Genomic DNA, 47,448 nt, shown 5'->3' with positions numbered 1-47,448 from the left:
AGTACTGCTGCCAGATTGCTCAACGCCTGCAAAGTGTCTGGGTGGTCGGGGCCAAGTGTCGTGCGTCGCGAGTCAGCGATCTTGCGCCACAAGTCCCGAGCTTCCGCCAGCTCACCTTGACCCTGGAGTACTGCTGCCAGATTGCTCAACGCCTGCAAAGTGTCTGGGTGGTCGGGGCCAAGTGTCGTGCGTCGCGAGTCAGCGATCTTGCGCCACAAGTCTCGAGCTTCCGCCAGCTCACCCTGACCCTGGAAATAAACCCCCGACGTGAAATTTTCGTCCACATAGACGACATCAAGCGAGGCTAGCTTAGCCTCTACCACGCTAAGGCGTTGCGGTGTGCTCTCTTTGGGTTCGTCGCCAGAACTCGTCCCGAACGGTAGCGCTGCGATTCGACGAACGATCTCAGGTGTAGTGCGTCCCAACTTCTTGTCAAGAACGATGCGAAGCTGTGCTGCGGCTATGTGCTCATCTGTCATGTTCTGCAGAGGGTCCACGGCCTAGCTCGCCTCCTCTTCACGCCTACTTAGATCGTGCAGCAGGCCGTCCAGTACCCGAGCTTGGAACACATCCAGAAGCTGGTAATCATCCTCCTGTGCAAGCTCAGAGCGGGCAAGCTTCGTCAGCATGGCCAGTCCAGCGGCACGCTTACGAGGGGACTCATCCAACGCGTATTCGGCGGCTAGTGTGAACCGCCGCCACCACTCTTCACGGCGGGCAGCAAGTTCTCGTTGCTCCGTAGCACGATCATTTCCACGAACCGTATGTCGAACACCAATGTAGGCCCCACAGGCAGTTATCAACCCGACAAGTAGGGAACTCCCGACTTGCCACCATGTGACCACTGCCATGCCCCCGATCGTGCGCTACGTCGACGGAAAGTGATCGTACAGTTTGGGTCGCATGCAGGGGCATGGTCACCTGCAAAGGCATCTGGGGCGCTCGCCGCCCCCCCCAGGCCCCCGGCAGGTCTCCGGGAAGCGTGGGGTGGAACAGCTGCGGTTCGCTCGCGGCTTGTCCTCTTCCCGCCGACCTCCACAAGGGCTATCAGACAGCGTCAAGGGGCAGACCCCGCCAGCCGTAGGGTGCCCCTTGACACTGTCTGATCGGGCTGCGCCAAGTCGGCGGGAAGAGGACACAGCCCCTCCCTTGTAGGTGGAGACCACCAGCCCGCCGACAGGCTCGCTCAGACGGCAGACCAGCAAAACCGCTGCATAACGGTAGAGCAACAAAAGGCCAGTCTCTATAGCGCTCCGAAGTGCTCACGAGACCTGAGCTGTGCGAACGCCTTTGCTGATCCACAATGGACTTTTGCTGTTCATGTCCGTGAACGGCTGCGCCGTGCGCAGCAGCGGCGCTGCGCGGAATTGCCGAACCTGGCGGGGTTTTCCGCTCTCCGAGTCGATCGCGTCGCCCGATGGGCGTCTTGTCCGCGTGTTCGGGCGTTTGTTTCACTGCTCGCGGATCACCGGATCGCCTCGACGGGGAGGGCTTCATGCCGGGAACTTCCGCGCGTTCCGCCAGAACGGCCGCGATCGGCCTGCTCGCCGCGGTCCTGCTCGCCGGGTCGGCCGTGCCGGGAAACGCCGAACCGGCTCCGGCGGATCCGGGCACGAACTACGCGATCGACGATCCCTTCACGTCGGAGCGGACGCAGTGGTGGCGCGACAGCCGGTTCGGGATGTTCATCCACTTCGGCGGCTACTCGCAGCTGGAGGGCGAGTACCGGCGGCCCGACGGCAGCGTGTGCCGGAACGCGGAGTGGATCCAGCGCGAATGCGCGATCCCGCGGGAGGAGTACGAGGGCCTGGTCGCCGGGTTCGACCCGGCCGGGTTCGACGCCGACGCGATCGCCCGCACCGCCGCCGAGGCCGGGCAGCGCTACCTGGTCATCACGGCCAAGCACCACGAGGGCTACGCCATGTGGCCGACGAAGGTCAACCGGTGGAACCTGCGGGACCACTCGTCGTTCGACTCCAGCCGCGACATCCTCGCCGAGCTCAAGCGGGCGACCGACAAGTACGGCATCCGGCTGGGCTTCTACTACTCGATCTGGGACTGGCACGACCCGGACGCCTCGAACCCCGACACCTTCGACCGCTACCAGGAGCGGATGCGCGAACAGCTGCGAGAACTCGTCTCGGGCTACGACCCGGCCCTGCTGTGGTTCGACGGCGAGTGGAGCACCGACAACCCGCCCAACCCGTGGACCGCGCAGGACGGCGAGCGCCTGGAGTCCTTCGTGCGCGGCCTGGACCCGGAGCTGATCGTCAACAACCGGGTCGGCAAGCGGCGGGTCACCGACGGCGACACCGGAACGCCCGAGCAGGAGATCCCGAGCGAGCCCGTCGCCGGGCAGCTGTGGGAGACCTGCATGACGATCAACGGGCACTGGGGCTACGCGAAGTGGGACCACGACTGGAAGTCCTCGGCCGACCTGGTCCGCAACCTCACCACCACCGCGGGCCGGGCCGGCAACTACCTGCTCAACGTCGGCCCCGACGCGCGCGGCCGGGTACCGGCGGAATCGGTGAGCCGCCTGCGCGACATGGGCGAGTGGCTGCGCCGCGACGGCCAAGGCACCGCGGTGCTGTCGGCGGGCGCGCCGGGCATCGTCGAGCAGCCGGGCTGGGGGACGGTGAGCCGCCGCGACGGGAAGCTCTACGCGTCGGTGTACGACTGGCCCGGCAGCGGGGGTTCGCTGACGCTGCAAGCGAAATCCGCGTTCGACGTCACGGCCGCCCGGGTGCTGGGCAGCGACCAGCGGGTCGACGTCGAGCGCACCGGCGACGCGGTGACGATCCGCCCCTCCGGCGGGCCGGCGAACGACCTCGCCACCGTCGTCGAACTGGACGTCGCGACGCCGAGCCCGGCGCCCGAAGGTGACGGGACCGGGCTGACCGCGCGCTTCTGGGCGCACCGCGACTCGCCGGGCGAACCGGACGTGACCCGCGTCGACCCGGGTGTGAACTACGACTGGAAGTACACCGGTTCACCGGATCCCGCGATCCTGCCCGCAGGCTACTCGGCCCGCTGGACCGGCACGCTCGAACCGCGCTTCACCGAGACGTACACGCTGCGCACGGTCTCGTCCAACGCCGTCCGGCTGTGGATCGACGACCGGCTGGTGATCGACAACTGGTCGGAGCACGGCCCGGCGGTGGACGACGCGGCCGTCCCGTTCGAAGCCGGTCGCCGGTACGCGATCCGGATGGAGATGAAGAAGGAGACCGACGAAGGCGTCGCGAAGCTGCTGTGGACCAGCCCGAACACGCCGCAGCAGATCATCCCGGCCGCTCAGCTCCACCCGGAGCGATGATGCCGCTGACCAGGCGTGGCGCGCTGCTCGCCGGCGGGCTCGTGGCGGCAGGCGCGGCGTTGCCCGGCGGCATGGCGCAAGCGCGCGACTCGCGGCGCCTGGACTGGCTCATGGACATGGTCCACTCGAACCCGGGCGAACCACCGACGCGCAGCGCCTACAACGACCCGCGAACGTTGGCCTCGCACGGTCACAACGCGCAGGTGGTCAACGAGTTCCGGCCGCCGCACACCGCCGTCACCTTCGACGGTTTCGACGAGCGGATCTTCCCGCCGGGCTCGGACGCCAGGGCGTGGGTCGAGTGGAACGCCGCGACCATCGACGAGCGCATCCGGCAGATCCACCGCGCGGGCCTGCGGGCGCTGTACTTCACCGACATCATCGTGCTGCCGAAGCGCCTGGTGGAGCTCCACGCCGGGGAGATCCTCGACGGAGACGGGCGGATCTCCCTGGACCGCCCGCTGACCGGGCAGATCCACCGGATCATGCTGGCCGAGGTCTTCGACCGGTTCCCGGGTCTGGACGGGCTGGTGGTGCGGACCGGCGAGACGTACCTGTCGAACACGCCGCACCACACCGGCAACAACCCGATCACCCGCGGCGCCGAGAGCCACCTGCTGCTGCTCGACATCCTCCGCGAGGAGGTCTGCGCCAAGCGCGGCAAGCTGCTGTTCTACCGCACGTGGTCGTTCGACGGCTTCCACACCGATCCGGCGTACTACCTGAGCGTCACCGACCGCGTCGCGCCGCACCCGAACCTGATCTTCTCCGTCAAGCACACCCAGGGCGACTACTGGCGCACGAGGGCGTTCAACCCGACGCTCGCCATCGGCAGGCACCCGCAGGTCGTGGAGGTGCAGTGCCAGCGGGAGTACGAGGGCAAGGGCGCGCATCCGAACTACATCGGCGACGGCGTGCTCAACGGGTTCGAGGAGAACGCCGGCGCGACCGGGCCCAACGGGCTCGCCGACATCCGGGACCACCCGAACCTGCGCGGGATCTGGACGTGGTCGCGCGGCGGCGGCTGGCGCGGGCCGTACATCGAGCACGAGCTCTGGTGCGACCTCAACTTCGCGGTGGTGAGCCGGTGGGCGCGCGACACCGGGCGCGCCGAGCGTTCGATCTTCGACGAATACGGGCGACGGCTAGGTCTGTCCGCAGTGGACAGAGGTCGTTTCCGGTGGCTCGCGCTGGCTTCGGCCGCCGGAGTGCTGCGCGGGCACTACAGCACCGTGTTCGAGCTGGGCCGGACGACGTGGCTGCGGGACCAGTTCCTGGGCGGCTCGGACAAGGACCTCACCGCGGACTTCCAGCGCGTGCTCGACGCCGGGCTGGTCGACGCGGCCTTGGCGGAGAAGGCGGCCGCGGTGGCGATCTGGGCCCGCATCGACGAGCTGGCCGCCCAGATCCGGCCCCCGGATCCGGAAACTCGTGAGTACCTGCGGGTTTCGAGCAGGTACGGGCTGCTGCTGCACCGGGTGATGCGCCACGGCTGGGGCGCGATGCTGCGCGGCTTCGCCGGCGACCGGACCGGCAGCTACGACACGGCGGCCATCCGCGCGCACATCGCCGGGTACGACCGGGCCTGGTCGGAGTTCCGGCGCCTCGCCGACGAGAACCCCTCGTGCGCTTCGCTGTACGTCCCGCAGTCGTTCGGGCCGCGGAACCCGGACGGCACCTACGACGCCGATCCGGATCACGGCATGCGCCAATCCGTCGACCGCTACCGGTGACGGGGCGCGGGAGCTACGACCGGGAGCGCCAGTCGGAGGCGAGCAGGGACCAGACCTCGACGTCGCGGCGGCGGCCCTGGTACAGGAAGGATTCGCGCAGCACGCCGTCGAGGGTCATGCCCAGGCGCTGTGCCGTCGCCTTGCTCCGGTGGTTGTCCGCGTCGTTCCGCCACTCGACGCGGCTCATGCCGCGCACGCCGATGGCCCAGCCGATCAGGTGCGTCGCGGCCCGCGTGATCAGGCCCCGGCCCTGCGCCTCCGGCGCGAGCCACACGCCGAGCTCGCAGACGCCCGAAGGCACGTCGAAGATCCGGAACAGGATCCCGCCGACGAGGTCGCCGCGCAGCCGGATCCCGTAGATGCGCCCCTCGTCGGCGGCCTGCCGGTCGGCGTAGCTCTGCAGGTAGGCCCGGGCCGACGCTTCGTCGGTGACGATCTCCGTCCACGGCATCCACGGGGCCAGGTGGTCGCGGTAGCGCTCGGCGTGGGCGGCGAACTCGGCGGCCTGCCAGGGCTCGAGCGGCGTCAGCGCGGCGTCTTCGGTGAGAGGATGGCTGAACATGCGTCTCCGTTCAGAGATCGGTCGAACGCATCCTAGTCCGGCGCGGCGATTTTCCTGAGCGGCTTTTCTGGATTCGCGTCGCGTTCGGAGTCCTCAATGGACGGAATGGGGCGGCGGGGTGCCAGTGCGGCGCGCAGGAGGGTCTTCAGGGAGTACCGGAGGAGGTCGTGGCCACGGCCGAACAGCCACGGGACGCCCTTGGCGAGCAGCCACCGCAGGTGGTCGAGCCCGCTGACCCGCGCGCCGCCGGAGCACTCCAGCGACACCGCGCCCGGCACGGCCAGCCCGGCCGCGGCGAACCGGTCGGCGAAGGCGGCGGCGAGCATCCGGTGCCCGAGCTCGGAGGGGTGCAGCCGGTCCACGCTCCACGTCGCCGGGTGGTAGGCGCCCGGCAGCCGGTCCAGGTCCACGACGCCGGCGGCGTGTTCGGCGGCGACGGCGTCCAAGATCTGGTTGAGTGCGTCGATCCGCCTGGCCAGCGCCTTGCGCAGCGGCCCGGGGAGCCGGAAGACCCGGCCGTGGTCGTGGTAGCGGATCGTCACGACGACCGCGCCCGCGGCGGCGAGCGCGCGCACGACGTCGTTCAGCTGCCGCCGCAGGCGGCCCGCGTCGAAGTCGGAGCGCATGGTGTCGTTCATGCCGACCATCACCACGGCGGCATCCGGCGCGGCCCGCAGCGCGGCGGGCAGCTGGGCGTCGTGCACGGCCGCGATGCGCGCGCCGCTCGCCCCCACGTTCGCCAGCTCCGCGGCGCCGAGCGCCTCGGCGAGCAGCGGGGCGAATCCGCGCCAGCCGCCGGCCACCGGGTCGCCCATGCCCACGGCGACCGAATCGCCGAGCACCGCGAGGGTCCGTGTTCTCCGCGGGCCGCGCGGGCCCGCCGTGATCGCGTCCTGCACGTGATCATCGTGATGGCCGTGCTTCCTGCGGCGGTGAGGCGGCGGTGACCATCCGGCGACCGCTGGGCGAAGAATCGGCGCGTCAGCCGGGCGCGGCGCGGTAGTCCTTGTCGGGCCAGAACGGCCACTCCTCGAACGCCCGGCACGTCCCGTCCGGGGCGAACCGGATGACCCACAGGTCCCGGTACTCCTGCGGCACGGAACCGCCGTAGCGGACCTCGACCCGGACGACGGCGGTGTCGCCTTCGAGCGCCACGGGGCTGCTCGTCAGCTGGAACTCCTCATCGGGCCCGACCCGCTCGGCCTCCCACATCCGCCCGATGGCGGCGAGCCCGACGACGGGTTCGAGGTACGGGGCCTGCCGATAGCTCGCATCCGGGGAGAAGATCTCAGCGAGCGCGTCGACCCCGGGGGCGCGCCAGGCCCGCTCGTACCCGGCGACCCACGCACGCACCTGCTCCCAGTCCATGACCTGGGAGTTTGGCACTGACGGGGCCCTCGCGCAGCAGCCCAACTCCCGTGTGTACTTGGTGTCGCTATGGCAACAAGAAGTAGGCACGGCTCCTGACCAGCGGGAACGGTGCCGTTCAGGCGTCTCGCCGCTGGGCCGCGAGGGCTTCGGCCGCGATGGTTCGGAGGGGGCGGCCCAGGGCCGCTGCTGCCGCGGCGACGTCGTCGTGCTCCGGTTTCGCGTGGTGGGGGCCGTGCTTGATGCGGATCTGGTGGCCTTGCACCGTGACCGTCGTGGTCCGGCGGGGCAGGGCTCGGCGGTCCACCGCGTGGCGGCGGATCCCGAGACTGCCGGTTTCCGCCAGCACCAGATCGGACAGCCCGGATTCCAGCTCCGGGCGGCACAGCACGTGCAGCACCTGGGCCGGGCGGGACTTCTTCATCGTCGCCGGCGTCGTCCAGGCGTCCGCCGCGCCGCGCTCCAGCGCGCGGTTGATCACGTGCCCCAGCACCTCGCCGGTCACATCGTCCACATTGCACTCCAGGACCACCATCGGCTCGGCCGGTTCGGCGCCCAGCGGCACCCCGAGCGTCGCCGAAAGCACGTTGGGGCGCTGGGGGAACCGGCGCGTGCCCGCGCCGTAGGCGGTGTCCTGCACAGTCATGGCCGGGGGAGGGGTGAAGCGGGTGCCGATCGCCTGCAGCAGGGCCGCACCGGTCGGCGTGACCGTCTCGCCCGGCAGGTCGGTGCCGACGACGGCCGCGCCGCGCAGCAGCCGCAGGGTCGCCGGGGCGGGCGCCGGGAGCACGCCGTGGCTGCACCGCACCGTTCCGCTGCCGAGCGCCAGCGGCGCGGAATGCACGGCCGTGATGCCCAGGGCGTGCAGCGCGGCGGCCACGCCGACGGTGTCCACCACGGTGTCCAGCCCGCCGATCTCGTGCAGGTGCACGTCGTCCGGGTGCTCGCCGTGCAGAGCGCCTTCCACCTCGGCGATCGCCGTGATCGCCGCGGCGGCCAGCTCCGCCACGGGTTCGGGCCGGGCCTGCCGGACTCGCGCGATCAGCTCCGAGGCGTGCCGTTCGGTGCTGGTGTCGTCGACGTCCACCACCGCTTTCGTCGCCGCGATGCCGTTGACCTGCACCTGCTCGGTGGACAGCCGCCAGCCCGGAAGCCCGGTCGACTCCACGGCCGCGCGCACCCGGTCCAGCGGTGCGCCGAGGCCGAGCAGCGCGCCGAGCAGCATGTCCCCGGAGACGCCGGTGACGGGGTTGAGCCAGAGGATCATCGCGGTTTCGCCACCACCTGGGCCAGCCGGTGCGCGGCCATCGCGGCGCCGAACCCGGAATCGATGTTGACCACGGTCAGGCCCGCCGCGCAGGACGTCAGCATGGCCAGCAGCGCCGTCACGCCCTCCAGGGCCGCGCCGTAACCGGTGGACGTCGGCACCGCGATCACCGGGCAGGCCACCAGCCCGCCGACGGCGCTGGCCAGCGCGCCCTCCATGCCCGCCACCACGATCACCGCGTCGGCCCGGTCGAGCTCGTCGCGGGCCGCCAGCAGCCGGTGGATCCCGGCCACCCCGACGTCGCGGACCACCTCGGTGGACAGGCCGATCGCGGCCGCCACCGCCTCGGCTTCGGCGGCCACCGGCCAGTCCGAGGTGCCCGCGGTGGCGATGCAGACCCGGAACGCCCCGGCCGCCGCCGGCCGCCACACCAGCAGCCGCGCGGTCTCGTGGTAAGTGCCGCCGGGCACCGCGATCGCCGCGGCGACGTCGGCCTCGACGCGGGTCACCAGCACCGGGCCGGTGCCCCGGGCGAGGAGTTCGGCGACGATGCCGGCGATCTCCGCGGGCTGCTTGCCGGGCGCGTAGACGACCTCGGGGAGGCCTTGCCGGGATTCCCGGTCGGTGTCGACCCGCGCGTACCCGAGATCGGTGAACCCGGTCATGACGCGGTCCGGGCGGGCAGCAGCGGCAGCAGCACGTTCATCCGTCCACTTCGGAATCCGGCCAGATCCAGCGCGCAGAATTCGAAACCGGCCTCGCGCACCGCGCGGTCCAGCTCTTCGCGCCGCGCCGCGGCCCGGTCGATGTCGGCCGCCGGAACCTCCAGCCGGGCCACCGTGCCCTGGCCGTGCGCCCGCACGCGGCACACCTCGAAGCCGAGGCGGTGGATCGCCGCCTCCGCCTCCTCGATGCGGCCGAGCACCTCGGGCGTCACCGGGTCGCCGTAGGCGACGCGCGAGGCCAGGCACGCCGCCGCCGGCTTGTCCGCAGTGGACAGTCCGAGTTCCCGGCTGGCCCGCCGGACCGCTTCCTTGCTGAGCCCGGCGTCCACCATCGGCGCGATGACGCCGCGCTGCGCGGCGGCCTGCTGGCCGGGCCGGTGGTCGCCGAGGTCGTCCAGGTTGGTGCCCAGCGCGATGCCGGCGCCCATGGCGGCCGCCAGCGGCTCCAGCGCGTCGAACAGCGCGGACTTGCAGTGGTAGCAGCGGTTTCCGTCGTTCGCGGCGTACTCGGGGCGGTCGGCTTCGTCGGTGCAGACCTCGATGTGCGCGAAGCCACGGCTGCGCGCGAACTCCTTGGCCTGCCGACGTTCGGCGGCGGCGAGGCTGGGTGAGACGGCGGTGACCGCGAGCATCCGCGAACCGAGCACCTCGTGCGCCACGGCCGCCAGCAGCGCCGAGTCAACGCCGCCGGAGAACGCCACCACGAGGGCCTCCTCCGCGCCGATCCGTTGCCGGAGACGATCGAGTTCGGGCACGCTCACGGTGGCTCCTTTCCTCCGCCTTCGACCGCCCGGCGACGGGAACGCCACGGTCCCGGACAGGTGGTCTGACCACACTCTAACCGGATTCGGCGGAAGATCCCATCCCCCTGGAGCACGCGCGCGCGAGCGCGCTGGGCGGCTGCCGCGGCCCAACGCGCTCTCCGTGCCTGACCAGGGGGAATCTGCTACCGGCCGCTGCCGTAGGGCTTGGTGAGGATCTCCAGGGCGTGGCCGTCGGGGTCGTCGAAGTAGACGCCGCGACCGCCGTCCCGGGTGTTGATCTCACCCGCCTCCTGGTGCGCCGGGTCGGCCCAGTACGGCAGCTCCTGCGCCTTGATCCGCCCGAAGATCTCGTCGAACTCCTCGTCGCTGACCAGGAACGCGTAGTGCTGCGGGACGATCTTCTCGTCGGTCTCCAGGTAGTCCAGCGTGACGTCGTTGCTCGTCTGGACGCACATGAACGGGCCGAACGGTTCCGGGTCCGGGAGGCCGAGCAGGTCGGCCACGAACCGCGCGTGGGCGACCTTGTCGGACGTGGCGACGATGGTGTGGTTGAGCTGGACGGGCATGGTGTTCTCTCTTTCCTCGTCGTGTTCCGATGTTCCCGAGGCTAGGAGTTGCACCAAGGTCGAGGTCAATACCGACCCTGGCCAGTATCGCTCGTCCGGGTGGCGCGTCGCCCTGGCGGGTACCCGGCGGCATAGCGTCGAGCGGGCGGGAACCGGCGAGGAGCGGAGGGCGCGGTGGCGGGCAACGCGGCACAGGAGATCGCTTCGGGCTACGCGACCGAAGGCGCGGCGGTCGAGCTCGGCGCGGTGGTCGTCGACGGCTCGGTCGATGCCGCTGCCGCCGTGCGGATCCCGCTGGCGACGATGAACCGGCACGGCCTGGTGGCGGGCGCGACCGGCACGGGCAAGACGAAGACGCTGCAGCTGCTGGCCGAACAACTGTCCGACGCGGGCGTGCCGGTGCTGCTCGCCGACGTCAAGGGCGACCTCTCCGGCCTGTCCGCTCCCGGGGAGGGCGGGGGCAAGGTGGCGGCCCGCGCCGCCGAGGTCGGCGACGACTGGCGGCCCGCGGCGTTCCCCGTGCAGTTCCTGTCGCTGGGCACCGACGGCCGGGGCGTGCCGATCCGCGCGACCGTGACCGGCTTCGGGCCGCTGCTGCTGGCGAAGGTGCTCGGCCTGAACGCGACGCAGGAGTCGACGCTGGGCCTGATCTTCCACTGGGCAGACGAGCGCGGGCTGGCGCTGCTGGACATCAAGGACCTGCGCTCGGTGATCCAGTACCTGACCAGCGACGAGGGGAAGGCCGAGCTCAAGGGCATCGGCGGGGCCTCGGCCGCGAGCGCGGGCGTGATCCTGCGGGCGCTGTCCAATTTGGAGGCCCGGGGCGGGGACGAGTTCTTCGGCGAACCGGAGCTGGCGGTCGCCGACCTGCTCCGGCATGGGAAGTACGAGCAGACCGTAGATCGGGAATCCGCATACGAACTCCTGGCGAAGAAGATCGCCGCCGCGCCCGAGATGCTGGAAAAGCCTGAAGTGCCGGAAAAGTCGGAAGCGTCGGGGTTCCTGGAGAAGGCGATGGGCAATCCCGCGGTGCGGTCGTTCTTCCGCTCCGCGGCGAGCGCGCTGGGGCGGGAGATCACCCGCGGCTTGTTCGGCAACCGCCGCCGGTGACCCGGCTGGCATCGGTCACCTGATCGGGGTAGGGTGTCGCCGACTCAATCCACGCGGGAGCTCGGGCGTACCGGGCTGAGAGGGTGGCACCACCGCGCCGCCGACCGCAGAACCTGTCCGGATAATGCCGGCGTAGGGAGCTGTTGATGGCGCTTGACGTCGATCGTGCCGAAGTTCCGCACACCCTGGACGAACCGGCGCCGAAGACGCTCGGCGTGCTCGATCAGGGCGCGTTCTGGGGCAACCTCGGGGTGAGCCTGCTCGGCTTCAGCGGTGCGCTGGCCGTGCTCGCGCCGGCCGGTGTGCCGCAGCTGTCGTTCGCCGCCGCCGTCACCGCGTGCGTGGTGGGCACCGTGATCGGCAGCATCATGGTCGGCCTCGCGGCGGTTCCGGGAGCGCGCACCGGCGCCCCGGCGATGATGCTGCTGCGCGGCCTGTTCGGCACCAAGCTGTCGTACCTGCCGACGGTGCTGAACATCCTGCAGCTGATCGGCTGGGGAACCTTCGAACTCCTGGTGATCGCGCAGGGCGCGGAGGCGTTGTTCGGCGGCGGCCCGCACTGGTTGTACGTGCTGGTGGCCGGTGCGCTGACCACCGTGCTCACGCTGCGCCCGCTCGGCGCGCTGCGCCTGCTGCGCCGCTACGTCAGCATCGCGGTGGCGATCGCCATGGTGTACTTCTTCGTCCAGCTGCTGCGGCAGCCGCTGCCGGACATGAACACCGGTTCCTGGCAGGGCTTCTGGCCCGGCGCGGACGCTGCGCTGGCGGTCGCGGTGTCCTGGATCCCGGTCGCCTCGGACTACTCGCGGCACTCGAAGTCGGTGTCCGGCGCGTTCACCGCCGCGACGGTGGGCTACTCGGTCACCCAGATCGCCTGCTACCTGCTGGGGCTGATCGGGCTGGCGATGGTGGCCGGCGACGCGGACAAGGTGTTCGACCCGATGCTGGCCGTGCCGCTCGGGGTGATCTTCTTCGGCATCCTGGTGCTGCGCGAGGTCGACCAGTCCTTCGCCAACACCTACTCGACCGCGGTCTCCATCCAGAACCTGCGGCCCAGCGCCGACCGCCGGGTGCTGTGCGTGATCATCGGGGCGTTGATCACGCTGCTCGCGCTGACCCTGGACATCGCCGAGTTCTCGAACTTCCTGCTGCTGATCGGCTCGGTGTTCGTGCCGATGTTCGGCGTGCTGGCGGTGGACTACTTCCTGCACGGCCGCCGCCGCAGCTACGACCTGTCCGCGCAGGCCCCGTCCCGCTGGGGCATGCTGCTGGCCTGGTTCCTGGGCTTCGCGGCGTTCCAGCTGATCAACCCGGGCGAACTCGGCTGGTGGAGCCGGCTGTGGACCGGTCTGCGGGACGCGCTCGGCTTCACCGTCCCGGCGTGGATGAGCGCCGCGCTCACGTCGTTCGTCGTGGCCGCCCTGGCGGCCGCGATCATCGGCGCCTTCCGCCGCCGCGGCGCGGAGAGCTGAGACGCGCGCTAATCCCGCGCACGCATCGCGAGCAGCTTGATCGCGTTCTCCGCACCGGAGCCGTCCGCGGTCGTGACCACGACCACGGACTGCTCCGGCGAGCGGGCCGGCACGAGGATCTGCTGCGCGACCGCGAGCGGGCCCACCAGCGGATGGCGCAGCTCGTACTCGTCCGCTTCGCAGGGTTTGACCCGGTGATCGCTCCACAGCGCCGCGAATTCCGGGCTCTTCATGGACAGTTCGCCGACGAGCGAGGCCAGCAGGGCGTCTTCGGGATGCCGCCCCGCGACCTGCCGGAGGTTGCCGACCACGGCGCGCGCCTTGCGCTGCCAGTCCGCGTAGAGGTCGCGGGTGTGCGGGTCGAGGAACAGCATCCGGGCCATGTTCGGCCGGTCCGCCGGGCGTTCCGGAGCGGTTCGGTCGAGGTGCCCGGCCAGCAGTGCGTGGCCCAGCGCGTTCCAGGCCAGCACGTCGGTCCGCCTGCCGAGGACCAGCGCGGGCACGGCCTCGAACGATCGCATCAGGTCGCGGGTCAAGGGGTCGAGCCGTTCCAGCGGCGGGCGGCGCTGTGGTCGGGGACGTCGCGAGGCGAGCTGGTGGAGGTGTTCGCGCTCGTGCTCGTCGAGCCGCAGGGCTCCGGCGAGGGCGTCCAGGATCGCGTCGGAGGCGTTGACCGACTGGCCCTGCTCTAGACGCGTGTAATAGGACACACTCACCCCGGCCAGCTGCGCCAGTTCTTCCCGCCGCAACCCCGCCACGCGTCGCCGCTCGTGGAACTCGGGCAGGCCGACGTCGTCGGGGCGCAGGCGCGCACGCCGTGCCCGGAGGAACTCGCCCAGCAAGCCAGGAACACCCATACCCGCAGTATCCGCCCCGCTCGGCCGGTGAGCCTGACCCTGCCGGGGGTAGGCGAACGCGGGTCTGGCCGGTCGGCGCACCGGGGTCGCACGGTGGACGGAACACCAGCGAACACCCCGGAGGGGACATGCGCGAAATCGTGCTGGGCGATGTCACGATCACCCGGGTCGTGGAGTACTTCGGTCCGGTCGAGATGCCGCCGGACACCTTCTTCCCGGAGAGTCCCGAAGGAGCCTGGAACGCTCCCTGGCTCGCCCCGGACTTCCTCGACCCGCGCACCGGCGACTGCGTGTCGGCCATCCAGACGTGGCTGCTGCGCAGCGAGGGCAGGACGATCCTGGTCGACACCGGCGTCGGCAACCACAAGGAGCGGCCGTACTCGCCGGTGTGGAGCCACCTGAACACCGACTTCCTCGGCAACCTCGCCAGGGCCGGGGTGCGGCCGGAGGACGTGGACCTGGTGATCAACACGCACCTGCACGTGGACCACGTCGGCTGGAACACCTACCTCGACGGCCGCAGCTGGGTGCCGACGTTCCCCAACGCCACCTACCTCATGCCCCGGGCCGACTTCGAGTTCTGGAACCCGGCCAACGGCCACCGGCCGAACCTGGGCCGCGGCAACCAGAACGTCTTCGAGGACAGCGTCGCGCCGGTGCACGAAGCCGGGCTCGCGGTGCTGTGGGAGGACGGCTACCGGATCGACGCGAACCTGCGGCTGGACCTCGCGCCCGGGCACACCCCAGGTTCGTCGGTGGTCACGCTCGAATCCGGCGGCGACCGCGCGCTGTTCGTCGGCGATCTGCTGCACACCGCCCTGCAGTTCGTCGAACCCGACACCAACAGCTGCTTCTGCGAGGACCCGGCCCAGGCCAGGGCCACGCGGCGGCGGCTGCTCGGCTGGGCCGCCGACGCGAACGCGCTGGTGCTGCCCGCGCACCTCGGCGGTCACGGCGGCGCCGAGGTCGTCCGCGAGGGCGACCGGTTCGCCATCGGGGGATGGGCCCCGTTCGCCCGAATCTGACGGAAGAACAGGAGAAACGGGTGTCCGACCCGATCGTCACCACCACCGGGGGCGCCGTCCGCGGCCGCGCCGACGGCAGCGCGCACGTCTTCCTCGGCATCCCCTACGCCGCACCGCCGACCGGCGCCGCCCGGTTCGCCGCGCCGGCGCCGCACGAACCGTGGCGACACGTCCGGGACGCGACGCTGCCCGGGCCGACCGCGCCCCAACCGCGCCGGGACGGCTTCGGGGCGCTCGACATGTCGCCCTACTTCGGGCCCGGCTGGATACCGGGCGAGGACTACCTGACCGCCAGCGTGTGGGCGCCGCCGGACGTCCGGAACAGCCCGGTCATGGTCTTCGTGCACGGCGGCGGGTTCATCACCGGCTCCACCCGCTCGCCTCTGCACGACGGAACGGCTTTCGCCCGCGACGGCGTGGTGCTGGTGGCCCTCAACTACCGGCTGGGCATCCCGGGGTTCCTCGACATCCCCGGCGCGCCGGCCAACCGCGGACTGCTCGACGTCGTGGCTGCGTTGCGCTGGGTGCGGGACAACATCGCCGAATTCGGCGGCGATCCGGGCAATGTCACGCTGTTCGGCCAGTCCGCCGGCGCGACGATCACGAGCGGTGTTCTCGCCAGTCCGGAAGCGGAGGGCCTGTTCCACCGCGCCATCGTGCAGAGCGGCAACGGGCTGGGCGCTTTTTCCCGGGAGCAGGCGGCTCGGGTCACGCACGCCGCAGCGGACGCGCTGGGCATCGAGCCGACCGTCGCGGACTTCGCCCGGGTGCCGGACGAACGGTTCGTAGACGTGCCGCTCGGCGGCCTGGACCTGCGGACCAGCACCCGGTTCGACCCGCTGCTCGGGCTCAGCGCGTTCAGCCTGGTGCTGGACCGCCAGCCCGCCGAAGCAGTGGCCGACGGCGCCGGTGCCGAGGTCGCGCTCATCGTCGGCACGAACACCGAGGAGGGCAACCTCTACCTTGCGCCGCAAGGAAGAATGGCTACCGCGACCGACGATGACGTGCACGACATCGCGGCCCGGGTGCACGCCGACCCGGCCGCGCTGGTGGCGCGGTACCGGGCGCGGCATCCGCGAGCGAGTCAGGGCGAGCTGCGCTCGGTGATCATGGGCGACGCGCTGTTCGGCGCGGGGAGCCGCCGACTCGCCGAGGCGCACGCGGCACACGGGCGGGGCCCGACCTACACCTACGAGTTCGCCTGGCGATCGTCCGCAGTGGACGGATCGCTCGGCGCGGCGCACGCGGTGGAACTGCCGTACGTGTTCGACCGCCTGGACCTTCCCGCACTGCGCGGCCCCCGCGGACTGCTCGGCCCGGCGGAGCCGTCCGAGGCGCTGGCCGAGTGCATGCACGGGGCGTGGGTGCGCTTCGCCCGGACCGGCGATCCCGGCTGGGCGCCGCCGGAAACCCGGCGCTTCACCGGGCAGGAGTGACTTTGGGGGTCCTTTCAGGAAGGCTTCGGGAAAGCTCCGCCCGAAGGCGCCCGGTGCCGGACAGGTTGGCGGTTTCGTGCGAAATCGCCAACCTGCTTCCAGGTGGCCACGTCTCACGCGCGTCCGCATCCTCGTTCTGGAACGGCCCCTCAGCGCAGGGGCGCCGGGAGTTCGAAGTGGACCTTCTCCCGGGTCACCTCGTGCTCGATGACCGTGGCCGGGGCGAGGTGGTCGATGACGTCCTCGACCAGGCCCGGCGGGGCCGAGGCGCCCGCGGTGAGGCCGATCGTGCCGACGCCGGACAGCCAGGCCGGCTGGATGTCGCCGGCGTCGTCGATGAGGTGGGCGGGCGTGCCCTGGCGGCGCGCCAGCTCCACCAGCCGCTGCGAGTTCGAGGAGTTGGCCGAGCCGACCACCAGCACCAGGTCGCACTCCCCGGCGATCGCCGACAGCGCGTCCTGCCGGTTGGTGGTGGCGTAGCAGATGTCCTCCGACGACGGGCCGCGCAGCGCCGGGAAGCGGTCGCGCAGCGCGTCGACGATGCCGGCCGTCTCGTCGACGGCGAGAGTGGTCTGCGTCAGGTACGACACCCGCTTCGGGTTCGGCACCTCGACCTCGGCGACATCCTCGACGGACTCCACCAGGACCGTCTGGCCGGGCGCCTCGCCGAGCGTGCCCTCCACCTCTTCGTGTCCACTGTGGCCGATGAGCAGGAGGGTGTCGCCGCGTCCGGCGAACCGCCGCGCCTCGGCGTGCACCTTCGCCACCAGCGGGCAGGTCGCGTCGATGACCGCCAGGCCGCGCCGGTCCGCTTCCGACCGCACGGCAGGGGAAACGCCGTGCGCGGAGAAGACCACGGTGGCGCCGTCGGGCACCGCGTCGAGCTCGTCGACGAACACCGCGCCGCGGTCCTCCAGGTCGGCGACCACGTGCGTGTTGTGCACGATCTGCTTGCGGACGTAGATCGGGCCGCCGCGGAGCGCGAGCGCCTGTTCCACGATCTCGATGGCGCGGTCGACTCCGGCGCAGAACGAGCGCGGCGCCGCGAGCAGCACCGTGCGCTGTTGACTCGGCATGACTGCACTCCAATGTCGGTCGGCTGAACCCCGGTGCCGGACCGCCGCGCGCCCCGCGGCCGGTTCGGCACCGGGCGTCAGTGTCTGTTTTGAAGCGGCGGTAGCCGCTTGCGGTGCGGGACTCAGCTTGCGCCGCCGCGGGTTCTCAGGGGTCGCCTCGCGAGGACAGCCCCGGCGCCGTGTATTGGACATACATAAGTCGGGGATCCCGGAGTGAGGCGGCCCCTGAGGTTCCGCTACCCGCACCGCTACGCAAATCGCATTGGGCACACTCTCTAGTGGTCGCGGCGGGTTACCAGGTGGGCGAGGGCGTCGAGTTCTTCGGCCGCGCGCGGCGCCGGGTCGCAGCGGCGGAGGTCGCTGAGGGCCGAGGCGAGCAGGTCGTCGGCCTGGTGCTGGCTCCAGGTGCGGCCGCCTGCCAGCGCGATCAGCTCCGCGGCCTGGGCCAGGTCACTGCCGGACAGCGGTTGGTCGCGGAGGTAGATAGCGGCCAGCCGCTGCCCGGCCGGCGTGCCGGAGGTCAGCGCGGAGACCACCGGCAGGGTCTTCTTGCGGGTGCGCAGATCGGAGAACACCGGTTTGCCGGTGATGGCCGGGTCGCCCCAGATGCCGAGCAGGTCGTCGACGTGCTGGAACGCCAGTCCCAGCCGCTCGCCGTAGCTGCGCATCCGGGCGATCTGCTCGGCCGAGCCGCCGCCGAACATCGCGCCCAGCGCGCAGGCGCAGCCCAGCAGCGCCCCGGTCTTGTCCCGGGCCATCCGCTGGCACTCGGCCAGTTCCACGTTGCGCCGGTCCTCGAAGGCGAGGTCCGCGGTCTGGCCGTTGATCAGGTTCAGCACGGCGGTGCTCAACGTCCGCACCGCGGCGGCGGTCTCGGGATGCCGGCACGCGCCCAGCACGTCGGCGGCCAGCGACAGCAGGGCGTCGCCGGCGAGGATGGCCGGGCCGCTGCCGAACACGGTCCACGCCGTCGGACGATGCCGCCTCGTGACGTCGCCGTCCATCACGTCGTCGTGCAGCAGCGAGAAGTTGTGCACCAGCTCCACCGCGACGGCCGCGGGCACCGCAGCCGCGGGATCACCGCCGACGGCGGCGGCCGAGAGCAGCACCATCGTGGGCCGCAGCGCCTTGCCCCGGTCGGCGCGGACCGGGTTGCCGCGCTCGTCCAGCCAACCTAGGTGGTAGCCGGATATCTGCTGCATGCGAGTGGGCAACCGGTCGACCGCGGCCCGCAGGGCGGGCTCGACCATCGTGCGGCTGCGCGTGAGCGCTTCATAAGCCGTACCCGCCCGGTTGGCGTCCTGCTGAATCGTGGCCATCCGACTTCCCTTCGACAAAAAGCGGTAATTCCAGGCTCGCTTTGCGTGGCGGAGTGTGGGGGGAGACCGCAGTTTCAATTGAAACTGCGGTCCAAGAGCACGGTGAGGTGTTCCGGACTCGTTTCGAGCACCGGTCACGAGGTGGTTCGCCGCGTCCGAACGCGGTGTCAGCGGGCGATTTCGACGTTCTCGAGCACGCCGAGGGCGTCGGGGACCAGGACCGCGGCGGAGAAGTAGGCGCTGACCAGGTAGGAGATGATCGCCTGCTCGCTGATGCCCATGAACCGGACGTTGAGCCCGGGCCGGTACTGGTCGGGGATGCCGGTCTGCTGGAGGCCGATGACGCCGTGGTCGTCCTCGCCGGTGCGCAGCGCCAGGATCGAGCTGGTGCCGCGATCGCTGATCGGGATCTTGTCGCTGGGCAGGATCGGCACACCCCGCCAGGCGTGCACCTGGCGGCCCTCCGCCTCGGTGGTCGCCGGGTAGATGCCGCGGCGGCTGCACTCCCGGCCGAAGGCCGCGATGGTCCGCGGGTGGGCCAGGAAGAACCGGGTCTTGCGGCGGCGGGAGAGCAGTTCGTCTAGGTCGTCGGGGGTGGGTGGGCCGGTGCGGGTGTGGATGCGCTGGCGCAGGTCGGCGTTGTGCAGCAGGCCGAAGTCGCGGTTGTTGATCAGCTCGTGCTCCTGCCGTTCCCGCAGGGCCTCGATGGTCAGCCGCAGCTGCTGCTCGGTCTGGTTCATCGGCTGGTTGTAGAGGTCCGCGACGCGGCTGTGCACGCGGAGGATCGCCTGCGCGACGTTGAGTTCGTACTCGCGCGGCGCGAGCTCGTAGTCCACATAGGTCCCGGCGAGGGTCTGCTCACCGGAGTGGCCGGAGGAGAGCTCGATGTCCGCCTCGCCGTGCTTGTTCTGCGCCGGCGCCGGGTTGTCGCGGATGGCTGCGATGTGCGCCCGCAGCCGGTCGAACTGGTTGTTCACCTCCTGCAGGGACTGGGTGTTCAGCGTCAGGGCGATGCACGGGGTGACCGCCTTGTACGTGTGGTGCCACGCGGCCTGGCCCTCGGCCAGCACGTGCGCGCCGAAGAACTCGCCGTCGGCGAGCACGTCCAGCACGGTGTCGTCGCCGTATTCGCCGGTGCCGATCTTGTTGACCTTGCCGTGGGCGATGAGCACGACCTGGTCGGCGGCCTGCCCGGCGGTGGCGATCACCTGGCCCGGCTCGAACTCCTGCTGCACGAACCGGTCGGCCAGCGCACCGAGCACGGAATCGTCGTCGAAACCGCGCAGCAGCGGCAGTTCGCCGAGTTCCTGCGGGATGACCCGCACGTTCGAGCCGGTGTTGGTGAAGGTGATCCGCCCGTCCCCGACGGCGTAGGTCAGCCGGCGGTTGACCCGGTAGGAGCCCGCCGAGATGTCCACCCACGGCAGCATCCGCACCAGCCACCGCGAGGTGGTGCCCTGCATCTGCGGGACGGACTTGGTCGTGGTGGCCAGGTTCCGCGCCGCCGCGGTGCCGAGGCTCTGCGCGGCCTGCTCGACGCCGAGGTCCGGCTCTGTCACGGTCACGATGTCACTTCTCCTTGCGCTGCTCGGCGGAAAGGTCCTTGGCGGGCCCGGAGCGGGCGGGTCGCGGCCACCCGCTCCGGGGGCTGTGCGTCGCTCAGCTCTCCCTGCCGAGTTCGACGTGTTCGAGCACTCCGATCGCGTCCGGCACCAGGATCGCCGCCGAGTAGTAGGCGCTGACCAGGTAGGAGATGACGGCCTGCTCGTTGACGCCCATGAAGCGCACCGACAGGCCGGGCCGGTACTCGTCCGGGATGCCGGTCTGGTGCAGGCCGATGACGCCCTGGTTCTCCTCGCCGGTGCGCATCAGCAGGATGGAGCTGGTGCGGGTGTCGCCGACGTGCAGCTTGTTGCACGGCAGGATCGGCACGCCGCGCCACGCCGGCACCTGGTGGCCGCCCAGGTCGATGCTCTGCGGGTAGATGCCGCGCTTGCTGCACTCGCGGCCGAAGGCCGCGATGGCCCGCGGGTGCGCGAGGAAGAACCCGGGGTCCTTCCACACGAGCGTCAGGAGCTCGTCGAGGTCGTCGGGGGTGGGCGGGCCGGTGCGGGTGTGGATGCGCTGGCGGAGGTCGGCGTTGTGCAGGAGGCCGAACTCGCGGTTGTTGATCAGCTCCTCCTCCTGCCGCTCGCGCAGGGCCTCGATGGTCAGCCGCAGCTGCTGCTCGGTCTGGTTCATCGGCTGGTTGAAGAGGTCCGCGACGCGGCTGTGCACCCGCAGAACCGTTTGCGCGACGCTGAGTTCGTACTCGCGTGGCGCGAGCTCGTAGTCCACATAGGTCCCGGACAGCGTCGGCTCGCCCGAGTGCCCCGAGGCGATCTCGATGTCGGCCTCGCCGTGGACGTTGTGCGCGCCCTTCGGGGCGGACAGCGCGTTGCGGATGTGCTCGCGCAGCGCCTCGGAGCTGCCGTTCATGTCCCGGAACACCTGCTGGCGCAGGAAAAGCACGGTGCAGGGGGTGACCGCCTTGTAGGTCGACTGCCAGGTGGTCGAGTCGCCGGCCAGGACGTGCGCGCCGAAGTACTCGCCGTCGGCGAGCACGCCGAGCACGGTGTCGTCGCCGTATTCGCCGGTGCCGATCTTGTTGACCTTGCCGTGGGCGATGAGCACGACCTGGTCGGCGGCTTGGCCTGCGGTGGCGATCACCTGGCCCGGCTCGATCTCCCGCTGCACGAAGCGATCCGCGAGCGCGCCGAGCACGGCGTCGTCGTCGAATCCCCGCAGCAGCGGGAGTTCGCGCAGTTCCTGCGGGATGACCCGGACCTCGGCGCCGGTGTTGGTGAAGGTGACCCGGCCGTCGCCGAGGGTGTAGCTGAGGCGGCGGTTGACGCGGTACGCGCCGCCGGCGGCCTGCACCCACGGCAGCATCCGCAGCAGCCAGCGCGAGGTGATGCCTTGCATCTGCGGGACGGACTTGGTCGTGGTGGCCAGGTTCCGGGCCGCCGCCGTGCTCAGGCTCAACTGCGGCGCATCGCCGTCGTCGGTGTTGAGCGGTTCCGTCACAGTCACGCCAATACCACCAATCATCTCTGTTCGTAAAGAGGTGAGCAGGAAATGCTGAACCGTGATTGTTCAGGGAATTGTGAGATGTTCGAATGGAAAAGTCCCGATGGGAATCCTCGCCGGTTCTGCGGCATCGTTTCTCGTTGCCGACGGCGACGTTAGCACCAGTGATCTCGACCGTACAGTCACCCGAACGTGCTTCGTGTGTCGGCCAGATCCGGCGCAAATGTCGCACTGTGGATATCACCTGAATCGCCGCTTGCGTGGAACGCAGAGTGATCATCCGCGCCATTCGTTCCGGTATTCGGCGGCTCCGTGACTCGTGTGCACCAATCGCGAGCGCGGTATTCGGAATATTCCCCCGGGTGATTGCTCCGGGTGGGCGATGAATCCTGTGATCCCGGATTCCACGAATCGGGTTATCTGTTTTCCGGTGGTGCGGTAGTACTGTTCGGGCCACGTCGAAACAGAGATCTTCGGCGGTTCTTCTTCGGGAATTCTGAAAATTCGTCGGCCGGGCGTTACCGGCGTCCAGGCTCGAGTTTGGGAGGCGGCGGATCGTGTGCGAGTGCGGCGTCCAGTCGATCGGAGCAGGTCGGGGGGAGATGTCGTCGTGAAGTGGAACCTGCGGCTCGTCGCGGCGCAGCGGGGCATCTGGAAGGCCACCGAGCTGCAGCGGCAGCTGGCCGAGCACGGGCTGGTCATCTCCGCCGGCAAGATGTCCGGGCTGTGGTCCAAGACCCCGGCCAGCCTGAAGCTGGACGACCTGGAGATCATCTGCTCGGTGCTCGGGTGCAACGTCGGCGACCTGCTGGTGCCGGAACCCAGGAAGGTCGTGGTGCGCGGCGGGTCCGCCGCCGGAGGTGCGGAATGAGCATCTACCTCAGCGGGCTGATCTGGGTGCTCAGCGCGTCCGTGGCCGCCGCGGTGATCGGCTACCTGGTGCGCAGGCTCGGCCAGGACGAGGGGCGCCCCAGCAACAACGACGCGGCCGGACAGGTCTTCACCATCGTCAGCGGACTGCAGGCGGTGGTGCTCGCCTTCGTGCTGGTGACGCTGTTCGACACCGTGGCCGACGCGCGGGAGGGTGCCTACCGCGAGGCGCAGGCCCTGGTTTCGGTTTCCTGGGCGGTGGATTCGCTGCCCGCGCCGACCGGGGACGAGGCGCGCGAGCTCAGCTTGCGGTACCTGCAGACGGTCGTCGGCGAGGAGTGGCCCGTCATGCAGCAGGGCGGGCAGGTGCTCGGGCCGGGCTGGGCGGAGCTCGACCGGCTGCGCGCGGCGGTGATGCAGGCGCCGGCCGACGGCGAGTTCGAGGAGGACCGCAAGACCGAGGCGATCACGCAGCTCGGCCAGGTCTACGAGGAGCGGCACGAGCGGGTCACCAGGGCGTTCGACCGCGGCGTGGTCGCGGTGGTGTGGCTCGTGCTGATCCTGGGCAGCGTGGTGTGCGTGCTGCTGCCGAACCTCTTCGGGGGCACCAGGTTGTTCCCGCACATCGTGCTCGTGTCCACATTGGCCGGTGCGCTGGCGCTGCTGCTGTTCGCGATCTTCCAGCTGCAGAACCCGTTCAGCGGCGGATCGCAGATCGGCCCGGACGCGTTCCTGTGGGCGCTAGAGCGGCTCGGTCAAAGTTGAGGTGGTGGCGGGTCGCGGCGGTGTCGGCCGCTTCGGCGGTCGCGGTGCTGGCGGCGTCTGTGGTGTGGGTGGTGTCCGCGGGCGCGGCTCCCGGGTGCACGGTGCTGCAGGTCCGGAACTCCGGTCCTGGCTGGACTTCCGCGCTGTACCGGGTGTCGTTGCCCGCCGCGGAAAGCGTCCGGATCGGAGCCTTGGACCACCGGCTGAACGCGCTCGGGTACGTCCGTTCGCAGGGTCTGGTGTACGGCATGGCCGCGTCCGGCCCGTTCCCGGACGGCGCCCACGTGGTGACGCTGGACCGGTCCGGCCGGACGCACGACCTGGGGCCGGTGCGGGCCGGCCGGGTGGACGCGCCCTGGTACCCGCTCGCCGCGCCGACGGCCGGTGCGGTCAAGGGGAACCGCTGGTACGTGCGGCAGGGGTCCTACCTGTACGCGGTGGACGTCGACCCGACCCGCCCGACCTACCTGAGCGTGCTGGCGATGACCGCGATCCGGTCGCCGCACTGGCCGTTCGAGCTCGGCGACTTCGACGTCGACCCGGTGGACGGCGAGCTGTACGGGGTGTCGATGACCCACCGGGGCACGGCGGCGGTCGCGCGGCTGGACCCGGTCAGCGGGCGGGTCACCGAGCTGGCCGACGCGCCGGGCCTGCCGCCGAGCACCTACGGATCGGTGGCGATCGGCCCGGACCGGGCGCTGTACGTCACGGCCGACGAGGCCGGCGGGCTGTACCGCGTGGACCGGGACGGTTCGGTGGCCAAGCTGGCCGCCCTGCCGCCGATGCTGGGCTCGGACGCGACCGGATGCCTGACCCGCGTCCCATCGCCCCAACCGCCGCCCTCGCCTTCGCCGCCCCCACCGCCGCCGCCGACGACCCCGCCGACGACCCCGCCGCCGTCCACGACCGCATCCACGACGCCATCGACGCCGCGGCCCACTCCGTCCCCGACTTCGGCGCCGCCCAGCCGGCGTACGGCTCCTCCGAGCAGAACGGTTCCGCCCCCGCCGCCGCTCTTGCCGCCGCCGCTGCCGGAACCGGGCGGCTACGCGCCGACGACGCCGGAACGGGGCGGCGGGACCGTCGGCCACGACACCAAGGAGAAGCGTCGCTGGGCCCTCGCCGCGCTGCTCCTGCTGATCGGCGGCAGCGCCGCAGTGCGCCGACTCCGCTGAGGGAGGTGCGTCGGGTCTGCACTCCCGACAGCGATAGGTCCACTTTGGACGTGATGGGCTTCTGCAAAAGGCATTCTCCTGCAACTGATTCCCAGTAGCAGCGTTGTCGCATGCCTGGTCGGCGGCCTATCGTTCGGGGTGTCCCGCTCGCCGGACCGGAGGAGGTCACGTGGATTCCGCTCCGCACCACGGCCACGGCCACCGCAGCGCTTGGGCGGGGTTGAAGCACGCGGTGACGCCGCACAGCCACGACGCCGCCGACGCCGTCGACGGACCGCTGGCGGCCAGCCGCAAGGGCATGCGGGCGCTGTGGATCTCCTTCGCGGCGCTGCTGGTCACCGCCATCGGGCAGGCCGTGCTGGTGGTCTTCACCGGCTCCGTCGCGCTGCTCGGCGACACCCTGCACAACTTCGCCGACGCGCTGACCGCGGTGCCGATCGCGGTCGCCTTCCTGCTCGCCCGGCGCGCGGCGACCCGCCGCTTCACCTACGGGCTCGGCCGCGCCGAAGACCTCGCCGGACTAGTCGTGCTCGCGGTGATCGCGGCGTCCGCGGCGCTGGCGGGCTGGGAGGCGATCCGGCGGATGGTCGACCCGCAGCAGGTCGAGCACCTGGGCTGGCTCGCGGCCGCCGGGCTGCTGGGCTTCGCCGGCAACGAGCTGGTCGCCCGCTACCGCATCCGGGTGGGCCGGGAGATCGGCTCGGCCGCCCTGGTCGCCGACGGGCTGCACGCGCGCACCGACGGTTTCACCAGCCTCGCCGTGCTCGGCTCGGCCGGCGGCGCCGCGCTGGGCTGGCGCTGGGCGGACCCCGCGATCGGGCTGCTGATCACGGCGGCGATCGCCGTGGTGCTCTGGGGCTCGGCGAAGGAAGTCCTCGGCCGGGTGCTCGACGCGGTGGATCCGGAGCTGGTCGGCCGGGCGGAGCTCGCGCTGGCCGGTACGCCCGGGGTGCGCGCGGTGGGCGGGCTGCGGATGCGCTGGATCGGCCACGAACTGCACGCGGAGGCCGAACTGGACGTCGCCCCGGAACTCAGCCTCGCCGACGCGCACCGCGTCGCGCACGACGCCGAGCACCGCCTGCGGCACGCCCTGCCGCGACTCGGCGGCGCGACGATCCACGCCCACCCGGCGGGCGCCGACCACGAGCTGGTCGCGCACCACCACTGATCCCGTTGTCACCCGGGAAGATCTACCGCCGCCCGCGGTTTCCTGCGTAGCCTCGCCTGGTCCGCGACGTGGGAGGTAGCGATGGCCGTGCCGGATCCCGATCGGGCCGAACTGCAGGCCGCGGCAGCCGAGCTGGGGCTGGAACTGGACGACGCGACAACGGATTCGTACCTGGCGCTCATCGCGGCGAACGTCGAGGCGTACCGCGTGGTGGACGCGTTCGAGGAGCCCGTCGCCGAAATCCCGCAGCGGCAGTGGACCGAACCCGGCGACAACCCGTTGGGCGCGTGGTACGCGCGCACCGAGCTGCGCACCCGCGACGAAGGGCCGCTGGCGGGCCGCACCGTCGCGCTCAAGGACAACATCTGCCTGGCCGGGGTGCCGATGATGAACGGTTCGTCGACGCTGAAGGGCTACGTCCCGGACGTCGACGCGACGGTGGTGACGCGGCTGCTCGACGCGGGCGCCACCATCGCCGGGAAGGCGCACTGCGAGTTCCTCTGCTTCTCCGGCGGCTCGCACACCGGCGCCGACGGGCCGGTCCGCAACCCGCACAAGCCGACGCACTCCGCCGGCGGCTCCTCCTCGGGCTCGGCGGCGCTGGTCGCCGCGGGCGAGGTGGACCTGGCCATCGGCGGTGACCAGGGCGGTTCCATCCGGATCCCGTCGTCGTGGTGCGGCGCGGTCGGGATGAAGCCGACGCACGGCCTGGTGCCCTACACCGGGATCATGCCGATCGAGGCCACCATCGACCACGCCGGGCCGATCACCGCCAACGTCGCCGACAACGCGCTCGTGCTGGAGGCGATCGCCGGCCCGGACGGGCTCGATCCGCGCCAGACCGCAACCCGCACCGACACCTACACGCGGGCGCTCACCGGTGATTGCGGTGGCCTGCGCATCGGCCTGGTGCGCGAGGGATTCGGCACGGCCGGCGCCGAATCCGACGTGGACGAAGCGGTCCGCGAGGCGGCGGGCGTGCTGGCCGGGCTGGGCGCGAAAGTCGCCGAGGCATCGGTGCCGCTGCACAGCTCGGGCGTGGCGATCTGGAGCCCGATCGCCCTCGAAGGGGCGGTGTGGCAGATGCTGCTGGGCAACGGGTTCGGCATGAACTGGCGCGGCAAGTACGTGACGAGCCTGATGACCGCGATGCGCGGCTGGCAGGACCGGGCAGACGAGTTCAGCGAGTCGCTGAAGGCGTCGATGCTGGCCGGGAACCTGTTCCGGCGCCGTTACGGCGGCACCAGCTACGCGAAGGCGCAGAACCTGGCCCGCGTCCTGACCGCCGCCTACGACGCGGCGCTGGCGGAGTTCGACGTGCTGGTCATGCCGACGCTGCCGATGAAGGCGACGCCGCTGCCGACCGCGGACGACCCGCGCGAGCTGATCGTGCGGCGCTCGTTCGAGATGATCGGCAACGTCGCGCCGTTCGATGCGACCGGCCACCCGGCGCTGAGCCTGCCTTGCGGGAGCGGCGACGGCCTGCCGATCGGCATGATGCTCATCGGCCGCCACTGGGACGAAGCGACGCTCTACCGCGTCGCCCACGCCTACGAAACCGCCGCCTGACCCGCGCCGTTCGCGCTTCGCGCCGACCGACAGCGCCGTCTTCGCGCGAAACGCCACCCGGGACGAGGTTGCCCGGCGGCGTTCCTCAGGAGCCCGGAAGCAGGTCTTGCTCGCCGGAGTCCCGCCCGGTGAGGATGGTGGCCGCGGTCGCCGCGACCCGCACGACGTCCAGCTGCGGATCGCGGTACTCCTCCAGCCACGCGTCGGTGACGCGGTTGGCGTGCACCGCGAGGACCGCTCCGACCGACAGGCCGACCGCGCGCCCGACGGCGAGCACGGTTTCGGCCTCCATGTCCATTCCGTCGACGCCGGACCGCTCCACCTCGCGGATGCGTTCCGCGGCGCGGTCTTCCCAGCGCGGCAGCGGTCGGCCCTGGCCGAGGTAGTAGGAGTCGGTCGACAGCACGGTGATCGGGCGGGACGGCCGGGCGAGGTGCCGCGCGGCGGTGGCCAGCGCCTCGGCGACGGCCGGGGTGGGCACCGCGTCCCCGTCCGGTAAGTAGTGGCGCGCCGCGCCGCTCTCGCGCCGGGCGCGCTGCACGATGCCGAGCGTGCCGGGCTCGATCTCCGGGCGCATCGCGCCCATGCCTCCGATGCGGATCACCGTGCGCACGCCCAGCCCGGCCAGTTCCACGAGCGCAATCTCGGTGGAAGGGCCGCCGATCCCGGTCGAGCAGAGGCCGATCTCGACGCCGTCCAATAGCCCGGTTCCGGCACGGAATTCCCGGTTCTGCCCGAGGACGCGGAAGGAGCTCAGCACCTCGGCGGCGAGGTCCACCCGCGCCGGATCGCCCGGCAGCAGGCAGATCTCCGGCAGTTCCCCGCGGCGGCACGGTAGGTGCGGCGGCCGGTCGCCGTCCCAGGGGTCCGCGGCTCGGCGCGCCATGAGCTGTCCTCCGAAATGCGTCGAATGTCCAATATGGACTGTCCAGGCGGGAGTGATGCGCGCCTCGTCGGGTGCCCTCGGCCTTTACCCGCCGGGAAGTCCGGTGGATGCTGATGCCCGGCATCCGCACGGCGAAAATCTAGCACCGCAACGCGCCGTGCCCTTCCGCAGACCAGGAGTCGTCGAATGGGCCGACAGGTGACGCCTGCCCGCGAGCAGGGCAGTTCCGATGAGCGACCGAGCCGCTACGCGAAGCAGGCGATGGTCGCATCCGCGGTCGGCTACGGCATCGACGGGATGGACAACCTCATCCTCGGCGTCGCGCTGACCGCGATCAGCCTCGACGTCGGACTGTCCCAGACCGAGGCGGGCTCGCTGGCCACGGTGACGCTCATCGGTGCGGTGCTCGGCGGCGTGCTGTTCGGCATCATGGGCGACTACTTCGGCCGGGTCCGGACGCTGACCTGGTCGGTGATCCTGTTCGCGGTGTTCACCGGCCTCACCGCGCTGGCGCAGGGATACCTCGACCTGGCGATCTACCGGTTCATCGCGGGAGTCGGGCTCGGCGGCGAGTTCGGCGTGGGCATGGCGCTGGTCGCCGAGACCTGGCCGGCGAAGATGCGGGCGCGGGCCACGTCGCTGGTCGGCGTCGGAGGCCAGGCGGGCGTGCTGATCGGCACGCTGGCGGCCGGGCCGATCGTGACCGCGTGGGGCTGGCGGACGCTGTTCGTGATCGGCGCGATCCCCGCGTTGATCGCTTTCGTGCTCCGCAACCGGCTCGCCGAACCGGAGGCGTTCACCAAGATCGAGCGCGAACGGCGGCGCTTCCCGCTGCGGCTGCTGTTCGCCGACGCGCGGACGACGCGGTCGAGCATCGCGCTGCTGGTGCTGTGCTCGGTGCAGACCTTCGGCTACTACGGCATCATGACCTGGCTGCCGACCTACCTGTCCAAGCAGTTCGGGTTCAGCCTCACGAAATCCGGCACCTGGACCGCGGTGACGGTGCTGGGCATGGCCGCGGGCATGTGGATCTTCGGGCAGCTCGCCGACCGGATCGGCCGCCGCCGCACGTTCTGGATCTTCCAGGCCGGGGCGATCCTGTCGGTGCTGGGCTACAGCCAGCTCACCGATCAGTACGCGCTGCTCGTCGGCGGTGCGATCATGGGCGTGTTCGTCAACGGCATGCTCGGCGGCTACGGGGCGCTGATGGCCGAGCTGTACCCGACGGCGGCGCGCGCGACCGCCGAGAACGTGCTGTTCAACCTCGGGCGCGCGGTCGGCGGCTTCGCGCCGATCGTGTTCGCGCTGATCGCCCAGTCGTCCAGCTTCGCGGTCGCCATCGCCTTCCTCGCGGTGCTGTACGCGGCGGACATGCTGATGATGTTCCTGCTGCCGGACCGCAAGGGCGAAGCCCTCCGGTAGGGCCCGAAACCCGTGCGGGCGCGGCTTTCACGCGTCAGGTCTTCAATTTCAATGGAAATCGGACCTCTGATTTCCATTGAAATTGCGGAAGTTGTCCACAGCCGTCGGCGTGTCGGAGTGCGACACGCCGGTGGTCCGCAGTTTCAATTGAAACTGCGGCGAGGGGTGAACCAGCGCGGCGGCGCTAGCCGAGGCGGGGTGGGAAGCCGCCGGTGGCGATCGGACCCCAGCGCTCGATGTGGATGCGGATCAGCGACTTGCCCTGCCGGGCCATCGCCTCGCGGTACTCCGCCCAGTCCGGGTGCTCGCCGGAGATGCACCGGAAGTACTCGACGAGCCCGTCGAGCGCGTCGGGCATGTCCAGCACCTCGGCGCGGCCGTCGACCTGCACGTACGGGCCGTTCCACTCGTCGGAGAGCACGCAGATCGACACCTGCGGGTCGCGGCGGGCATTGCGGGTCTTGGCCCGCTCCGGGTAGGTCGACACCACGATCCGGCCCTCGGCGTCCACCCCGCAGGTCAGCGGGGACATCTGCGGGCGGCCGTCGGCGCGGGTGGTGACCAGGACGGCCCGGTGCCGGGGCCGCAGGAACTCCAGCAGGGCTTCGCGGTCGACTCGATCGGCGCGGGCGATCGCCATGGGTTCGCTCCCCACATCCGGCGGCAAGGTCCGCCACTCAGCCTAGTGGCCGGGTGCGACGGGCGCGTGCGGCGTTGTGGAAGCCGCGTTCGACGGGTGACAATGCGGCACCCGACCGGGAGGCACGGATGCCATTCGCGACCACCGACGACGGAATCCGCCTGCACTACGAGGAAACCGGCACCGGCGTGCCGCTGGTCTTCGTGCACGAGTTCGGAGGCGACCACCGCTCGTGGGAGCCGCAGGTCCGGCACTTCGCCCGCCGGTACCGCTGCGTCGTGTACGCGGCGCGCGGCTACCCGCCCTCGGACGTCCCCGCCGAACCGGAGCGCTACGGCCAGCACCGCGCGGTCGACGACCTGGTGGCGGTGCTCGACGCGATCGGCGCGGACCGCGCGCACGTGGTGGGCAACTCGATGGGCGGTTTCTGCACCCTCCACTTCGGACTCCGGTATCCCGGCCGGGCCCGGTCGCTGGTCGTCGCAGGCTGCGGCTACGGCGCGCACCCCGGCGCCCGGGAGGAGTTCCGCGCGGAGTTCGAATCGCTCGCGGCGGCCTTCGAAACCGACGGCCCGGCCGAGGTGGCCAAGTGGTACGGCTACGGCCCGGCGCGCGTGCAGTTCCAGAACAAGGACCCGCGCGGGCACGCCGAACACGTCGCGGTGCTGGCCGAGCACGACCCGGTGGGCGCGGCACTGACGATCCGCGGCGTGCAGATGACCCGGCCGTCGCTGTACGACCTGCGACCGGAGCTGGCGGCGATGGAGGTGCCGACGCTGATCGTCGCCGGGGACGAGGACGACGGCGCGCTGGAGGCGGACCTGATGATGAAGCGGACCATCCCGCGCAGCGGCCTCGTCGTGCTGCCCAAGACCGGCCACCTCGCGAACCTCGAAGAGCCCGAACTGTTCAACCACCACGTCGAGCGCTTCCTGGCGCAGGTGGACCACGACCGCTGGTCCGCCCGGGACCCGCGGTCGCCGTACCCGAGTAGTCGTTGACACCCCGGGCGATCCCGGGTTAGAAGGAGATTCCAGAAAAGCCCTCTGCGTTCACGGCAGGAGACGCCATGCAGTGCAAGGCCGCAGTGCTGGAAACCGCCCCCGGACCGCTCGTGATCAGCGACGTCGACCTCGATTCGCCCGGACCCAACGAGATCCTGATCCGCACCGCCGCGGCCGGGGTGTGCCACTCCGACCTGCACTTCATGGAGGCCAAGTACCCGCATCCGCTGCCCGTGGTGCTCGGCCACGAGTCGGCAGGGGTGATCGAGGCGGTCGGGTCGGCCGTCACCGGCCTGGCGCCCGGCGACCACGTCATCACCTGCCTGTCGGTGTTCTGCGGACATTGCGAGTACTGCACCACCGGCCGGCCGAACCTGTGCACCAAGGAGGACGTGGTGCGCCCGGCCGACGGCCCGCAGCGGCTCAGCCGCGGCGGCGAGCCGATGCACCAGTTCCTGAACACGTCGAGCTTCGCCGAGCACATGCTGGTGCACGAGCACGCGGCAGTGAAGATCCGGCCGGACATGCCGCTGGACAAGGCGGCGCTGATCGGCTGCGGGGTGACCACGGGGCTCGGCGCGGTGTTCAACACCGCCGGGGTGCGGCCGGGGGAGACGGTGGCGGTGATCGGGTGCGGCGGGATCGGGCTCGCCGCGATCCAGGGCGCGGCGATCGCCGGCGCGGGACGGGTGATCGCGGTCGACCGCCTGCCGGGAAAGCTGCGCCTGGCGGCGAAGTTCGGCGCCACCGACGTGATCGATGCGTCCGATGTGGACGCCGTGCAGGCGGTGCTGGAGCTGACCTCCGGCGGCGTGGAGCACTCCTTCGAGGCGGTCGGGCTGGCCAGCGCCGCCGAGCAGAGCTTCCAGATGCTCCGGCCCGGCGGCACGGCGACGATCATCGGCATGATCCCGTTCGGGGAGAAGATCTCGCTGGACGGCTACTCGTTCCTCCGCGAGCGCAAGATCCAGGGCTCGACGATGGGCTCGAACCGCTTCCGCGTCGACATGCCCCGCTACGTCGACATGTACCTCTCGGGCAAGCTCGACCTCGACTCGATGATCAGCGGCACGACCACGCTGGCCGGCATCAACGAGGCCTACGAGAACCTCAAGCGGGGCGAGGTCGCCCGCCAGCTCATCACCTTCGGCTGAGGCGACCGAGGGGAAGGCGGGCTCCGCCGGGCTTGGCGCCGTGCGGCTTGGCGAGACCGGGGCATCGAGCCGCGCGCCTGGCAGGCCTCTTCCGGGACGTGAACGGTGAGCATTTTTGATGCTACGTTGCGTGATATGGGGGAATTGAACGCTGCGCGGCCGCAAAACCACGTGAGAAGAGCAGCACTTTTCTCGCGCGCGTGGCGCGGTGGGGGCGCTGGATCGTGCCGCTGGTGATCGCCGTGGAGTTGGTCCTGCTGTTCTCCGGCTTCCTCGGCGTAGGCGCAGGTGTCCTTGTGGTCGCTGTCGTGGAGGGGTCGCTGCTGGTACTGGTAGCCGTCGAGGCATGGCTGGTGTGGCGGGCGGCCCGCCGCGCCCGGGCCCGTGGCGCGGGCGAGACCGATCCGCTGGCCTCGGCGCTGCGCGCGGTGATGCCCGGCTGGGCGGCCTCGGTGGTCAAGCACGACATCCTCATGGTCCGGGCCCTGTGGCTGGCAGTGCGGCGCAAACGGGACGTGCCCGAGGACGGCGAGGCCATTCACTACAGCGGCCAGCTGCGCCCGATGATGTGGGTGTTCTTCGTGCTCAACCCGCTCGAGGTCGCGCTGGTCGAACTGGCGGTACCCTGGCAAACGCTGCGCATTGTCCTGGCAGCTGTCGGGATTCTCAGCACCGTCTGGTTCCTCGCACTGATCGCGACGATGTACAAGTACCCGCACAGCGTCGACCCGCGCGTGCTGCGCCTGCGCTATTGCTCGTTCTTCGACTTTCAGGTGCCGGTCGCTGACATCGACAGCGTCGTGGTCGCCAAACGCACGCGCGGGATGAAGAGATCGAGCGAGGTTGTTGAGGGCACCCTGATCCTCGAGGTGTCCAGAGCGACCAACATCTCCATTTCGCTACGCCGCGAGCACGACGTGGATCTGGGTTTGCGCGGTACCGCGACGGTGCGCGCGGTGGATTTCTGGGCGGATGGCCCCGTGCGAACGGCAGAGCTCATCCGATCCCAGCTTGCCTGATCTCTTCCTGCCGCATGGAATGGTGCCCGGACTCCGCCGCCGGAAGGTGGTTCCCGGCACTGGGTGGCCCGCGGGTCGAGTTCCTCGGCGACCACGGTGGTTTCCTGGATCCTGGCATGGGCTTTGGCGGCGAACCGGAGGCATTCGCCGGAGCCAGCCGGAGGATCCTCGCTGAGAATGCGTAGCGCTCAGCCCGCTCGGCGGTAGCCCGTCGGGCCCAGGTGGCGGTGGTTGTCCGCTCTCGGGCCGGGCTCGTGGTCTTCAAGCGCCTCGGCGGTCGTGGTCGTGCGCGGGTTCTGCGCGTCTCCCGGACGCGGGCGCCAGCGCGACAGGTCGCGGCGCACCACGAGCAGCAGCACCAGGCCCACGACGAGCAGGCCGTGGGAGAGCAGGCGGGTGGCGGGGACCTCGTTGTTGATGACGTCGAAGACGCTGAAACCGCCCAGCACCAACAGGAACGCGGCCATCACCGGCAGCAGGCCGGTGCTCGCGCGGACCCGCCAGGCCGTCCACAGCATGCCCAGGCCGAGCGCCAGGTTCCACGCCGTGCTCTCGTTGAGCAGGTGCCCGGTCATGACGTCGCCCATGCCGTGGTCCGCGAAGTGCGTCACGCCCAGCACTTGTGCGATGCCCAGCGCCACCTGGCACAGCGCGACGGCCGCGAGCAGCACCCGCGGCCACCGGCGCGCGACGGGGGCGCGCATCGTGCGGGCGGCGTCGAGCACGGAATGCGCGAGGTCCGGTGTCGGTTCGACCGGGCGGACCCGCAGAGCGCGGTTCAGCTCCGCCGCGCGCTGCTGCCAGGACCGGCAACCGGCGCATTCCGCGAGGTGGCCTTCCAGCCGGTCATCGGGCACTGGCGCCGGCTCGCCGTCCAGCCTCGCCGACAGCGCCTCGCGGTACGTGTAGCAGTCCACGTCCATACTGTCGCTCGAAGGGCGGCCGGAGTTCCCGGCGGGTTGGTGCTTCAACCGGTTCCTTCCGATTGCTGCGCCGTCTTCTCGAGCAGCTGCTCCCGCGCGCGAGCGACCCGGGAGCGCACGGTGCCGATCGGGCAGCCGCAGATCTCGGCGGTTTCCTGGTAGGACAGACCCAGCACCTGGGTGAGCAGCAGCGCCTCGCGGCGTTCGCCGTCGAGCTCGTCCAGCAGCATGTTCAGCTCGACGATGCCCTCGAAACCCGCTCGCTCGCCCGCGCCCCGGTCGGCCGCGGCGGCCCAGTCGGCCCCGGCGTCGGTGCGGGGCCGGGAACGCTCGTAGCGCACCTGGTCGACGACAACGCGCCGGGCGATGGACAGCAGCCAGGTGCGCGCCGAGGAACGCCCGGAGAACCGGCGGATGCTCTTGAGCGTCCGCAGATAGGTCTCCTGCGCGAGGTCGTCGGCGAGGTGAACGCCGGCGAGGTGGGCGATGAAGCGCCACACGTCGCGCTGGGTGCCCCGGATGAACCCCTCCAACGCGCCGCGATCACCTGATCGCGCCGCCAGCGCCAGCTTGGTCAGGCGGGCGTCCTCGGCCTCCGAGCGACTCATAGCCCGGCAGGCTAGTAGGCCGGTGACGCTGTGAGTACAGGCGCCTGCGCGGTGTGCCCGGGAGCACAGGCCCCTTGCAGGATGTTCCCAGTCGGCGGGAAATTTCACGTCCGGCGGCTGGAACCGCGGGCGCCCCCGGTCCGACAGGTGTGTGGACGACGCGCATCGATTCGAGGAGGACCGCCGGGATGGCCTGGTACGCGGACGACGAGTTGTGGTCGGTGTTCTCGCCGGTGATGTTCTCGCCCGAGCGGGCCGCATTGGCGGCCGAGGTGGTGGCGGACTCGCCGCTGTTCGACTTTCCCACCGGGGCGCGGGTTCTCGACCAGTGCTGCGGGATCGGGTTGTTCACGGTGCCGATCGCGCGCCGCGGGTATCCGGTGACGGGCGTCGACCTGAGTCCGCTGTTGCTGGCGCAGGCGGAGAAGGCGTGCGCGGATGCGGGCGTGCGGGCCCGGCTGGAGCGCTCGGACGTGCTGGATTACGTGCGGCCGGGCGAGTTCGACGTGGTGCTGAACCTGTTCACGTCGTTCGGCTACTTCGACGAACCGGAGCGGAACCTGCAGGTGCTGCGCAACGCGCACGCGTCGCTGGCGCCGGGCGGGCAGCTGCTGGTCGACGTGCTCGGCAAGGAGATCTACGCCGGTTGGGTCGGGCCGCCGAAGGTGGTGGAGCTCGACGACGGCATGGTCGTCATGCGCGACACAGTCTTCGACGGCTGGACCCGGTTCCGGACCGACTGGACGCTCGTGCGCGGCGAAACGGCGAAGCACGCGTCGATCACCTGCTTCGTCTACAGCGCGGCGGAGCTGATCGCGCTGTTCGAGGCGGCGGGTTTCGCGGACGTCGAGTGCTTCGGCGGCTTCGGCGCGGAACCCTACGACAACCACGCGAAGCGGTTGGTGGTCCGCGGGTTCCGGCGCGATTGATCTCCCCGGGAACTTCGAGCGGTGACCGCCCGACTAACGGGACGACGGATTCGCCAGGAGGATGCCGAATGCAGCAGGGCCGGGACGTGTCGACGGTCGAAGCATCCCGCCCGCCCGCGCGAAGCGGCCGGGCGCGGCTGTTCGCGGTCGTGCTCGTGCTGTCGGCGGTGCTGGTCGCGTCGGTGCTGGCGGGCATCGCGCTGGGGCCGACGGTGGTGGCGCCGGACGAGGTCGTGCGCTACCTCCGCGCGGCGCTGACGGGCGGCACGATCCGCTCCGACGAGGTGACCGGCTACAGCATCGTCTGGCAGGTCCGCACGCCGCGGGTGCTGCTGGCGGTGGTGGTCGGCGCCGGGCTGAGCGTGGTCGGGGTGGCGATCCAGGCGATGGTGCGCAACGCCCTGGCCGATCCGTTCGTGCTGGGCATCTCGTCGGGAGCGTCGGTGGGCGCGACGGCGGTGGTGGTGTTCGGGGTGTTCGCGAGCCTCGGTGTTTACGCGCTGTCGGTGGCGGCGTTCCTCGGCGCGCTGGCCGCATCGGTGCTGGTCTACGCCGCCGCGAGCAGTCGCGGCGGGATGACCCCGCTGCGTCTGGTGCTCATCGGGATCGCGCTGGCGTACGGGTTCCAGGCCGTGATGAGCGTGCTGGTCTTCCTCGCGCCCAACGGCGACGCGGCGCGGACGGTGCTGTTCTGGCTGCTGGGCAGTCTCGGCGCGGCGAACTGGGGATCGCTGCCGCTGGCGGCGACCGCGGTGCTGGTGTGCGTGGTGGTGCTGAGCCGCCACAGCCGCTCGCTGGACGTGCTGTCGATGGGCGACGAGACGGCGGCGAGCCTCGGGGTTGACGCGGTGGCGCTGCGCCGCTGGCTGTTCCTGCTGACATCCGCGGTCACGGGCCTGCTCGTCGCGGTCAGCGGCGCGGTGGCGTTCGTCGGGCTGGTGATGCCGCACCTGGTCCGGATCGTCGTCGGCTCCAGCCATCGCCGGGTGCTGGCGGTGGCGCCGCTGGCCGGAGCGTGCTTCCTGGTGTGGGCCGACCTCGTCTCGCGCACCCTGTTCGCCCCGGAGGAACTCCCGCTGGGCGTGATCACCGCGCTGGTGGGCGTGCCGGTGTTCATCACCCTGCTGCGGCGCCGCGGATACCTGTTCGGAGGCCGGTAGATGGAGTTGCGCTTGGACGGGGTGGCGGTGGAGATCGCCGGCCGGACGCTCGTCGGCGGCCTCGACCTCGACGTCCACAGTGGAGAAATAGTCGGGCTGCTCGGCCCCAACGGCAGCGGGAAGTCCACCGCGCTGCGCTGCGTCTACCGGGCGCTGCGCCCCACCGCCGGGGCGGTGCTGCTCGACGGCGCGGACGTGGCCGGGATGGCGCCGCGCGAGAGCGCCCGGTCGATCGCCGCGCTCACCCAGGAAAGCCGCAGCGAACTGGACTTCACCGTGGCGGAAGTCGTGGCCCTCGGCCGCACCCCGCACCTGCGTGGCAACCAGGCCCTCAGCGAGCGGGAGCACGAGCTGTGCCGGCAGGCGATGGAGCGGGCCGACATCGTGCACCTCGCCGACCGCGGCGTGCTCGGCCTCTCCGGCGGCGAGCGGCAGCGGGTGCTGATCGCGCGGGCGCTGGTGCAGGAGCCGCGCGTGCTGGTGCTCGACGAGCCGACCAACCACCTGGACGTGCGCCACCAGGTGGAACTGCTGTCGTTCCTGCGCTCTTCGGGGCTCACCGTGCTCGTCGCGCTGCACGACCTCAACCTCGCCGCGAGCTGCTGCGATCGCCTCGCGGTGCTCTCCGGCGGCTCGCTCGTCGCCACCGGAAGCCCGGCCGACGTTCTCACCACGGAGCTGATCCGCCGGGTGTTCGGCGTGGAGGTCACTGTCGTGACCCATCCGCGCACCGGCGCGCCGCAACTGCTCTACGACCTCAGCGCCGACTACGAAGGGACCCGATCATGATCCGATCCGCGAAGCGGCGGTCGCTGGCAGTGCCATTGGTCGTGGCATTGCTGGCCACCGGTTGCGGCGCGTCGGTGGAACCGGCCGTCCAGAACGGCCCGGCGCCGGTCACGGTCACCAACTGCGGCGTGCCGGTGCCCTATCCGCGCCCGCAGCGGCCGGTGTCCTACGACGTCAGCGGCACGGAGAAGATGTTCGCCCTGGGCCTGGCGGACCGGATGCGCGGGTACGTGATGAACGCGCAGGCCGAGCCCTCGATCGCCGGTTCGCCGTGGCGGGACGACTACGCTCGCGTGCCCAGGCTCGGGACCTCGCGGATCACCCGGGAGATCGTGGTGGACGCCCAGGCCGACTGGGTGCTGGCCGGCTGGGGTTCGGGGTTCAGCGAGGAGCGCGGCATCACCCCGCAACTGCTCGACCAGCTGGGCATCCGCAGCTACGTGCACACCGAAACGTGCTGGGACTACGGCGACAAGCAGCCGGTGCCGCCGCTGGAAGCGCTCTACGCGGACCTGCAGAACCTGGGCCGGATCTTCGGCGTCGAGCAGCGAGCCGACGAACTCGTCGCCGAACTGCGGGGACGCATCGCGAAGGTCGAGCAAGGCCGTCCCGTCGGTGTCACGCCCGTTCCGGTGTTCGTCTACGACTCGGGCGCGGACCAGCCCTACACCGCGGGTCGGTACGCGGCGCCGACCGACATCATCGCCGCGGCGGGCGGGCGGAACGTGCTCGCCGACGTGGGGAAGGGCTGGACGACGGTCGGTTGGGAGTCCGTCGTCGCCGCGAAACCCGAGGTGATCGTCATCATCGACTACGCGGGGCAGTCCGCGGCGGAGAAGCAGGCGTTCCTCGAATCGCTGCCCGCGATGCGGTCGGTGCCCGCGGTGCAGCAGAAGCGCTACTTCGTGCTGTCCTACGGGGACGCCGTCAGCGGGCCGCGCAACGTCAAGGGTGCCGAAGACTTCGCCGCCTACCTGCGTTCGATCGGGCGGTGAGGCCGTGACCGCGACAGCCCCCGCCGCCGCGGCGACGGTGCACGAGCACATCACCGACGCGCTCAAGACGCCCTCCTTGATCCGGTTGGGCGGCAACGTCGTCCTCGCGCGGTTCGAGACCATGAAGGTCTACGCCGCGCTCGGCGCGGTGCGAACCCTCCTGGAGCGCGGCACGATCCGGCCTGGACAGACCCTTGTGGACAGTTCGAGCGGCATCTACGCGCTGGCGCTGGCGATGGCCTGCCACCGCTACGGCCTGCGCTGCCACATCGTCGCATCGACCACAGTGGACTCCTCGATGCGCGCGCAGCTGGAGGTCCTCGGCGCGACCGTGGACCAGATGCCGCCCTCGCAGGACCTCCGGCTCGACCAGCGGCGACGCGTGGAGCGCGTGCGGCAACTCCTCGCGGAGCGCCCCGGGATGCACTGGATGCGGCAGTACCACGACGGCGTGCACTACCAGGGCTACCGGGAGTTCGCCGACCTCGTCACCGACGGGCTGCCGGACGGGCCGCTGACGGTGGTCGCCGCGGTCGGCACCGGTGCCTCGTCCGGCGGACTCGTCGAGTCGCTGCGCGGGCGGGGCCGGGAGGTGCGGCTGCTGGGCGTGCAGCCCTTCGGCAGCGTCACGTTCGGCAGCGACGGCCACAGCGATCCCGATGCGATCATCGCCGGGATCGGCAGCTCGATCTGGTTCGACAACGTGCGCCACCACCTCTACGACTCGGTGCACTGGGTCGACTTCCGGCACGCGATGGCGGGCACGGTCGGCCTGCTGCGCGAGCACGCCGTGTTCGCGGGCCTGTCGACCGGCGCGGCGCACCTGGTCGCCGGCTGGGAGTCGGCGCGGCACCCGGAGGGCACGCACCTGGTCATCGGCGCGGACACCGGGCACCGCTACGTGGAGCGGGTCTTCGCCCGGCACCGCGAGGCGCTGGACCCCGCCGGGTTGCGGCCGAAGGAGATCACCTCGCTGGACGACCTCGCGCCGCCCTGGTCGGCGATGGAGTGGGCGCGCCGGCGGTGGAGCGAACAGGAGCCGGTGGAATGACGATCGCAGCGCTGGAAGCCCTGACCTTCGGCCTGGGGCGCCTGGTGGACGCCGCCGACCGCGCGGGGCAGCGGCTGTGCCTGCTCACCGGCAACCGCGACATCTACCGGCACGAGCTGTCGCGGCTCGACCCGGGCGCGCTGGACGTCGTCGACGTCGACACCCGCGACACGGCCGCCTGCGCCGCCGAGCTCGAACGGCTTCCCGCGCTCGACGGCCTGATCAACTCCACGGACACCTGGCTGTTGCCCGGCGCCGAGCTCGCGGCCCGGTTCGGCCTGGCGGGCCCGGATCCCGACGCGGCGCGCACCATCCGCGACAAGCGCGCGGTCCGGGTGCTGATGCACCGGCACGGCCTCAGCCGCGGCACGGCCATCGCGGTGCCCGACGGCTCGTCGGCGGCCGAACTCGTCCGGCGGGAGGTCGGACTGCCCGCGGTCCTGAAGGACTCGGCGGGCACCTCCTCGCGCAACGTGTGGCTCGTGCACGACGAGGACCAGCTGCGCAGCGCCGTCGACGAAGCGGCGGACCGGAAGCTGTTCGGTCGGCTGCTCGCCGAGCCGTTCTTCGCCGGGCCGTTGTACAGCGCGGAAACGCTCACCTGGGCGGGCCGGACCCGGCTGCTGGGCGTCCACAGCAGGCAGCTGTCGCGGCAGCAGCACGTGCGGGAGGAAGCGGCCGCGTTCCCCGTCGCGTTCCCGGACGCGGACCGCGCCGAACTGGAGCAGTGGGTTTCGCGGGTGCTCGCGGTCGCCGGTCACCGCGGCGGGTTCGCGCACGTCGAGTTCGTGCTCACCGCCGAGGGACCGGAACTCGTCGAGATCAACGGCCGGATCGGCGGCGCGATGGTGGGGGAGGCGTTGTGCCGATCGCTGGGCACCAACGTCTACGAAGCGATGGTAGACATGGCACTCGGCAAGGAACCGGAACTCCTCGGCGCCGCCACAGCATCCGGCCCTGCGGTGGCGTTCGTGCTGGTCTACCCGGACCGGACCGGCACGTTCACCGGCATGGCCGGGATCGAGCGGCTGACCGGGTTCCCCGGCGGCCCGGAGTGGTATCCGACGATGACGATCGGGAACCGCATCGAGAGCCTCGCCGACCAGCGCGCCTGCACCGGAATCGTGCTGGCCGAGGCGGCCACGGCCGAACTCGCGCTGCACCGCGCGCTCAGCGCCGCCGGCGGCGTGCACCCGGTCGTCACCGGGCGCTGAGGTGGCCTCGTTCACCCACCAGCAATGGTTCCTGCTGGTCAGCTCGTTCTTCATCGCGCTGGGCGGGTTCGCGGTGCTGCCGTACATGTCGGTGGTGCTGCACCAGCGTCTCGGGCTGGACCTGGGGATCGTCGGCGTCGTCCTCGCGGTCGCCTCGCTCGTGCAGTTCGCCGGTGCGATCGTGGGCGCGGCCGTCGCCGAGCGCATCGGCCTGCAGCGGACCATGGTGCTGGCGCTGGTGATCCGCACCGCCGGGTTCGCCGGGTTCGTCGTGGGGCTGCGCTGGCCGGCCGCGGCCGTCGCCGCGCTGGTGCTGACCTCCTGCGGCGCGGCGCTCTACCTCCCGGCGAACAAGGCGTACCTGCTGCTGGGCGTCGAGGAAGACCGCCGCCCGCTGCTGGTGTCGGCCGGGAACTCGGCGATCAACGGCGGAATCGCGCTCGGGCCGGTCGCCGCCGCCCCGTTCGTGCTCGACGACTCGGCGGCGTTGTTCGCAACGGTCGCGGTGCTGTTCGCCGTCGTGACGATCGGGCACGCGCTGCTGCCCGCAGAGCGGGGCGCCGACCGCCCGGTGGGGAAGCCGGACCGGGTGCTGGCCGGAATTCCCCTGCTGCCCTTCGCGATCACCGCCTTGACCTTGTACCTGCACATGTTCTTCTACAACTACCTGGCGGTCTACGCCGTTCCGCGAGTGTCCACAGTGTTCTACGGCCTCGCGCTGATGCTCCACTCACTGGGATTGGTGGTGATGCAGCCGCTGCTGGCCGGCTGGATCGGGCGGCTGCCGTACTCCCGCGCGATGCTGATCGGCTTCGCCGCGATGGCGACCGGCACGGCCGCGCTGGCGCTTGGCGGCGCCGTGGCGATCCTGGCCGGCGCATTGGCCATCTGCCTCGGCGAGGTGGTGCTGTTCCTGAAGAACGACCTCGAATCCCTCGCCCGTTCCGGGCGGGCGCCGGCGGTCGTGTTCGGGCAACAGCGCCTCGCGGCCGGGATCGGTGCCTTCGCCAGCGGCATCATCGGCGGCCTCGGCTACGGCGCGTTCGACGGGGCCGGAAATGCCCACCTGTTCTGGCTGGCTGTGGCGGCGCAGTGCGCGCTCCTGCCGCCGCTGCTGGTCATCGTGTTGCGGCGGCGAGAGAATCTCGAGGAGAGACATGGATCTGGCTAGCGCGAAGGCGGTCGCCGATCGGCTGCGGGCCGACGCCGCCGACCGGGACCGCGCGAACCGGCGGCCGGTGGAGGAGATCGAGCTGCTCCGCGGGTCGGGGCTGCTCGCCATCCCGCCGGACGATCACGTGACCACGCACGCTGTGACCAGGATCGTGGCGGCGGCCGATCCGTCCATCGGGCACCTGCTCGGGTACCACTACCTGCACCTGTGGCGGGCCGGGCTGTTCGGGGACCCCGAGGTGGCCGGGCGGATGCGGCGGGAAACCGCCGAGCACCGGTTGTTCTGGGCGGGCGTGAGCAGCCCGCCCAACCAGGCGGAAGCCGGGCTGAACATGACCACTGTGGACGGAGGATTCCTGGTCAACGGCCGGCGGACGTTCGCCACCGGTGCCGCCGTCGCGGACCGGCTGATCGCGAGCGCCCGGGACGACAGCGGCGAGATCCGCACCTTCCTGGTGGACGCCCGCGCGCCCGGCATCGGCCACCCCGACGACTGGGACCACATCGGACAACGCCTGTCGGCCAGCGGCAGCGTCGTCTTCGACGACGTGCGCATCGACGCGGACGACGTGCTGGGCTCGCCGCCGAGCGGTGACGTCCGGATCTCCCTGACATCGCTGGCCTTCCAGGTGATCCTCGCCCAGATCTGCGTGGCGATCGCCGAAGGCGCGCTCGCGGAGGCCGCCGACTACACCCGCCGCCGCGCCCGGCCCTGGCTGCTCAGCGGCGCGGCCGCCGCGGCAGAAGACCCGTACGTCCTGGCGGGCTACGGCGAGCTGGTCGCGAGCGTCCGGGCGGCCGGGCTGCTCGCCGACCACGGCACCGCCGCGCTGCAGGACGCGGCGGATCAGGGCGCCGAGCTGACCGCGGAGCAGCGCGGCGCGGCGGCCGCGACCATCTCCGCGGCGAAGATCGTCGCCACCAGGACCGTCAACGAGACGACGGCCAGGATCTTCGAGTTCCTCGGCGCGAGGGCCACGGCCGGTTCCTTCGGATTCGACCGCTTCTGGCGAAATGCCCGGACCCTGACGCTGCACGACCCGGTGGCCTACAAGGCCCGGGAGCTCGGTGCCCACTACCTCACCGGCGAGCCGCCTGAACCCACCGCGTACAGCTGAGCGGCGTGACCGCGGGCATCCGCCTGTGGAATCATGCGACCGTCCGCGAACGAGGTGCGGGCCGAACTCGTGTGGCGGTCGTGCCTCGAGTGACGCGGGAGCCTTCTCGGAAAGCGGCAGTTGAATGGCAAGTGGTAACCGGTACGTCCAGCTCGGGCTGATCGCCGCCGTGCAGGTGCTCGCCATGGCGATGTGGTTCTCCGCCTCCGCCGTCGTGCCCGCGCTGCGCGAGGCGTGGCACATCAGCGACGTGCAGGCCGTCTGGCTGACCGCGTCGGTGCAGGTCGGGTTCGTCGCCGGCGCGGTCGTGTCGGCCGCCTTCAACCTGCCCGACCGCTTCCCGCCGCAGCGGGTGGCCGCCTGCTCCGCGCTCGGCGCGGCGGCCGCGACCGTCGCCGTCCCACTGTTCGCCGACGGCTTCGGTCCGGCGGTGCTGTGCCGGCTGTGCGCGGGCTTCTTCCTCGCCGGCGTCTACCCGGTCGGCATGAAGCTGATGGCCTCGTGGTTCGGCGCCGCCGGGCGCGGGCTCGCGCTCGGCGTGCTCATCGGCGCGCTCACCTTCGGCTCCGCGCTGCCGCACCTGATCAAGGGCCTTGACGGCCTGCCGTGGCAGGGCGTGCTCATCACCGCGGCCGCCATCGGGGTCGGGGCGGCGGTGCTGGCGGCGATGTTCGTGCGACCGGGACCGCACCTGTCCCGCGGCGGCGCGAGCCACCGGCCGCGGTACGCGCTCGAGATGTTCCGGGAGCGCGGGCCGAGGCTGGCCAACCTCGGCTACTTCGGCCACATGTGGGAGCTGTACGCGCTGTGGACGTGGCTGCCGTCGTTCGTGGCCGCGAGCACCGGGAGCGGGGAGGCGACCGTCGGCCTGGTCTCGTTCGCGGCCATCGGCGTCGCCGGCGTCCTCGGCTGCCTGCTCGGAGGCTGGGCCGCCGACCGCTTCGGGCGAGCTCCCGCGGCCGGGGCGGCCCTCGTCGTCAGCGGCGCGTGCTGCCTGCTGTCCCCGCTGGTGTTCGGCGCGTCGTGGCCGCTGCTCCTGGTGCTGCTCGCGATCTGGGGCGCGGCGGTGATCGCGGATTCCGGCGTGTTCTCCACGGCCCTCAGCGAGGTCGCCGACTCCCGCTACATCGGCACGGCGCTGACCGCGCAGACCGCGATCGGCTTCCTGCTGACGGTGGTCACGATCAACCTCGTGCCGGTGCTCTCGGCGCTCGTCGGCTGGCGCTTCGCCTTCCTCGTCCTCGCCCCGGGCCCGATCCTCGGGGCCCTCGCGATGCGCACGCTGGGGCGCCGGGCGCGCTAGCGGACGCTGCGGAAGTTGTCCGCTGGCACGTGGACGGAGTCACCCGACTCCAAGGTCACCACGACCTCGTCGGGTCGCCACTCGACGGACCGGATCCGCGGCTCACCGGAGCCGAACCGCAGCCGCACCGGGTAGTAGTGGTCGGCCGCGCCCGGGCCGATCCGCAGCTCGTGCCAGGTGCCGGTCAGCCGGGTGACCCGAACCAGGTAGAGCTCGCTCGCCCACTGGGAACCCGAGTACTCGTAGGTCACCCCGGAATCCCGGGACGATTCCTCGTGCAACACCGCCTCGTGCAAGGTGATCGAGGGGCCGAGGACGACCAGCGCGCCGAACAGCACCGCGCCGACGAGGAGTCCTGCCGCGAGCGGCAAGATCAGCAGTTTGCGGGACACCGCGCCCAGTATGCCAAGGACTCGGTTCAGCCGGGCTTCTCCCGGAACACCCACCACCGCGATGCGGTGTAGGTGAACGCCGCGACGCACGCCCCGGCGGCCATCCGCGACAGCCGGAAGTCGACGCCCAGCGCCGAAACACCCGTGGTCACGCCCATCGTGAGCAGGTAGTCGCAGGCGATCACCACCGCGTAGCGGAGGACCTGGCCGCCGACCGGGGCGTGCGACCGGAAGTTGACCTTGCGGTTGAGCACGAAGTTCAGCCCGAGGGCGGCCACGTACGCCACGGTCACGGCGACCGGCAGCGGCAGCGCGGTCCAGGCGCGCAGCGCCGCCAGGATCCCGAGGTCGATCAGGAACGTGAACCCGCCCAGCATCAGGAACCCGACGAGTTCGCGGGACAGCACCCGGCGCAGCCGGGCGGGAAGCCGGTCGACCCACGCGGTGAGCAGGTCGCCGACCCGCTCGGCGGTGCTCGTCCTGGTCGTCGTGGTCTGCTCGTCCATCCTCATCCCGCTGCGGCGATGGCGTCGTGGGTCCGCGCCCGAACCTATGAGATCTCGCCGGCGGAAAGTTGTCCGCCGGATCCACGCCGTCGGCGGTATCCCTTCGCCGAGTGTTCAGGGGTTGTTCGGCATCCGTTCCGCCACCGTCCCCGAACCGCCGCGATCCCGCGAACGTCCACATTGGAACACCTTCGTGACTACCGGCTGCCAGCGCCGCAGTTGGCGACCGCCCGCGGGCGGCGGACAATGGCGGGGGCAACTGCCGCCGGTGGTCCAGGAGTCAGCGATGCGCCACACCAACCTCACCGCGGAGCCGGCCGAGTACGCCAGCGCCCGCGAGGAACTGCGCCAGGCCGAGATCGAGCTGATGCGCCAGCGCGAGCAGGTCGCCGACCTGCGCCGCAGGCTGCCGCCCGGGCCGGTCGTCGACGACTACGCGTTCGAAGAAGGCCCCGCGGACCTCGATGCGGGCGACGGGCCCGTGCGGACCGTGCGGCTGAGCGAACTGTTCACCGGGCCCGGCCGCGATCTGGTGATCTACCACCTGATGTACGGCAAGCGGCAGACCGAGCCGTGCCCCATGTGCACGATGTGGATCGACGGCTTCAACGGCGTCGCCCGCCACGTCGCGCAGAACGTCGACCTCGCCGTCGTGGCAGCCGCCGGCCTGCCGGACCTGCGCGCGCACGCCCGGCACCGGGGGTGGGCGAACCTCCGCCTGCTCAGCGCCGGGACCAGCACGTTCAAGTACGACCTCGGCAGCGAGGACGCGGACGGCGACCAGGACTCGACGGTGTCGGTGTTCACCCGCGACGACAGCGGATCGATCCGCCACTTCTACTCGGCGCACCCGCGCATGGCAGACGACATCGACGAGCGCGGCATCGACCTGCTCAGCCCGGTCTGGCACCTCCTCGACCTCACGCCCCGGGGCCGAGACGACTGGTACGCGGCCCTGGACTACTAGAGAGTGTTTCGAAATTGGTTTGCGTAGCGGTGCGGGTGGCGGAACCTCAGATGCCCCCTCGCTGTGGGATCCCCGACATCATGAATGACCAATTCACCACGTCGGGGCTGTCCTCGCTGGGAGAACTCCAGAGGAGTGGGCACCGAGAACCCGCGGCGGTGCGAGTTGAGTCCTGCACCGCAAGCGGCTACCGCCGCTTATAAAACGACCTAGGTCGGGTCACTCCGGCCGGACGAGGATCTTGACGTTGGCCTCCTTGTTGCCGACGAGCTCGTCGAACCCCTTCGCCACGATGTCGTCGAGGCCGATGCGGCCGGTGATGAACTGGAACGGGTCGACCTTGCCGTCGGCGATCATCTCGATGGTCGCGGGATGGTCGCCGGCGTAGGCGAGGCTGCCCACGAGGTTGATCTCGCCGAACACCAGATCGTTCATCGCGACCGCGGCCTCGTGGCCCCAGATCGCGACGTTCACGCAGGTGCCACCGGCACGCGTGGCGCGGATCGCCGACTTCAGCACGGCGTCGATCCCGGCGCACTCGAAGGTCACGTCGGCGCCGCGGCCCCCGGTCAGCTCCAGCACGGCAGCAGTGACATCCACTGTGGACGGATCGAGCACGTGTTCGGCGCCGGCCGCGTGCGCTTTGGCCTTGCGCACTTCCGCCGGCTCCACGGCGATCACCCGCTCGACGCCCGCCGCCCGGAGCGCGGCGGTGGTCACCAGGCCGATGGGGCCGGTCCCGAAGACCGCGGCGGTGTGCCCCGGGCGGGCGCCGGAGAGCCGCACCGCGTGGTAGGCGACGGCCAGCGGCTCGACGAGCGCCCCGACGTCGGTGCCGAGCTCGCCGAGCGGGTGGATCCAGCGGCGCTCGGCCACGACGAACTGCGAGAACCCGCCGCCCCCGCCGGAAAGCCCGACGAAACCCAGGCTGCGGCAGACGTTGTACCGGCCTTGCAGGCAGGGGTCGCACCGCCCGCACA

General features: G+C 71.2%; 45 protein-coding genes and 1 riboswitch (1 of these 46 running past the window's edge). Of the genes, 25 read left to right on the top strand and 20 right to left on the bottom strand.

The genetic code is table 11. The annotated features are described in order from the left end of the window. The coding region (locus AB0H93_RS13245; RefSeq protein ID WP_358571851.1) for a tetratricopeptide repeat protein at positions 1–497 on the bottom strand (497 nt) is incomplete at its 3' end. 998 nt (positions 498–1,495) lie between these two features. Between AB0H93_RS13245 and AB0H93_RS13240 the strand changes: the two genes are divergently transcribed. Both AB0H93_RS13240 and AB0H93_RS13235 read left to right on the top strand, forming a co-directional pair. Next, entirely contained in the window at positions 1,496–3,319 is a 1,824-nt protein-coding gene (locus AB0H93_RS13240) for an alpha-L-fucosidase (RefSeq protein WP_358571849.1), read from the top strand. Then, the gene (locus tag AB0H93_RS13235) at positions 3,319–5,052 is read left to right on the top strand and encodes a hypothetical protein (protein WP_358571847.1); all 1,734 of its coding nucleotides are present in this window, start codon (positions 3,319–3,321) and stop codon (positions 5,050–5,052) included. The genes AB0H93_RS13240 and AB0H93_RS13235 overlap by 1 nt, the downstream gene beginning before the upstream one ends. A 13-nt stretch (positions 5,053–5,065) precedes the next feature. Here the strand turns inward: AB0H93_RS13235 and AB0H93_RS13230 are convergent, their stop codons facing one another. The 7 genes from AB0H93_RS13230 to AB0H93_RS13200 all read right to left on the bottom strand — a co-directional run bounded on the left by AB0H93_RS13230 (position 5,066) and on the right by AB0H93_RS13200 (position 10,304). After that, entirely contained in the window at positions 5,066–5,614 is a 549-nt protein-coding gene (locus AB0H93_RS13230) for a GNAT family protein (RefSeq protein WP_358571845.1), read from the bottom strand. Positions 5,615–5,646: 32 nt separating this feature from the next. Continuing rightward, a complete protein-coding gene (locus tag AB0H93_RS13225) occupies positions 5,647–6,513 on the bottom strand; it encodes a GDSL-type esterase/lipase family protein (RefSeq protein ID WP_358571843.1) in 867 nt (288 codons plus the stop codon). An 82-nt stretch (positions 6,514–6,595) separates the two neighbouring features. Further along, positions 6,596–6,982, bottom strand: coding sequence for a nuclear transport factor 2 family protein (locus tag AB0H93_RS13220; RefSeq protein WP_358571841.1), 387 nt, complete (start codon positions 6,980–6,982; stop codon positions 6,596–6,598). Positions 6,983–7,100: 118 nt separating this feature from the next. Next, complete coding sequence (gene larC, locus AB0H93_RS13215) at positions 7,101–8,249, bottom strand: nickel pincer cofactor biosynthesis protein LarC (protein ID WP_358571839.1); 1,149 nt, start codon at positions 8,247–8,249, stop codon at positions 7,101–7,103. Next, positions 8,246–8,914: a nickel pincer cofactor biosynthesis protein LarB gene (larB, locus tag AB0H93_RS13210; protein WP_358571837.1), complete on the bottom strand. Its 669-nt coding sequence runs from the start codon at positions 8,912–8,914 to the stop codon at positions 8,246–8,248. The genes larC and larB overlap by 4 nt, the downstream gene beginning before the upstream one ends. Beyond that, entirely contained in the window at positions 8,911–9,735 is an 825-nt protein-coding gene (gene larE / locus AB0H93_RS13205) for an ATP-dependent sacrificial sulfur transferase LarE (RefSeq protein ID WP_358571834.1), read from the bottom strand. The genes larB and larE overlap by 4 nt, the downstream gene beginning before the upstream one ends. A 185-nt stretch (positions 9,736–9,920) precedes the next feature. Beyond that, complete coding sequence (locus AB0H93_RS13200; protein ID WP_358571832.1) at positions 9,921–10,304, bottom strand: VOC family protein; 384 nt, start codon at positions 10,302–10,304, stop codon at positions 9,921–9,923. A 174-nt stretch (positions 10,305–10,478) separates the two neighbouring features. Between AB0H93_RS13200 and AB0H93_RS13195 the strand changes: the two genes are divergently transcribed. Beyond that, positions 10,479–11,414, top strand: a complete 936-nt coding sequence (locus AB0H93_RS13195) for a helicase HerA-like domain-containing protein (protein ID WP_358571830.1) — start codon at positions 10,479–10,481, stop codon at positions 11,412–11,414. A gap of 43 nt (positions 11,415–11,457) precedes the next feature. Continuing rightward, positions 11,458–11,570: riboswitch (TPP riboswitch) on the top strand. After that, on the top strand, positions 11,561–12,886 hold the full coding sequence (locus AB0H93_RS13190) for a cytosine permease (RefSeq protein WP_358571828.1): 1,326 nt from the start codon (positions 11,561–11,563) through the stop codon (positions 12,884–12,886). Its footprint overlaps the riboswitch before it by 10 nt. A gap of 8 nt (positions 12,887–12,894) precedes the next feature. On the opposite strand, the gene AB0H93_RS13185 is transcribed toward AB0H93_RS13190, so the two are convergent. Then, on the bottom strand, positions 12,895–13,743 hold the full coding sequence (locus tag AB0H93_RS13185; RefSeq protein WP_358571827.1) for a helix-turn-helix transcriptional regulator: 849 nt from the start codon (positions 13,741–13,743) through the stop codon (positions 12,895–12,897). 128 nt (positions 13,744–13,871) lie between these two features. On the opposite strand from AB0H93_RS13185, the gene AB0H93_RS13180 reads away from it, so the two are divergent. Together AB0H93_RS13180 and AB0H93_RS13175 are read left to right on the top strand one after the other, a co-directional pair. Beyond that, positions 13,872–14,768: an MBL fold metallo-hydrolase gene (locus AB0H93_RS13180; RefSeq protein ID WP_358571825.1), complete on the top strand. Its 897-nt coding sequence runs from the start codon at positions 13,872–13,874 to the stop codon at positions 14,766–14,768. Between the two features lie 20 nt (positions 14,769–14,788). Beyond that, positions 14,789–16,204, top strand: coding sequence for a carboxylesterase family protein (locus AB0H93_RS13175; RefSeq protein ID WP_358571823.1), 1,416 nt, complete (start codon positions 14,789–14,791; stop codon positions 16,202–16,204). 149 nt (positions 16,205–16,353) lie between these two features. Here AB0H93_RS13175 and ispH read toward each other — a convergent pair whose 3' ends face one another. From ispH to AB0H93_RS13155, 4 genes are all read right to left on the bottom strand, one after another. Then, entirely contained in the window at positions 16,354–17,280 is a 927-nt protein-coding gene (gene ispH, locus AB0H93_RS13170) for a 4-hydroxy-3-methylbut-2-enyl diphosphate reductase (RefSeq protein WP_358571821.1), read from the bottom strand. A 275-nt stretch (positions 17,281–17,555) separates the two neighbouring features. Then, a complete protein-coding gene (locus AB0H93_RS13165) occupies positions 17,556–18,599 on the bottom strand; it encodes a family 2 encapsulin nanocompartment cargo protein polyprenyl transferase (RefSeq protein ID WP_358571819.1) in 1,044 nt (347 codons plus the stop codon). A gap of 167 nt (positions 18,600–18,766) precedes the next feature. Beyond that, entirely contained in the window at positions 18,767–20,164 is a 1,398-nt protein-coding gene (locus tag AB0H93_RS13160; protein ID WP_358571817.1) for a family 2B encapsulin nanocompartment shell protein, read from the bottom strand. Positions 20,165–20,258: 94 nt separating this feature from the next. Then, the gene (locus AB0H93_RS13155; RefSeq protein WP_358571815.1) at positions 20,259–21,689 is read right to left on the bottom strand and encodes a family 2B encapsulin nanocompartment shell protein; all 1,431 of its coding nucleotides are present in this window, start codon (positions 21,687–21,689) and stop codon (positions 20,259–20,261) included. A gap of 589 nt (positions 21,690–22,278) precedes the next feature. On the opposite strand from AB0H93_RS13155, the gene AB0H93_RS13150 reads away from it, so the two are divergent. The 5 genes from AB0H93_RS13150 (at position 22,279) to AB0H93_RS13130 (ending at position 27,215) form a co-directional block, all read left to right on the top strand. Next, the gene (locus tag AB0H93_RS13150; protein WP_132495597.1) at positions 22,279–22,539 is read left to right on the top strand and encodes a helix-turn-helix transcriptional regulator; all 261 of its coding nucleotides are present in this window, start codon (positions 22,279–22,281) and stop codon (positions 22,537–22,539) included. Then, entirely contained in the window at positions 22,536–23,303 is a 768-nt protein-coding gene (locus AB0H93_RS13145) for a hypothetical protein (RefSeq protein ID WP_358571813.1), read from the top strand. The genes AB0H93_RS13150 and AB0H93_RS13145 overlap by 4 nt, the downstream gene beginning before the upstream one ends. 20 nt (positions 23,304–23,323) lie before the next feature. Beyond that, positions 23,324–24,478, top strand: coding sequence for a hypothetical protein (locus AB0H93_RS13140; RefSeq protein ID WP_358571811.1), 1,155 nt, complete (start codon positions 23,324–23,326; stop codon positions 24,476–24,478). A gap of 169 nt (positions 24,479–24,647) precedes the next feature. Continuing rightward, positions 24,648–25,646, top strand: a complete 999-nt coding sequence (locus AB0H93_RS13135; protein ID WP_358571809.1) for a cation diffusion facilitator family transporter — start codon at positions 24,648–24,650, stop codon at positions 25,644–25,646. Positions 25,647–25,727: 81 nt separating this feature from the next. Further along, entirely contained in the window at positions 25,728–27,215 is a 1,488-nt protein-coding gene (locus AB0H93_RS13130; RefSeq protein WP_358571807.1) for an amidase, read from the top strand. Between the two features lie 85 nt (positions 27,216–27,300). Here the strand turns inward: AB0H93_RS13130 and AB0H93_RS13125 are convergent, their stop codons facing one another. Continuing rightward, positions 27,301–28,101: a nucleoside phosphorylase gene (locus AB0H93_RS13125; RefSeq protein ID WP_358571805.1), complete on the bottom strand. Its 801-nt coding sequence runs from the start codon at positions 28,099–28,101 to the stop codon at positions 27,301–27,303. Positions 28,102–28,287: 186 nt separating this feature from the next. On the opposite strand from AB0H93_RS13125, the gene AB0H93_RS13120 reads away from it, so the two are divergent. Then, entirely contained in the window at positions 28,288–29,523 is a 1,236-nt protein-coding gene (locus tag AB0H93_RS13120; RefSeq protein WP_358571803.1) for an MFS transporter, read from the top strand. A gap of 184 nt (positions 29,524–29,707) precedes the next feature. Here AB0H93_RS13120 and AB0H93_RS13115 read toward each other — a convergent pair whose 3' ends face one another. Beyond that, a complete protein-coding gene (locus tag AB0H93_RS13115; protein ID WP_358571801.1) occupies positions 29,708–30,163 on the bottom strand; it encodes a PPOX class F420-dependent oxidoreductase in 456 nt (151 codons plus the stop codon). A 128-nt stretch (positions 30,164–30,291) separates the two neighbouring features. Here AB0H93_RS13115 and AB0H93_RS13110 point away from each other — a divergent pair, with 128 nt between their 5' ends. The 3 genes from AB0H93_RS13110 (at position 30,292) to AB0H93_RS13100 (ending at position 33,340) form a co-directional block, all read left to right on the top strand. Continuing rightward, complete coding sequence (locus tag AB0H93_RS13110) at positions 30,292–31,164, top strand: alpha/beta hydrolase (RefSeq protein ID WP_358571799.1); 873 nt, start codon at positions 30,292–30,294, stop codon at positions 31,162–31,164. A gap of 68 nt (positions 31,165–31,232) precedes the next feature. After that, positions 31,233–32,321 carry a Zn-dependent alcohol dehydrogenase gene (locus AB0H93_RS13105; protein ID WP_358571797.1) on the top strand — a complete coding sequence of 363 codons (1,089 nt, stop codon included), beginning with the start codon at positions 31,233–31,235 and terminating at the stop codon, positions 32,319–32,321. Between the two features lie 233 nt (positions 32,322–32,554). Beyond that, complete coding sequence (locus tag AB0H93_RS13100; RefSeq protein ID WP_358571795.1) at positions 32,555–33,340, top strand: hypothetical protein; 786 nt, start codon at positions 32,555–32,557, stop codon at positions 33,338–33,340. 188 nt (positions 33,341–33,528) lie between these two features. Here AB0H93_RS13100 and AB0H93_RS13095 read toward each other — a convergent pair whose 3' ends face one another. Further along, a complete protein-coding gene (locus AB0H93_RS13095; RefSeq protein ID WP_358571793.1) occupies positions 33,529–34,257 on the bottom strand; it encodes a zf-HC2 domain-containing protein in 729 nt (242 codons plus the stop codon). 50 nt (positions 34,258–34,307) lie between these two features. Continuing rightward, positions 34,308–34,871: a sigma-70 family RNA polymerase sigma factor gene (locus AB0H93_RS13090; protein WP_358571791.1), complete on the bottom strand. Its 564-nt coding sequence runs from the start codon at positions 34,869–34,871 to the stop codon at positions 34,308–34,310. A gap of 188 nt (positions 34,872–35,059) precedes the next feature. Here AB0H93_RS13090 and AB0H93_RS13085 point away from each other — a divergent pair, with 188 nt between their 5' ends. From AB0H93_RS13085 to AB0H93_RS13045, 9 genes are all read left to right on the top strand, one after another. After that, entirely contained in the window at positions 35,060–35,800 is a 741-nt protein-coding gene (locus AB0H93_RS13085; protein WP_358571789.1) for a class I SAM-dependent methyltransferase, read from the top strand. 68 nt (positions 35,801–35,868) lie between these two features. Next, a complete protein-coding gene (locus tag AB0H93_RS13080; RefSeq protein ID WP_358571787.1) occupies positions 35,869–36,960 on the top strand; it encodes an iron ABC transporter permease in 1,092 nt (363 codons plus the stop codon). Then, positions 36,961–37,749 carry an ABC transporter ATP-binding protein gene (locus tag AB0H93_RS13075; RefSeq protein WP_358571785.1) on the top strand — a complete coding sequence of 263 codons (789 nt, stop codon included), beginning with the start codon at positions 36,961–36,963 and terminating at the stop codon, positions 37,747–37,749. Beyond that, entirely contained in the window at positions 37,746–38,744 is a 999-nt protein-coding gene (locus AB0H93_RS13070; RefSeq protein WP_358571783.1) for an ABC transporter substrate-binding protein, read from the top strand. Before AB0H93_RS13075 ends, AB0H93_RS13070 begins: the two co-directional genes overlap by 4 nt. Before the next feature lie 37 nt (positions 38,745–38,781). Continuing rightward, the gene (locus AB0H93_RS13065; RefSeq protein WP_358571982.1) at positions 38,782–39,795 is read left to right on the top strand and encodes a pyridoxal-phosphate dependent enzyme; all 1,014 of its coding nucleotides are present in this window, start codon (positions 38,782–38,784) and stop codon (positions 39,793–39,795) included. Further along, on the top strand, positions 39,792–41,009 hold the full coding sequence (locus AB0H93_RS13060; RefSeq protein ID WP_358571781.1) for an ATP-grasp domain-containing protein: 1,218 nt from the start codon (positions 39,792–39,794) through the stop codon (positions 41,007–41,009). The genes AB0H93_RS13065 and AB0H93_RS13060 overlap by 4 nt, the downstream gene beginning before the upstream one ends. Before the next feature lies 1 nt (position 41,010). Next, entirely contained in the window at positions 41,011–42,180 is a 1,170-nt protein-coding gene (locus AB0H93_RS13055) for an MFS transporter (protein WP_358571779.1), read from the top strand. Beyond that, positions 42,167–43,300: an acyl-CoA dehydrogenase family protein gene (locus AB0H93_RS13050; protein ID WP_358571777.1), complete on the top strand. Its 1,134-nt coding sequence runs from the start codon at positions 42,167–42,169 to the stop codon at positions 43,298–43,300. Before AB0H93_RS13055 ends, AB0H93_RS13050 begins: the two co-directional genes overlap by 14 nt. Before the next feature lie 124 nt (positions 43,301–43,424). Beyond that, positions 43,425–44,603 (top strand): MFS transporter, encoded by a 1,179-nt coding sequence (locus AB0H93_RS13045; RefSeq protein ID WP_358571775.1) that lies wholly within the window; start codon positions 43,425–43,427, stop codon positions 44,601–44,603. On the opposite strand, the gene AB0H93_RS13040 is transcribed toward AB0H93_RS13045, so the two are convergent. Further along, a complete protein-coding gene (locus tag AB0H93_RS13040; RefSeq protein ID WP_358571774.1) occupies positions 44,600–44,995 on the bottom strand; it encodes a hypothetical protein in 396 nt (131 codons plus the stop codon). The two genes, AB0H93_RS13045 and AB0H93_RS13040, sit on opposite strands and share 4 nt — an antisense overlap. A 26-nt stretch (positions 44,996–45,021) precedes the next feature. Next, positions 45,022–45,501: a GtrA family protein gene (locus tag AB0H93_RS13035; protein WP_358571772.1), complete on the bottom strand. Its 480-nt coding sequence runs from the start codon at positions 45,499–45,501 to the stop codon at positions 45,022–45,024. 286 nt (positions 45,502–45,787) lie between these two features. Between AB0H93_RS13035 and AB0H93_RS13030 the strand changes: the two genes are divergently transcribed. After that, the gene (locus tag AB0H93_RS13030; protein ID WP_358571770.1) at positions 45,788–46,468 is read left to right on the top strand and encodes a DUF899 family protein; all 681 of its coding nucleotides are present in this window, start codon (positions 45,788–45,790) and stop codon (positions 46,466–46,468) included. A gap of 219 nt (positions 46,469–46,687) precedes the next feature. Here the strand turns inward: AB0H93_RS13030 and AB0H93_RS13025 are convergent, their stop codons facing one another. Then, a protein-coding gene (locus AB0H93_RS13025; protein ID WP_358571768.1) for a 2,3-butanediol dehydrogenase crosses the window boundary here: on the bottom strand, positions 46,688–47,448 show its 3' portion. Its footprint extends 298 nt past the window's final position; only the last 761 of its 1,059 coding nucleotides appear in the window; its start codon lies beyond the right edge, outside the window — the gene reads right to left on this strand; the stop codon is at positions 46,688–46,690.

The sequence above is a fragment of the Saccharopolyspora sp. NPDC050642 genome (assembly GCF_040654735.1).
In the GTDB taxonomy this organism is placed as follows: domain Bacteria; phylum Actinomycetota; class Actinomycetes; order Mycobacteriales; family Pseudonocardiaceae; genus Saccharopolyspora; species Saccharopolyspora elongata.
Note: the sequence above shows the minus strand (reverse complement) of the source record. Positions and strands in the feature narration are given on the sequence as shown.

Excerpts from the sequence above, each read along its gene's own strand:
- AB0H93_RS13240 (WP_358571849.1), top strand. The coding sequence starts at position 1,496 with ATGCCGGGAACTTCCGCGCGTTCCGCCAGAACGGCCGCGATCGGCCTG.
- AB0H93_RS13235 (WP_358571847.1), top strand. The coding sequence starts at position 3,319 with ATGCCGCTGACCAGGCGTGGCGCGCTGCTCGCCGGCGGGCTCGTGGCG.
- AB0H93_RS13230 (WP_358571845.1), bottom strand. The coding sequence starts at position 5,614 with ATGTTCAGCCATCCTCTCACCGAAGACGCCGCGCTGACGCCGCTCGAG.
- AB0H93_RS13220 (WP_358571841.1), bottom strand. The coding sequence starts at position 6,982 with ATGGACTGGGAGCAGGTGCGTGCGTGGGTCGCCGGGTACGAGCGGGCC.
- larC (WP_358571839.1), bottom strand. The coding sequence starts at position 8,249 with ATGATCCTCTGGCTCAACCCCGTCACCGGCGTCTCCGGGGACATGCTG.
- larB (WP_358571837.1), bottom strand. The coding sequence starts at position 8,914 with ATGACCGGGTTCACCGATCTCGGGTACGCGCGGGTCGACACCGACCGG.
- AB0H93_RS13200 (WP_358571832.1), bottom strand. The coding sequence starts at position 10,304 with ATGCCCGTCCAGCTCAACCACACCATCGTCGCCACGTCCGACAAGGTC.
- AB0H93_RS13190 (WP_358571828.1), top strand. The coding sequence starts at position 11,561 with ATGGCGCTTGACGTCGATCGTGCCGAAGTTCCGCACACCCTGGACGAA.
- AB0H93_RS13185 (WP_358571827.1), bottom strand. The coding sequence starts at position 13,743 with ATGGGTGTTCCTGGCTTGCTGGGCGAGTTCCTCCGGGCACGGCGTGCG.
- AB0H93_RS13180 (WP_358571825.1), top strand. The coding sequence starts at position 13,872 with ATGCGCGAAATCGTGCTGGGCGATGTCACGATCACCCGGGTCGTGGAG.
- ispH (WP_358571821.1), bottom strand. The coding sequence starts at position 17,280 with ATGCCGAGTCAACAGCGCACGGTGCTGCTCGCGGCGCCGCGCTCGTTC.
- AB0H93_RS13165 (WP_358571819.1), bottom strand. The coding sequence starts at position 18,599 with ATGGCCACGATTCAGCAGGACGCCAACCGGGCGGGTACGGCTTATGAA.
- AB0H93_RS13155 (WP_358571815.1), bottom strand. The coding sequence starts at position 21,689 with ATGATTGGTGGTATTGGCGTGACTGTGACGGAACCGCTCAACACCGAC.
- AB0H93_RS13145 (WP_358571813.1), top strand. The coding sequence starts at position 22,536 with ATGAGCATCTACCTCAGCGGGCTGATCTGGGTGCTCAGCGCGTCCGTG.
- AB0H93_RS13130 (WP_358571807.1), top strand. The coding sequence starts at position 25,728 with ATGGCCGTGCCGGATCCCGATCGGGCCGAACTGCAGGCCGCGGCAGCC.
- AB0H93_RS13125 (WP_358571805.1), bottom strand. The coding sequence starts at position 28,101 with ATGGCGCGCCGAGCCGCGGACCCCTGGGACGGCGACCGGCCGCCGCAC.
- AB0H93_RS13120 (WP_358571803.1), top strand. The coding sequence starts at position 28,288 with ATGGGCCGACAGGTGACGCCTGCCCGCGAGCAGGGCAGTTCCGATGAG.
- AB0H93_RS13115 (WP_358571801.1), bottom strand. The coding sequence starts at position 30,163 with ATGGCGATCGCCCGCGCCGATCGAGTCGACCGCGAAGCCCTGCTGGAG.
- AB0H93_RS13110 (WP_358571799.1), top strand. The coding sequence starts at position 30,292 with ATGCCATTCGCGACCACCGACGACGGAATCCGCCTGCACTACGAGGAA.
- AB0H93_RS13105 (WP_358571797.1), top strand. The coding sequence starts at position 31,233 with ATGCAGTGCAAGGCCGCAGTGCTGGAAACCGCCCCCGGACCGCTCGTG.
- AB0H93_RS13090 (WP_358571791.1), bottom strand. The coding sequence starts at position 34,871 with ATGAGTCGCTCGGAGGCCGAGGACGCCCGCCTGACCAAGCTGGCGCTG.
- AB0H93_RS13085 (WP_358571789.1), top strand. The coding sequence starts at position 35,060 with ATGGCCTGGTACGCGGACGACGAGTTGTGGTCGGTGTTCTCGCCGGTG.
- AB0H93_RS13080 (WP_358571787.1), top strand. The coding sequence starts at position 35,869 with ATGCAGCAGGGCCGGGACGTGTCGACGGTCGAAGCATCCCGCCCGCCC.
- AB0H93_RS13075 (WP_358571785.1), top strand. The coding sequence starts at position 36,961 with ATGGAGTTGCGCTTGGACGGGGTGGCGGTGGAGATCGCCGGCCGGACG.
- AB0H93_RS13070 (WP_358571783.1), top strand. The coding sequence starts at position 37,746 with ATGATCCGATCCGCGAAGCGGCGGTCGCTGGCAGTGCCATTGGTCGTG.
- AB0H93_RS13060 (WP_358571781.1), top strand. The coding sequence starts at position 39,792 with ATGACGATCGCAGCGCTGGAAGCCCTGACCTTCGGCCTGGGGCGCCTG.
- AB0H93_RS13050 (WP_358571777.1), top strand. The coding sequence starts at position 42,167 with ATGGATCTGGCTAGCGCGAAGGCGGTCGCCGATCGGCTGCGGGCCGAC.
- AB0H93_RS13045 (WP_358571775.1), top strand. The coding sequence starts at position 43,425 with ATGGCAAGTGGTAACCGGTACGTCCAGCTCGGGCTGATCGCCGCCGTG.
- AB0H93_RS13035 (WP_358571772.1), bottom strand. The coding sequence starts at position 45,501 with ATGGACGAGCAGACCACGACGACCAGGACGAGCACCGCCGAGCGGGTC.
- AB0H93_RS13030 (WP_358571770.1), top strand. The coding sequence starts at position 45,788 with ATGCGCCACACCAACCTCACCGCGGAGCCGGCCGAGTACGCCAGCGCC.